The sequence below is a fragment of the Devosia indica genome (assembly GCF_003056405.1).
Lineage (GTDB): Bacteria > Pseudomonadota > Alphaproteobacteria > Rhizobiales > Devosiaceae > Devosia > Devosia indica.
Map to the genome: position 1 here is coordinate 57,083 of NZ_PYVZ01000007.1, position 54,818 is coordinate 111,900.

The following is a 54,818-nucleotide window of genomic DNA, read 5'->3' on the forward strand; positions in this document are numbered from 1 at the left end:
ACCGCAAGCAGCGCTATGGCTCCTCCAAGCTGCGGGCCGACGACTTCGAGCAGCCCGCCGAGCGTCCAGCCACGCGCTCGGCGACCCGGCCTGCAGAGCAGCCCGCAGAACACGTTACAATCCGCCCGGCCAAGTCGGCAAAACCCGCCCCCAAGGACAAGGGCAAGCCGAAGTGGTCAAAGCCGGCCGCCGAAGGTGAAGCCCGTCCGCCCAAGAAGAAGGCCGCCAAGGCCAAGGACCACAAGAAGAACCGCAGCGAAATCTAGCTGGTGACCGGCTGGGGCTTCAACCGCCCCGGCCGCCCGTGCCGGCATCGCTACACGGGCTAGGCAGTCTCGCCGGCCGCGCTGGCCCGCGCAATGTCCTTGGCCAGGGTCTCGATTTCCGCCGCATGTTTCTCGGTTGATGGCTCGATACTGTCCATCCATGTGCCAAAACGCTTGAGCAGCGGCACGAAGGCGGCCAGTTCGGCGGAATCCCATTCGGTCAGGAAATCACCCATGATGAGAAACTTGTAGGCGCGCACGGCTTCGACAATGGCGTGCCCGCGCCCGGTCAATTCGATAAGGGTGCGCCGCGCATCGGCCTGGCTGACGGTGCGACGGGCATAGCCCTGTTCGACCATTTCGCTGACCAGCCGGCTGGCACGCGAGGGATCGATATTCAGCCGCTCGGCGACCGTTGAAACCATCACCTCACCGGCGCCTTCTGTCTCGGCGAAGGCGCCATCGATGGCCGCGAGCACATCTAGTTGCGCCAGTTCGAGATCGATCTTGAGGTCGACCAGCGCCCGGTGGCCCAGTTCACGTTTCATGGCGCGGCGGCGCCATTTCTGCATCAGCCCGTCAATTTCCATCGCCGCCTCGGCGGTGACCGGATCGATCCCGGCATGGTGCAGCAGGGCACTCAGTTCACTCTTGTCATTCAAAGGCATGGCAGCCCCGCGGATATGCATGCATCATACAAATGCATGCTCTTGACATGTAATTGTTGTGGGCACATGTATGCCGGCAGAATTCATTTCGCAAGGGCTGGCCTGTGTCCCCGCCCGAGCCCGCAAGGAATGCCCCAATGTCCGACCCTGTTCAACCGGCCGAAACGCCGGATAGTCCCCCCGTTGCACTGATTATCGGCGCCGTGGCTGTTACATTGTTGCTCGCCTCGCTCGGTCAGACCATTGTTTCGGCCGCGCTTCCCGTTATCGTTGGCCAGCTTGGCGGCCTTGAACACCTCACCTGGGTGGTCATCGCCTATCTGCTGAGCTCCACCGTGGTGGCGCCCATCTATGGCAAGCTGGGCGATCTGTTCGGGCGCAAGATCGTGTTGCAGGTCGCCATTGTCATCTTTCTCGCCGGGGCCGTTCTGTCGGCCATGGCGACAAACATGAATTTTCTGATTATCGCGCGGGCCGTGCAGGGGCTGGGCGGCGGCGGTCTTATAGTCGTGGCGATGACCGTGGTGGCCGATATCATTCCGCCCCGTCAGCGCGGCAAGGTGCAGGGACTGTTCGGTGCCGTCTTCGGCGTGTCCACGGTAATCGGCCCCTTGCTTGGCGGCTTTATCGTCGAGCACTTTTCCTGGCAGTGGATATTCCTCATCAACCTGCCGCTGGGCATTCTGGCGCTGGCCGTTATCGCCATTGCGCTCAAGCCGCGCGGCGTACGGGTGAAGCATTCCATCGACTATTGGGGTTTTGTGCTGCTCTCGGGCGGACTCACGGCCTTCGTGCTGGCGACCTCGCTCGGTGGCAATACCTGGGGTTGGTTCTCGCCCCAGATCATTGGCCTGCTTGTCTTTGCCATCGGCACGCTGGCTGGCTTTGTCTGGACCGAGGCCCGCGCCGCCGAGCCGGTTCTGCCCTTGAGCCTTTTCAAGATCAACACCTTTGCTCTGACCAGCGTGATCAGTTTTTTCGTCGGCATGGCCATGTTCGGTTCGATCACCTTCCTGCCCATGTATCTGCAACTGGCCAAGGGCGTGTCGCCAATGGATTCGGCGTTGCAGCTCGTGCCCATGATGGTGGGCATGATCGGCACCTCGATGCTGTCAGGCTTCTTCATGACCCGCACCGGCCGCTACAAGCGCCTGCCGCAACTTTCGACCCTGGTGCTGACCATTGGCTGCCTGTTGCTTGCCACCATGCAGCTCGATACCCCGGCCTGGGCGATCGCCATCTATATGTTCCTGGTCGGCGCCGGCATTGGGCCGGTCAACAGCGTCAGCATCACCGCAACGCAGAATGCCGTGCCGCGCGCAGTGGTGGGTGCGGCTACCGCGGGCAATACGCTGTTCCGCCAGATTGGCGGGTCGATCGGCGTGTCGATCTTCGGCGCTATTTTCGCCAGCGGGCTGGCCAGCCATTTGAGCGCGGTCCTGCCCGAGGGCGCCGATGTGGGCACCGGCAGTTTCAGCACCCAAGCCGTCGCCAGCCTGCCAGAACCGGTGCAGGCCCTGGTTCTGGAGGCCTTTGCCTCGGCGCTGCACCCGGTGTTCTTTACGGCAGCCGGCGTGTCGATCCTGGCCTTCGGGCTGAGCTTCTTCCTCGAGGAACTCCCCTTGGCCACCACCTTGCGTAAAGAGCCTGAGGCGGAAATCGACGCTGAGGAGCAGGCCAGCGCCGCCCTGGTCGGCGCCCCGGCCAGCGTTCGCGGCTGAGACATTTCTGCCACGTTTCGGCATCGCCATGCCCGGACCGCTCCGATCTTAAATCGAGGCGGTTTCGCTTTGGATTTCCGAAGTTCGGTAATTACTCCAACGCTTTAGACCCGTGGCGTGAATCAGACTGGCAGGGCGCTGACTCACTTTCTGAAGCCCTTGATTCAATCCCTGAGCCAGTCATGGCCGTCCCGCCCCACATATGGCGAAATTGTGAATGGCCAAATCACGTCGATTGCGTACCCTTCGAGACAAGGAAATCTGCCGAATTTGCGTCACCGGCCCCGCACCATGGAGACTTCAAGCGTGCCTTTGCGTTGGCAGGAAGTGGCTTTGCCGCTCGTTACGATAACCCTTCTCCTTATCCTCAAGCACATCCCCATGACTGATCATCTGCCGCTGTCCCGTGCGGCCGGCGTGGTGGCGTTTGGCTACGCTGCCTTCCTTGCTCTGCGGCTGTTGCAGCCCGAGGAGGCCGTTGTGGTAGAAGGCGGTTGGGCCGAGTTGCGCCCCTCCATGGTCGAATATTTCGCCTGCTATGGCGCAGCGGCCCTTGCGGCCATCCTGCTCTTTGCCGTCATCATCATGGGCCATGTCGCCGACCCCACCCAGCTGATCGCCACCTATCTGGCGGTTGTGCTCCTGGCGGCTGGCTCGCTGGGCATCGGTGTTGCGGGCCTGTTCACCCAGACCCGCTGGGATCATCGCCATGTGACCCATCGCAACGCCATGGGCCGCGAGACGAAACTGGATTGGGCCGATGTGCGTGCGGTGCGGCCAAACTGGCGTGGCATCACCATCACCGGCACCGCCGGGCAGATCACGTTTTCCCAGTTCCACGCCGGTGCAGCCCAATTGGCCAGGCACGCCAGCACCCGCGCCCGCCGCAATTGCGAAACCGCGGCAAAGGCATTCGCCGCCTGACAATATCGTGCGGCAGGGGTGAGCCCATCACCGCTCCTGATCCCTGCCATCACCACAATGCCATTGTCGCGGGGCGGGGGTGGGACTAACCTTGCCCCATGAACGCCCCCATTGCCCAGCGCACCATCCGCTCCGTCTGCCCGCATGACTGTCCTTCTGTCTGCGCGCTTGATGTCGATATTCTTGCTGACGGCACAATTGGCCGCGTACGCGGCGCCAAGGATGATCCCTATACCGCCGGGGTGATCTGCGAGAAGGTCGCGCGCTATGCCGAGCGCATCCATCACCCCGAACGCCTGACCCATCCGCTACGCCGTGTCGGCCCCAAGGGGGCCGGGCAGTGGCAACCCATCTCCTGGGACGAGGCGCTCGATGAGATCGCGCAGCGCTTCCTTGCGATTGAAGCCGAGCATGGTCCGGAGGCCATCTGGCCCTATTTCTATGCCGGCACCATGGGCCATGTGCAGCGCGACGGCATCGAGCGCCTGCGCGCCCTGCGCGGCTATTCGCATCAATATGACACCATCTGCACCGGTCTCGCCTGGCCCGGCTATATCGCCGGCACGGGCCTGTTGGGCGGGGTCAATCCCGAGCAGATGGCAGAGGCCGATTGCGTTGTCATCTGGGGCACCAATGCCGTGCATACCCAGGTCAATGTGATGACCCATGCCATGAAGGCCCGCAAGACGCGCGGCGCCAAGGTGGTGGTCATCGACATCTATCGCAACGCCACCATGGACCAGGCCGATATGGGGCTGGTCCTCAGGCCCGGCACCGATGGCGCGCTGGCCGTTGCCACCATGCATGTGCTGTTGCGCGATGGACTTGCCGATCGCGCCTATATGGCCCGGTTCACCGATTTCTCGCCCGAGTTCGAAGCCCATCTCGCAACCCGTACGCCGGAATGGGCGGCCGAAATCACCGGCCTGTCCGTCGCTGAGATCGAAGGCTTCGCCCATCTCGTCGGCAAGACGCCGCGCAGCTTCTTCCGGCTCGGCTTCGGCTTTTCGCGCCAGCGCAATGGCTCGACCGCCATGCATGCCGCGCTCTGCATTCCAGCGATGACCGGCGCCTGGCAGCATCGCGGTGGTGGCGCCTTCCACTCCAATTCCGGCACCTGGGCGCTCGACAAGTCACGCTTGACCGGCAAGCACCTGCAAAAGGGTACGCCACGCCGGCTCGACATGTCCGAAATCGGCCCGATCCTCACCGGCGACGCCAGGGCGTTGCAGGGCGGCGGGCCGGTTCATGCCATGATCGTGCAGAACACCAACCCGGCCACCGTCGCACCGGACCAGAAGCGGGTGCAGGAGGGGTTCAGGCGCGAGGATCTGTTCCTCGTCGTCCACGAGCAATTCATGACCGAAACGGCCGAACTGGCCGATATCGTGCTGCCGGCCACCATGTTCCTCGAGCACAATGACTATTACACCCGAGGCGGCCATACCCGCGTGCTCTATGGCCCGGCGGTGGTCAACGCCCCGGGTGAGGCCCGCTCCAACCACGAGGTCATCAACGCCATCGCGCAGCGCCTGGGCAGCGACGATCCCATCTTCCGGGCCAGCGACCGCGAAGTCGTGGCCGATACTTTTGCGCGCTCCAACTACCCGGCGTTCGAAGAGGTGGAAAAGACCGGCTACATCGATCGCGGCCGGCCTGATGACGACGCCCGCTTCGCCAATGGCTTTGCCTGGCCTGATGGCCGCTTCAGATTTGCGCCGAATTGGCAGGCTGTTTCGGATATCAAGGGTTATCGCTGGGTTTGCGACCCCGCCATCATGCCGCGCTTTGCCGACCACTGGGCCATCACTGAAGCAACCGACGCTGAGCACCCGTTCAAGCTGGCCACCAGCCCGGCGCGCGCCTTCCTCAACTCATCGTTCAACCAGACCCCGGGCAGCCTCAAGCGTGAGGGCGAGCCGAGCGTCTTCATCCACCCCGATGACGCGGCCCGGATCGGCATTGCAGACGGCGCACCCGTCGTGGTCGGCAATCATCGCGGCGCAGTGCAATTGACCGCTCGCCTGTTCGATGGGCTGCGTACCGGTGTGCTGATCGCCGAGGGCCTGCATCGCAACAAGGCCCATCGCGGCGGGCGGGGCATCAACATGCTCACCAGCGCCGAGCCGGCCCCGCCCTTCGGCGGCGCGCCGTTCCACGATGCGGCAGTGTGGATCAGACTGGCGGACTAGGCTCTGTCAGGCGAAATACGCTGTCCAGAAAAAATACCCGGTCATCCCGATGCCATAGACGATCACGCCCACGCGGATCCACAGCGTCGGGATGTACTGCGCCAGCCGCGCCGCCGCATAGCCGCCAATGGTCACGCCAACCAGCGCAATGGAGCCGTGATACCAGTCGATACTGCCGTTAAGGGCAAAGCGGACCACCGCCACTAGCGCCACGATGGACGAGATATAGAGCTTGAGCCCGTTCATGGCGTGGATGTCGGTCATCCCGGCCATGGCAAGAAACGCCAGCAGCAATATGCCCAGGCCCGCATTGAAGAACCCGCCATAGACACAGACGGCCGCCAGCAAGGAGAGGATCAATACCGCCCCAAGCGCTTTCATGCCGCGCCGCTCACCACCACGGGCCCTCAGCGTCGTATTGATCCGGTTGCCGAACACGAACAGCGTCACGGCAAACGCCATCAGCCAGGGCACGACCAGCGAAAACTGTTCATCTGACACCACCAGGAGCAGCTCCGCGCCCACATAGCCGAACAGCGCCGAGATGACGCCATAGAGCACCAGCCGGTCCTTGTAGCCGGCCACGGACGTCCAATAGCCCATGGCGCCGCTGACATAACCGGGCAGGGCTGCGTAGGTATTGGAAGCATTGGCCAAAACGGGCGGCACGCCGGAAAACAACAGCGCGGGAAAGACGATGAATGAGCCGCCACCGGCGAGCGAATTCAGCGCCCCGCCCAGCAGGCCCGCGACAAACAGCATCAGCTCGGTCATCATTCCCCCAATCGTGCGACGGACCTTCCTAGCGCCCAATCCTGGCCGCGCCCAACGCAATTGTCTGATCGCATCATCACCGCAGGTGATCTGCCCGCACTTGACTTGGTACCGTCCAGGGCGCATTTACGCCGGCGGTTGCCGGCGCCTGCCGCTCGCGGATCGCAAGATCCATGGTGAAGTCCAGCTCTAAACAATGATCCCTTCGGTTGTTTCTCCCAAGGCGCATCATGGCAATGCGGGCCCCCATGTGAATTGTCGCCTCCCATCCGGAGAGCCCGAAACATGTCGTTTTCCCTCGATACCCCGTCCGCCCAAACCCTGAAATCCGAAGCCAAGGCGCTGCGCGAAGCCCGCGCCCAGTCCGGCCAGCCGATGACCCATGGCGCCGCCCTGGAAGAGACAGCGCGCGCCCATGGCTTTCGCGACTGGAATACGGCCCGCGCCGCCTTGCCCGAGCGTGTCGCGGTGCCCTTCCAGGTCGGCATGCGCGTCAAAGGCTTCTATCTCGAACAGCCCTTCAAGGGCCTGCTGATCGGGGTGCAGCTTGCCCGCAACATGCAGGCCTTCACGGTCACCATCCAGTTCGATGAACCGGTCAATGTCACGCCGGACTTCATGTTTGCCGCCTATCGGCAGCGTGTGGTTTCGACCGTGGATCTGCGCGGCATCTCGCCGGCCCTGCGCGGCAATGGCCAGCCACAGATGAGGTTGATGCGCGCTTAGCAGGCGGTCCGCATTGACGGATGAACGGCTCCAGCGGAGCCATTCATGACAGCAAGGCCATCGGAGCTATGCGCGAATGGCGGACTATTGCGCCGGGGCGGCGGCTTTTGCCGCCTCGGCTTCTGTTGCGGCGCGTGCTTCCAACTCTTCGGCCGGCACCCGCGTCCAGTCCTCGCCGCGACAAACCACGTTGAACAGCACGCAGCCATTGAGCCGCACAATGTCCGGCCCGGTCATCTCGAGATAGCCCGTATAGGTCTTGCCGTCCTCGGGATTGTAGATTTCCCCGTCATAGATATAGGGCTGCTTGCCCTGCCACAGCGTGAGGATCTGCAGCCCCAGCATGGGCCGGTCCCGCAAGGCCGGATCTTCGTTGCGATAGTCGAAGAAGTCCTCGGGCGCCATCGCCGCGGCGGCTTCGGCCTCTGCCCCGCTCAACAGGCCCTCGGGGACCACAATGCGCGACAGGTGCCCGCAAAATCCTTCCGGGCAGGCCATGATGGTGATTTCGGATGCGAGCGCTGTGCGCCAGACACCTTCGATTGGCGCCTGCGCTTGCGCCAGCGCGCTCGTGGCCCCGGCAAACAGGCTCGACACCACCACGACAAGAAGCGCCAGGAAACGCCCGGACCTGTTCCATCTCGCCATCTGCTCTCCGCCTCTTGTCCTTGTCCGGTGGTCCAATCGATCCGGAACCTGCTGCCGTCACGACCCCGATTTAAGCCATGAAAGCGCGCACATACCAACCAAATTGCGGCGCAGGAGTTCCCCATCCGTCCACAGGCAGCAAGTCCTTGTGGCGCCCGGCACAAAAACCACTTGCCATCCAGGGGTGGGGCCGCTAGACCCGACCCCGCTGGAGAGGTGGCCGAGTGGTCGAAGGCACACCCCTGCTAAGGGTGCAGATGGGCAACTGTCTCGAGGGTTCGAATCCCTTCCTCTCCGCCATTTTCCCTCCCGAATATCCCCTAACCCTCCGCCTGTCTGCTGTCGCGCGCGCCGCACCACGTCGCCGGACATCAAAAAAGGCCGCTCGGGGCGGAGCGGCCTTTCGAATCGCGGGGGTGTGCGTCGCACGCCCTAATTATCCAGCACGGCCTGCAGGAACTCGCGGGTGCGCTCTTCATTGGGGTCGGTGAACAGGTCTTCGGGCGCACCTTCCTCGCGGATGCGGCCCTGGTCGAAGAAGCAGACGCGGTCCGAGACTTCGCGGGCAAAGCGCATTTCGTGGGTCACCAGCAGCATGGTGAGGTCGTGTTCCTCGGCCAGCTTGCCGATCACGTTGAGCACTTCGCCCACCAGTTCCGGGTCCAGCGCGGAAGTCGGCTCGTCGAACAGCAGGATATTGGGGCGCATGGCCAGCGCCCGGGCGATGCCGACGCGCTGCTGCTGGCCGCCGGAGAGCTGGTGCGGGTATTTCTGCGCCTGATCGGCAAGACCAACCAGCTCAAGCAGCTCTTCGCCACGCTGCTTTGCCTCCTGCTTGGTCAGGCCCAGCACCTGGACCGGCGCTTCGGTGATATTGCGCAGCACCGTCATATGCGGGAACAGGTTGAACTGCTGGAAAACCATGCCGAGCTGCGTCCGCATCTTGCGCAGATGCGTCTCGCTGGCCGGGACGAGGGACCCGTCGGGGGCCTTTTCGTGCCAGAGTGGCTCGCCGCCCACGGTCACCACGCCGCCATTGATGTCTTCAAGCGTCATCAGAATGCGCAGCACGGTGGATTTGCCCGATCCGGACGGCCCGATGATCGAGACCTTTTCGCCCTTCTTGACCTCGAAATCGAGCTCGTTGAGCACGGTGAGATCGCCGAAGCGCTTAACGACCTTGTCGAATTTGATGATCGGTTCGTCACTCATTTCAAGGGAATCCCCTGCTTGGGCAGCCAGTTGTCGAGCAGGCGAACGCCGGCCGAGGCCACCAGTGTCATGATAAGGTAGAGCGCGCCGACCATCGAGAGCGGAACCAGATAGTTGAACGTCCTGTCACCGATGATGCGGGCGACGTTGAGCATTTCGAGGACCGTCACCACCGAAAGCAGCGGCACGTCCTTCATGATCGACACCAGGTAGTTGCCCATGGCCGGGACAATGCGCGGAATGGCTTGGGGCAGGATAATGTGGGTAAAGGTGCGGCCGCCCGAAAGGTTGAGTGCGCGCGCTGCCTCATGCTGGCCCTTGGCCACGGCCTCGATGCCGGCGCGATAGACCTCCGAGGTATAGGCCGAATATTGCAGGCCCAGCGCCAGTGCACCGGTCATGAAGGCGGGCAGCGTTATGCCGAATTCGGGCAGCACGTAGTAGAGAAAGAACAACTGGATCAGCAGCGGCGTGTCACGCAGAAACTCGGTGACCACGGCAGCGGGCCAGGAGATGATCTTGAGCGGGGCGGCTTTGAGCGCAGCCCAGACCAGCCCCACGGCAAGCGCGATGAAGAAGCCCAGCACGGTGGCCTGAATGGTCACCCACATGCCGATCAGGAGGATGGGCAATATCGAAACGGCGAACGCCCAGCCCGAGGAGGTGTCCCATGCAATTCCAAAAAGCATTGTTCTACCTCGCTCCGGCGCGCCAGCGGCCCACGAACCGCTCGAGCAGTTTCATCATGGCGGTCAAGACCAGCGCCAGCCCGAAATACATCAGCAGCGCCAGGGTGTAGATCGTCGTCGAGTCCTGGGTGAAATTGCGCAATTGCTCGGCGCGAAAGGCCAGGTCGGACAAGGAAATGAGCGAAACCAGTGCGGTATCCTTGAGGTTCTGAATGGCCAGATTGCCGAATGGGGGCATCATTTCGGGGATCGCCTGGGGCAGGGCCACTCGCCATAGGGTCTTTCGCGGCGTGAAATTGAGCGCCCTGGCCGCCTCATACTGATCCTTGGAGACCGACTGGATGGCCCCGCGCACCACTTCGGCGCCATAGGCACCGATATTGAGCGACAGCGCCAGGACACCGGCGGCGACCGGGGGCAGGCGCAGATCAATGCCGATGGCTTGTCCGGCAACTGGCAGTGCGAAATACAGCCAGAAGAGCTGCACCAGCAGCGATGTGCCGCGGAAGATCTCGATATAGCCTATCGAGATCGCCCTGATGAGCGGGTTGTGGGCGAGCTTGCCGATGCCCGCGGCGAACGCAAGGAGCGCTCCGAACACCGTTGAATAGATCGTCAGCTCGATGGTCACCCAGGCCCCCAGTGTCAGGGGGGTGAGATATTGGGTCCAGTCCATGAAAGCGTTCTCAACCTGGCTTTATTGTTGTTGTTGCTGGTGATGCGCAAGCAAGTCGCCGGTGGGCGCTGAACAAGCAGCGCCCACCGGCAGATCAGATCAAATGAGCTGCGCTTATTCGGCGCAAAGCTCTGCAGTGCTCATGTCGAACGAGCGCGAGGTGTCGGCGTCGGTAAAGCCGTAGCCGGACACGGTCTCGAGCCACTCGTCGGTCTGCTTGTATTCGGCCAGCACTTCATTGACCGCGTCGCGCAGCTCTTCATTGCCCTGGGCAAAGACGAAGCCGCCCCAGGAGCGCTGTTCGGTGCCGTCGATGACCGGATCGGTGAACCCTTCGGCCACTGCCACGGCATCGCTCTGCCCCGCCAGTTCGCTGGCGGTCAGGCCGGTTGCCGCATAGGCGTCGGCGCGGCCGGTCGACACTGTCGAGATCGCATCGGCGTTCGATGAGATGGTCACGAGCTGGTCTTCGGACACGCCGAGCGCCTGCATCATGTCGAGCTGGTTGGCGCCGGCCATGATGGCGACGGACAGATCGGAGTTTTCAGCGAAATCGGCATAGCCGGTCAGCCCTGCGGGATTGCCGGCAGGCACCAGGAGACCTTCACCATAGGAGGTGTTGGGCTCGGAATAGATGACCGTGGCGCAACGGGTAGGGATGATGGCCATTTCGGCGGCGACCATGTCGAAGCGGTCGGCCTGCAGGCCCGGAATCAACGACGAGAAGTCGGTCGTGATCCACTCGATATTGGTCACGCCGAGCTCTTCGGCGATGTGCTTGGCCACGTCAGGGCCGGCGCCCATGGCTTCGCCCGAGACCGGATCGATATAGCCATAGGGAATCTCATTTGCGACCGCGATGCGGATGGAACCCGATTCCTGGATTTCGGCCAGCGTCGCAGCGCTGACTGCGGTGGAGGCAAGTGCCGAAGCGGCGATGGCGGACAGCGCCATGACTGCGGTTTTTCCGAGTTTGGTCATGTGTGTTCTCCTCATTTCTGTGTCTTCGGGCGGTTGAAACCGGCTGCTGCCCATCCATGCAGCCGGCCATGGGTCAGGCTGCCGCGTGCAACTTCTGTTGCGGGGCGGCGGCCCAGTCTTCGATCAGGCCCTTGTGCAGGGCCGCGATGGTGGCTTCGAACTGGTCGGGCTCGACGATGACCTGCAGGTCGACCTTGCGCAGCAGGTCGTGCATGCCGAGCGGCTCGATCCCCGCATCCGACAGCGCGCGGATCGCCTGGGTGAGGACCCGGGGCGAGCGCAGATCGCGACCGATGGCCGAAACCAGCGCGATCTTGCGCAGGGCGATCTCGGCAGTCGGGAAGGCATCGGACAGGTCGGTTTCGACCCGCTTGATCGCCTTCATCGACCCCTTGAGATAGTGGGTAATGGTATTGGCATTGGAGGTCTTGGCGATGATCCAGACCTTGTGACGCTTCAGCGCCTCAAGAATCTCGGCGTCATAACCCTTCACCCCGACCATGTCCTGGTCGTAGAATTCGAAGGCATAGACGTTCTTCAATCCCGTCACGATCTCGACCTGCGGTGACTGCGCATCAAGGTCTGAACGGATCACGGTGCCGGGATGTTCCGGCTCAAAGGCATTTTTGACACGCAAAGGTATGCAGGCGCGCCGCAGGCCTTTGGCTGCGCGGGGATGAATTGCTTCCATGCCCATATTGGAGAGCTGGTCGGCCACATCGTAATTGGTTTCACCAATCACGCGCACCGCGTCGGGCGACACCAGCCGCGGATCGGCGCTCGAGAGGTGGAACTCCTTGTGGATGATTGCTTCGCGCGCCTTTGTCACGACCGTCAGCCGCGACAAGGTCACCTCCGAATAGCCCCGGTCATAGGTGCCCATCAGTGCTTCGCTGCACTGGGCATAGCCTGTGACAATCGGCAGCTCGGTTGCCAGATCGACATCGGCCAGGGCCCGCTCGATGGCTTCATCGAGCGTGTACTGCCCCTCGTCGCGCCAGCCGGTGAGATCGATCATCCGCGCCCGCACGCCATGGAGATTGAGGAGCAGGGCGGTGTTGAAGGCCGAATGCGCCTCACCCAGCGACGCCAGCATTTCGCGCACGGTGAGCAGGTGCTGCTGTAGCTGGAAATGCCCGAATGAGCACAGCCGCTGCAGATCAATCAGACACGAACGGACGCCTTCGACCCGCTCCCGCGCAAAACGATTGGCCGATTGGCGGGCCCCTTCGTCTGCGAAGATGCGCTCATTATGGGCGAACATCTTGTCGGCCACGGCGCTCAGGGCATCGCCCCAGCCCCAGCCGCTCTCGGCGCTGGAAAACAGCGCATAGACGCCGGGCTTTCCCGACTTCTTGTGCTCAAGCAGCTCGTCGGTCATCCCGGCATAGGCCGAGACCACAAAGATGCGCTGGTAAAGGTCGGCACCCTTCCGGTTACCAATCAGCACGGTGTCGAGCAATTCCTCGGTGCGGGACATCGAGGTGCCGCCGATCTTCTCAACGGTATGGCGCGGGCTTTCGGTGGTCATGTAGTCTCCAGCCGCTCCCTTTTCGGGAGCGGAGCCATTTGGTTGTTCGTTGGCGATTGAAATACCGGCCTTAGCCGATCTTGCCGGTCTCGATGCTGATCGGACCCTTGGGGTCGCGCGAGCTGAGGAACGCAGGGCGCGGGTTCTTGGCAGCGAAGGGCTGCACCACCCGGTTGGACCAGGCGTTATAGACGAAAAAGGCGTTCGAGCGCGGGAAGGGCGTGATATTGCCATTCGAGCCATGCATGGTGTTGCAGTCGAACAGCACCACGGTCCCGGCCTTGCCCGAGGCATAGTCAATGCCGTGTTCCTTGGCCATTTTCGTCAGCGCGTCATGCGAGGGCACACCGATTTCCTGCTTCTTGAGCGAGGTCTTGTGGTTGTCCTCGGGGGTCTCGCCGGCACAGGCGATGAAGTTCTTGTGCGTGCCCGGCATCAGCATCAGCGGACCATTGAGCGCGTCATTGTCCGTGAGCAGGATCGAGGCCGAAATCGCGCGCATGCGCGGCATGCCGTCCTCGGCGTGCCAGGTCTCGAAATCGGAGTGCCAGTAGAACTCCTTGCCCGTAAAGCCCGGCTTGTAGTTGAGGCGCGACTGGTGGAGATAGACCTCGTCATCGAGCAGGAAGCTGACAGCGCCGGCAATGCGGCGGTCGCTGGCCAGGCGCGCGAACAGCGCGTTTTCTTCATCCAGCCGGAAGACGGTGCGGACCTCATTCGAGCCGGGCTCGGTGATCACATTGTCTTCGGCGATCTTTGCCTCGCCCGAGCGCATGTGGGCGGATTCCTTCTGCAGCGCGGCGACTTCCGCCGGCGAAAAGACATCCTTGAGGACCAGATAGCCGTTCTTTTCGAAGCTCTCGGTCTGCGCGCGCGTCAGCGGTGCTTCAGGGGTCCAGTTGCCCCAGACGACGGGGTCTTTGCGCTCCTGCCACTTTTCGGCCGGCAGGCGCGTGGGATAGTCATCGTGATTGGCGGTGTCGAAAGCTGACTGGGTCATGGTTCTCGCCTTTCAGTTGGAGTTTTAGGGGAAGACGTTCAGGCGTCTTCGGGAGCCGGGGCGTAGGAGCCGTCCTCGCGGTGCACTTCATTGCCGGTCACCGGCGGATTGAAGCAGCACGCCATCACCATCTCGCTCTTGGCGGTCAGGCGATGCTTGTCGTTTAGGTTGAGCGCATACATCACGCCCGGGCGGATCTGGTGCACCACGCCGGTATCGAGTTCCTCGATCGAGCCTTCACCCGAGATGCAATAGACACTCTCGAAGTGATGCTTGTAGTGAAACACGTGGCTGGTGCCCTCGTGAATGCGGGTGATGTGGAACGAAAAGCCCATCTCGTCGCCGGCCAGCAGCAGGCGCGTGCTGTCCCAGCCATTGGAGTTGACGAGGCGGTCGCCCAGGCGGGCGGATTCGAGATCGCGTACAATCATTGCTGGCTTGTCCTTATTCGGCCGCCGCGCGGTGAGACCCCAGGACCGCGTCAAAGGCAGTCTCCATGATGTCGATGCCGGCGGTGAGCTGGTCGAGGGAAATGGTGAGCGGGCAGAGCACCTTGACCACTTCGTCAAAGCTGCCCGAGGTTTCGATGATCAGGCCCTTGGCAAAGCACGCCTTGCAGATTGCAGCAGCAGCTTCGCCCGAACCGGCATCGATACCGACCATCATGCCGCGACCCTTGGTGACGAGGCCATGCTCGTCGGCGATGGCGGCCAGGCGCTCACCGAGATAACGGGCCTTCTCGTTCACATCCGAGATGAACCGGTCGTCGGCCCAGAACTTCTCCAGTGCCGCGGCGGCAGTCACGAAGGCATGGTTGTTGCCCCGGAACGTGCCGTTGTGCTCAGCCGGCTTCCAGATGTCGTGCTCCGGCTTGATCAGCGTCATGGCCAGCGGCAGGCCCATGCCCGAAAGCGACTTGGCCATGGTGATGATGTCGGGCGACAGGCCCATGCCGTCAAACGAGAAGAACCCGCCCGTGCGGCCGCAGCCGGCCTGGATATCGTCAATAATGAACAGCGCGCCGTGCTTGCGGGCAATCGCCTGGATCTGGCGCAGCCATTCGGGGGACGCGGCATTGAGCCCGCCTTCACCCTGCACCGTTTCGACGATGATCGCCGCCGGCGCGTCGATACCGCTGGACGGATCGCTCAATTCGCGCTCGAGCAGGTCGGCCGTGTTGATGTCTGGACCATGATAGCCGTCATAGGCGGCGCGGGTGACACCGGAGAGCGGCGTCGAAGCACCACCGCGATGCTTGCCATTGCCCGTGGCGGCTAGGGCACCCAGGGTCACGCCATGGAAGCCATTGGTAAAGGCGATGATATTGGTGCGGCCGGTGACCTTGCGGGCCAGCTTCATCGCCGCTTCCACCGCATTGGCGCCGGTCGGACCGGTGAACTGGAGCTGATGGGTCATGCCGCGCGGACGCAGGACCAGCCGCTCGAAGGTCGACAGGAAGTGCTCCTTGGCATCGGTGAACATGTCCAGGCCATGCGCGATGCCGTCATTGGAGATGTATTCGATCAGCGCCGATTTCAGGTCCGGGTCGTTGTGCCCGTAATTGAGCGTCGAGCAACCGGCGAGAAAGTCGGTATAGGCCTTGCCATTGGTGTCGTAGATGGTCGAGCCAAGCGCCCGGTCGAACACCTTGGGAAAGCTGCGCGAATAGGACCGCACGCGGCTTTCGACCCGCTCAAAGGTATTGATCGGCGTGATGGTTGCTGTGGTGGCCATGGGGAACGTCTCCTGGACGTGGATAGTCAAAGGGCTAGGTCTGAACGTCGTGCGATCAGGCGCTCGTAAGCGCCGTCACCTTCTCGGGGCTGAACGGACCGATGTTGACGGCGTATTCGCTGTCATGCAGTCCGTCGAAATGGGCGTCTTTCTCGAACAGTTCGACTTGCTGCATCTGCGCGTCGAGCCTGCGGGCGATCGCTGTGAACAGGCCCCAGCTCGCCTCATTGTCATGCGTGATGGTGCATTGCAGCGTCGTCACCGCGCGGCAGGCGGGGCGGGCCAGCACATCGCCGATCAGGCGACGGCCGAGACTCTGGCCGCGGGCGGCGTCACTGACGCAGACCTGCCAGACGAAATAGGTGTCGGGCTGCTCCGGCGGGACATAGCCCGAGAGCCAGCCCACGACCTTGCCATCCTGCTCCGCAATGGCGCAGGTCGCGGCAAAATGGGTGGTCTGCAACAGGTTGCAGTAAAGCGAATTATCATCGAGCGCGCTGGTGGCACCGATGAGCTTCCACACCTTCGAACCATCGGTACTGATGGGGGTGCGAATGCTCGCTTGCGGGGCACCTGCGGTTTGCCGGTGCAGGGCACTGGCATCGAACAGCGCTGAGTTGCCGTAAATCATGGTCGGGAAAGTTAGCTTGTTAAAACTACATTTCAACCCAGATGGTGCGACAAAATCTGCCTTCCGCGTCATGCTGGTGACAGAAATCCGTGATCTACCATGCAAAATCAATGGGTTGCGTGGAGTGTGGTGTGCCAAATTATTTTCTGTATGCGCCGTTTTTGCTTAGTCACATAAAAACAGGTTAGATATAGCTAAGGAATGCTGAACCCCTGTGAAGGCGCTTGGGTTCCCTGGATTCTGACGATAATATGGTGGGGAAGACTCTGGAGTAGGCTATTGGAAGATCGGACCAAATTGGCCCTGACCGCGATGCGCAAAATCCTGCGCGCGACCGAGTCGAACTCCAAACAGTTGATGCGCGAAACCGGTCTGACACCGTCCCAGCTTATCTTCATGCAGATATTGGATGGTGAGCAGGAAAAGACCGCCGGGCATGTGGCGAGCCGCATGGGCATCACCCAGGCCACCACCACGGCGCTGCTGCAAAAGCTCGAGACATCCGGCATGATCCAGCGCCGGCGCGGTGAGAAGGATCGCCGCCAGGTGCTGCTGTCACTGACCGACAAGGGCCAGAAAGTGCTGGCCATCGCGCCTGACGGCGTGCACGCCCAGTTTCACCAGCAGTTTTCCGACCTCAAGGAGTGGGAGCAGATCATGCTGATCGCGGCCCTTGAGCGGGTGGCGGATATGCTTGACGGCGACCACCCCGATGCGGCGGCAGTGATCGACCATGTCGCCGAACTGGCCGGCGAAGTGCCACTCGAGCCAGAACAGCCCTGACCTCAGGCTTCACTTCGTCCTGAGCCTTCGCGGTCTCTCGAATAAGCTCGCATGCCCGTAAAGGGTGGAAGCCAGGCTTCCCTGCGGATCGTCCACAGCTCGTAGGTTGGGCGGAACTGATCGATGGCGTCCAGGGCGCCCAGATGGATCTCGACTTCATCGCCGCTACGGGAAAATATCGAAGAGCCGCAGCGCGGGCAGAAGTGTCGGCCCTGATATGAGCTCGTCGCGCCGGTGGTAGACACCGCGGCCTCGGCAAAGATGGCCGAGGCATGAAACAGCGCCCCGTGGTGCTTCCGGCAGTCGAGGCAATGGCAGAGCCCCACACGATAAGGTGCCCCGCTTGCCTCGAACCGCACTGCGCCGCAGAGACATCCTCCAGTCGTCTGGTCCATGATTGGTTACCTTTCATGCGCGGGTTGAACTGGTCGCCTGGGATGCACACTGTCGTGGGAGCCAGATCGTACCAGGCTCGCCTGACCAATGCTGGAACGCGATGGAAACATACCCAGGACCGGCAAGGGACCCCGAAGGTGCCGCCACCTCCGGGGGCTTTTGTTGCGCGGCGCTCAGAGGGACTTGGCTACCTCTTCCAGTTGGGCAGCACACAGGCCCCAGCCCTCATGGAACCCCATTTTCTCATGCGCTTCGCGGTCCTCGACGGTCCAATGGCGCGCGGTCGCCGTGTAGCGCGTCTTGCCGCCTTCGGCTTCGAAGGTCAGCACGCAGGTAAAAAAGGGCTTCTCCGAAGGTTGCCAGTCGCCGATAAAGGCATCGGTAAACACCAGCTTACGGTTTGGAACGATTTCGAGATACTGACCCGGGCTGGGATATTCGGTGCCGTTCTCGTCAGCCATGACCACCAGGTTGGCGCCGCCTGGGCGCAGATCGACGCTTGCGCGCGGTGTTGACCAGGGCTTGGGGGCAAACCATCTGGTCATCAGGTCCGGTTCGGTCCAGCAGCGATAAACCGCCTCTGGGGAGGCATCGATCAGGCGCGTCAGCACCAGGTCGCGATTGTTGTCCGGGCCGGGATCATTGGCTGAGGTGGTCATTGCATGTCTCCTTGCGATGATGTTTCACAAAGGCGACGAGAGGGCCAACGGCACATCGACACTTGCTGCGACTTTTTTGGCGCGGCAGGTCAATATTTGCAGCCCACCGGCAGCCCGCCATCCTAATGGCCACTTATCTCCGCCAGAATAGGCCGCAACAGACCCTGATGCCGGGTCAGCAGGGCCTCTGCTTCGGCAAGGCCACTGGCGCCGCTGGCAATAAGAATGGCTGGCTTGACCGCGCCGGCACTGGCCACGAGCGCTGATTGGGCTGTGGCCTCGTCCACTCCGGCAATCGCCGCGACGATACCGCATGCGCGCATACGTAGCTTCTCGTTGTCCGCAATCACATTGACCATATAGCCGTCATGCACATGCCCGAGGCGAATGGCCATCAAGGTCGAGAGCATGTTGAGAGCAATTTTCTGGGCGGTGCCCGCGCCCATGCGCGTCGAGCCGGCGATGACTTCGGCCGGCGTGGGTAGGCAGATCGCCGCGTCGACCAGTTCGAACAGGGGCGCACCGGCATTGTTGGCAATGCCGATCGTACTGGCGCCGGCCGCGCGGGCGACTTCAATCGCGGCAAGCGGGTAGGGGGTCTGCCCGCTTGCCGTCACGGCAATCAGGCAATCATTTTCAGTCAGCGCCAGGGCTTCGGCTGCCTCTCTGGCGGCGGTAGCGTCATCCTCGGGGCCGCCGCGCATGTCGCGCAAGGCGTCCATTCCGCCGGCCAGCAAGACCACGATCCGATCAAGCGCGATACCATAGGTGCCGGGCAATTCCAGCGCATCGGCGAGGGCCATCAGGCCCGAACTGCCGGCGGCGGCATAAACCAGTCGTCCGCCATTGCGCAGGGCACTAGCCGCCAGACTGGCGCCGCGCGCAATCTCGGGAACAGCCGCTTCGACGCATTGGGCCGCTTCCGCCTGGCCCTTCGCCAGCAAGGACAGGATTTCCGCGTCACTCTGCAGCTCCAGGCCAATGGCCTTTGCGTGCCGGGCTTCGGTTCGCCTGTCTGTCATCCGCTGCTCCTGTCTGGCTCTAATGCCAAAAAAATACCACTTATCACGATCACTACGCCAAGGGATAAAGCGCCGGTCTCAAAAGCACAATATCCACAGCGGGATGGGCATGTTGGCGTGAGTTTGCCAAAATGGGCTTGGTGAATGGTATTTTATTGGTATTATATGTGCAGCGCCATTCTGGTGCATCACGCTTGCCGGTCCGTCTGAAGGGCCGGCCAAGGAGGTCGCTTGACTGAACAGTCCGGCACTATGTTTGGCGAGGGGCCGGTGGTTCTGCCGATTGGCGGGCCGCTTTATCTGCAGCTCAAGCGCTGGATAGAAGATGCCATAAAGCGCGGACTTATCAACCCCGGCGATGCCTTGCCTTCTGAACGGGACCTGGCGCATCGCGCCGACGTGTCCCGGGTCACCGTGCGCAAGGCGGTGCAGCAACTGGTGCATGAAGGGGTTCTGGTGCAGCGTCACGGCTCGGGCACCTTCGTTGCCCCCGAAACCCAGCGCGTCGAGCAGTCCCTGTCCCAGCTCACGTCATTCACCGAGGATATGGCGCGGCGCGGCATGGCGGTGCGGGCCGAATGGCTCGAGCGCGGCCTTTACGTACCCTCGCCGGAGGAAACCATCATTCTGGGCCTCAGTGCGGGCGATCGCGTGGCGCGCATTGCGCGTTTGCGCCTGACCGGCGAGACCCCCTTGGCCATCGAGCGCGCCAGCCTCTCCATGGCCGTGTTGCCCGATCCGATGAGCATTGCCGATTCGCTCTACAAGCATCTTGAAAAGACCAATATGCGGCCGGTTCGCGCCATTCAGCGCATTCGCGCTTCCAATATCGCGGAAGAGGATGCGCATCTGCTGCAGGTGCCGGTCGGCTCGGCCGGCCTGCATATCGAGCGCATTTCCTACCTCGGCACTGGCCGCGTCGTCGAATTCACCCGCTCCATATACCGGGGCGACACTTATGACTTCGTCGCCGAGCTCCGGCTTGGCGACACCAGCAATGGAGCACTCAGATCGTGACCACCCAGACCTTTATGCGACAGGAAATCGATCAGATCCCGCAGGTGGTGGCCGGTTTCCTCGATGCCTCCACCGATACCCTGGACGCCGCCGCGGCGCGCCTGCGTGAGCTCGATCCGGCCCTGCTTGTGACAGTGGCCCGCGGCTCCTCGGACCATGCGGCCACCTATCTCAAATATGCCTTCGAGTTGACGCTTGGCCTGCCGGTCGCTTCGGTTGGCCCCTCGGTTGCCTCGATCTATGGCAAGGATTTGCGCCTCGAACGGGCCGCCGCCATCGCCATTTCCCAGTCGGGCAAGAGCCCGGACATTGTCGGCATGGCCCAGTCGGCCAGACGCAATGGCGCCATCACGATCGCCATCACCAATACGGCCGGTTCACCCCTGGCCGACGCCAGCGACTTCACCATCGACCTGCATGCGGGCCTCGAAAAAAGCGTTGCGGCAACCAAGACCTTCGTGACCTCGGTAGTGGCCGGCCTGGCCCTGTTGGCGCGCTGGAGCGGCGATGCCGATCTCGCCCGAGCCGTCGCGGCCTTGCCTGAAAGCCTGTCGCGCGCCGTCGCCTGCGACTGGTCGGAAATGGTGGGTGCGCTGGATGGCCATAGCGCCCTCTATGTTCTTGGACGCGGCCCCGGCTTCGCCATCGCCAATGAGGCGGCCCTCAAATTCAAGGAAACCTGCAACATCCAGGCCGAGTCCTACAGCGCCGCCGAAGTCATGCATGGCCCCGTGGCGATTGTGACGCCGGGCTATCCGGTGCTCGGTCTGGCCGCGCGCGATGCGGCCGAAAGCTCGGTTGCCGAAATGGCGCACAAGCTGGCCGGGCAGGGCGCCAAGGCTTTCCTGACCAGCGATCTGCCGGGGGCCGCCAAGCCGCTGCCCTTTGCCGCCACCGGCCATCCGATCACCGACCCGCTGGCGCTGATTGTCTCTTTCTATGGTTTCGTCGAGGCCCTGTCGCGCCATCGCGGCCTCAACCCGGATGTGCCGCCGGCTCTCAAAAAGGTCACTGAAACCGTATGAGCGACCTCGCTGCAATCTCGGGCGCCCGCATTTTTGACGGCGAGAACTGGTTTGACGACGCGGCACTGCTGATCGAGTTCGGCTATGTCACTGGCATCGTCGCCCAGTCCGACATTCCAGACCAGGCCGAGCGCGTGGTGCTGAATGGTGGCATGATGGTGCCCGGCTTTGTCGACCTGCAGGTCAATGGCGGGGGCGGGGTACTGTTTAACAATGCCCCGACACTTGATTCCATCCGCACCATCTGCAACGCCCACGCACAGTTCGGCACTACCGCCCTGCTGCCCACGCTGATTACCGATACAGCCGAGATCAACGTCCAGGCCATCGCCGCTGGTGTTGCCGCCGCGGCCGAACGCGTCCCCGGCTTCATCGGATTGCATCTGGAAGGGCCGCATCTGGCCCTGCCGCGCAAGGGAACGCATGACCCTTCTTTGATCCGGCCGATGGACGCGACAGACCTTGAGCGTCTCTGTGCGGCCGCCGAGGCCCTGCCCAACCTGCTCTGCACCGTAGCCGCCGAAACCGTGCCACCTGCACAGATCACCCGGCTCGCGGCGTCGGGTGCCATTGTCAGCATTGGTCATTCCGACGCCAGCTACGATCAGACCATGGCCGCCTTTGCGGCCGGGGCCAGCATGGCGACCCATCTGTTCAATGCCATGAGCCAGCTCGGCAATCGCGAGCCCGGTGTCGTCGGTGCGGTGCTGGACAGCAAGACTGTGCATGCCGGCCTGATCGCCGATGGCATTCATGTGCATACCGCCTCAATAGGCGCGGCGCTCCGCGCCAAGCAGGGGCCGGGTCACATCTTCCTGGTCACCGATTCCATGTCGCAGACGGGAACCGACCTCAAGACCATCGAACTGAACGGCCGCACCATCACCCGAGCCGACGGCGCGCTGCGCCTCGCTGACGGCACGCTGGCCGGCGCCGACCTCGACATGATCGACGCGGTCAATTTCATGATCGACCGCATCGGCCTGGAACCGGACGAAGCCTTCCGCATGGCGGCGCTTTATCCGGCCCGCGCCATTGGCGCCGACGGCCGGCTGGGCCATCTGCGCCCATCGGCCGAAGCCAGCTTCGTGCACCTTTCAGACGATCGTCAGGTCCAGTCCACCTGGATCGCCGGTGAAAAGGTCTGGAGTTTGAACTAGAACCAACGCCACCCGCTCAGGCTGAGGCGAAAATGGCGATCTCCGAGACCCGGCGCGCAGTGTACTTGAGGACGTGAGCACCGGAAGCGGAGGAGATTGGCATTTGCAGACCAGCATCAGCGCGTGGCGGCAGGTCCTAGCCCCGCCCGATATAAGGCATGGTCGTCGCCATCACGGTCATGAACTGGACATTTGCCGAAAGTGGCAGGCCGGCCATATAGCGCACCGCGTCGACCACATGGGCCATATCAAATGTCGGCTCTGGCGCCATGCTGCCATTGGCCTGCAGCGACCCCGCGCTCATATTGCTCGTCATGTCCGTGGCCGCATTGCCGATATCGATCTGACCGCAGGCGATTTTGTAGGGCCGACCATCGAGCGAGATGGATTTGGTCAGCCCGGTAATGGCGTGCTTACTCGTTGTATAGGACGCCGCATGCGGTCGCGGCACATAGGCCGAGATCGATCCATTGTTGATAATGCGTCCGCCTTGCGGGCTCTGGTCGCGCATCATCCGGAACGCTCCCTGCGCAATATAGAACGCGCCATTGAGATTGGTGTCGATCATCTCGCGCCAGGTCGCCGCATCCAGCTCACCGAAATTGGCCGCCGGCGCAAACCGGCCCGCATTGTTGAACACCAGGTCAAGCCGCCCTTGGCGCCCAGCAATGCCCGCAAACATCGCCTCAACCGATTGCGGCTGGGTGACGTCGCAGACGTGACCGTCAAACCCGTTCTCTGCGCTGTGGGCATTCACCAGTTCCGCCCGCCGGCCGCAGATCACCACCCGCCAGCCATCCTGGGCCAGGCCACGCGCCACGCCCAGACCGATCCCCGAGGTTCCCCCCGTTACCAGCGCTACTTTTCCCTCGGCCATGCGGTACTCCTTATATCTTCCACGACTCTGCCACAGATCGGGCGCTCTGCCACATTCTTCCCGCGACACCGCCATCCATGCCATCTGCACGGGCGCAAAGCGGCAGGAACCTTACAATTTTAACGCTTTGTTCAACTCGCTTAACGGTCCGTTTCCATCTGTGTGCTGAATCTGCAACAACTGATGTGCAACCACATTGTGACGACCCCAAAACCGGCTTGCCGCGATTGCGTCAGCTTTTTGCATGCGTAGAGTGGGTCTTGCGAATCCATGCATGGGATCGTTTGTCGGTCGCAACGCGACGGCAACACACAGCACCACGAATTGTGTGGTCGCGTTTCGACAAACCGCTGGGTAACCGGCACCAAAAATGACTGACTTTGGAGGTCAATTAATGAAACTCAAGAGCCTTATCCTCGGTTCTGTTGCTGCCGCTGGTCTTTCGACCGCTGGCTTCGCTGCCGATCTGGGTGTCCTCACCTCGCTCGACGTCTGTGACTCGCTCGGCATCTCCGGCCTGACCATCTCGTCGGCTGACAACTGCCTGCAGATCACTGGCGGCGTGAAGTACGAATTCAACTGGGGCGACTTCAACGGCAACTTCAATGGTATGGGCGTCAACGCCGCTGCCGGCACCCGCAATGTCATGGACAATTCTAGCACCACCGTTGGTGGCACGACTTATGACAACGACTGGGACAGCAAGGTTGAGTCCTGGGTCAAGTTCGCAGGTACCGCTTCGTCTGACTTCGGTCCGGCTTCGGCTGTTATCAAGCTGAAGAACGAGTGGAAGGTTGAAGTTCGCGACGAAGGTTACTCGACCGGTGCCTATGTTGCTCCCGCTGGCAGCAACGCGGTGATCATCGATGAGGCCTATGTCTCGATCGGCGACACCACCACCATCATGGCTGGTAAGAAGGGCTCGATCGCTAACTTCGGCGACGACGAGCCGTTCAACTTCCTCGGCCTGTTCAACTCGGACGCGGTCGATAAGGGCGTAATGTTCGCCAAGGATCTGCCGTACGACGGTGGTCATGTCATCCAGGTCGTGTCCGACCTCGGTAATGGTGTTGTCGTCAAGGCTGGCCTTGAGAACCTCGACAGCAACGCGACTGCTGCCTTCGGTGCTGCTGTTCCGACCAATGCCGCTACTACCGCTGGTTGGTACAATGCCGTTCCGGGCGCGCAGAATGCCGGTACCGCTATTGGTGTGCTGGAATATGCTGGCGACGGCATCACCGCCCATGTTACCGGTATGGCCGGCGGCATCCTCGACGGCGTCGTTGAGAACTGGGCTGTCCACGCTGGCGTTACCGGCACGTTCGACATGTTCAAGGTCCGTGCTGCTGGTGCATACAGCGCCAACAACATGAACGACACCTACTGGAACGTCCTGGGTTCGGCTGAAGCCTCCTTCGACATGTTCAAGATCGCTCTGTCGGGCGAAGCAACCGGCGGCCAGAACAACGGCGTTGCCGTTGCCACGCAGACCGGTGTTGGTGGCTCCATCGGTGCAACGGTCACTGAAGGCGTCAGCATCAACCTCGGCGGTCGCTGGTTCGACGAAGACACCGGCACCAACAACACCGAAGGTTACCAGGTCGCTGCCCAGCTCGTGGCTGCCGTCTCTGAAACCATCACGATCACCGGTGAAGTTGGCGTCTATGGCACCAACAAGGCTGTTGCTCAGCAGACCGACTTCTACGGCGCTGCTGAACTCGCTTGGGCTCCGGGTGGTGGTTTCACCTCCTCGGTCAAGGGCGAAGCTCACCAGAACGGTGCCTACAAGGTCACCTTCAAGGCTGCCAAGGAATTCAAGTAATCCTTGGATTACTGCTGAATTCGGAAAGGCCCGGCTCTGCCGGGCCTTTCTTTTTTGCCCGTCACAACCACGGCGCCCACCTCTTCCCCCTTGAAGGGGGAGGTAGCGTCGCTCGACCCGAAGGGTCGTCGCAGAGCTAGGTGGGGGTGACCTTTACCCGACAGGCCGGACATCGCCCCTTTTCTCTTTGTCCCTGTCCGCAAATCATCTAACCTTTTGAAAATTGCGGTTTTCCAATGGATTCGGGATGATCAGGGACCTCCTTAAATGGGTGGCGCCGGGTGTTGTGACAGTGCTGGGCGGCACGATCGCAGCCCTGGCCATGGCAACACCGGCCATGGTGGCCAATCTGGCCGAAGAGAGCAGGGTGGCGCTCGATGCCTCCGGTTCGAACTGGGCGCATGTCTCGATCTCCGGGCGACAGCTTTCGCTATCGGGCACGACCTCTTCCGATACCGAACGGGATCTGGCCATGTCGCGGCTCGCCGCCCTGACAGGTATTGGCCGTATCGACCAAACCGTCACAATCGCGCCTCTTGCCGCGCCCTACCGAATTAACGTAGCGATCGAAGATGATGCAGTAAGCCTCTTTGGCAGCGTGCCAAATGAAGAGCTTCGTCAGTCACTGATGGCCATGCCGGGCCTGGCTGCTGTCGATCTGCAGATCAGGTCGGGCCAGCCTGACGAACAGCAATGGCGCAAGGGCGTGGAGTTCGCCCTCGCACAGGCCACCTTGGTCGAGTCTGGGCATTTCGAATTGTCAGGCCTCACCCTCAACGCCATCGGCCGCGCCCGTTCCGAGCAGGCCCTTGGTCATTTGCAGATGGCGCTTGCCGCGCTGCCGGACGGTATTGGCAGCGGCGACATCGCCGTCGAGCCGGTTCGGGTAACCCCCTATACCTGGCGCGCCGAATATGATGGCCAGCGCATCGCCATTTCAGGCCATGTGCCGGAAGAAAGACTGGTCGACCGCCTGCGCCTTGCCGATGTCTCTGGCGTGCCCATTGCCACCGGGCTGTCCCTGGCATCCGGTGCACCCGATGGCTTTGCCGAACAGGCCAGGCTTCTGGTCGAACAATTGGCTCGGCTTGAAGAGGGCGAGGCGCGGATTGTCGATGGGGTGAGCCACCTCACCGGCGTGCCGCCGAGCATAGAAGTCGCGCAGGCCGTAACCGAGGCCCTGTCTGGTCCCAATTCCATTGTTGAGCTGCAGCCGCCGCGCATCGCAGACTATTGGATCAGTATCAATCGCCAGCCCGGCAACGTTCTGGTCTTTGATGGCTATGTGCCCGATGAAGCCAGCCGGGCGCAATTCGCCGAGGTTGATGGTGCGGATGTGTCTTTCCTCAAATACGGAGCGGGTGCGCCGGAAGCTTATCACCGCGCGGTCGATTTCGGTCTCGAACTGCTCACCCATCTGTCTGAAGGCCGCTTTGCCCTTGCAGGCAATGTCGTGTCACTCTCGGGCTCTGCCCAGACGCCGACCGACTATCGGGCCATCCAGACCTTGCTTGAGACTGGCCTGCCCCAGGGAGTCGCTTTGGGCCAGATGGCCTACCAGGCCCCCGCCGCGGCCAGCTACAGCTTTGCCGCGCGGCGTGATGCAAGCGGCGCCGTGACACTTGAAGGGCTGCTGCCCAACCCGCAGGTCGAAACCGAGCTGCTGGCCATCGCAGGCCCGAATGCCCGTTCCAATGTCAGCTTCGCCTCCGGGGAACCCCCCAGTTTCGCAGCCTCGGCTGAGCAGGCCCTGCAATTCCTGCCCTGGCTGCGAAACGGCGTGGTCCGCTTCGATGGCGCAAGCTGGTCAGTGCAAGGGGAACCGGCATCAGCAATCGACAAGGGGTCCATCGAGGCCGAATTCGCCGTCCGTGGCCTGGCGCAAGCTGGCTGGAGCTTGGCACTGACGGAGCCACGGCCCGAACCGGTGATGGCTGATCCCTTTACCTGGTCCGCCGAACGTTTGCCCGATGGCAGTTTCCTGTTCGCCGGCAATGTGCCTGCTGCTTCCCTGCAGGCCTATCTCAAGGTTCATGTCGGCACCCGCGTGGCCGATACCAGCCGCGTTGCCCTGGGCGTGCCGGACAATTTCGCTGCTGAAGCCCGCGCTGCGGTCGATGCGCTGCTTGCATTGCAAGAGGGCAGGGCGGTGTTTGACGGCGCGGACTGGACCCTTTCGGGAGAGGCCGCAACGGCAGATGCGCGCGATGCCAGCCTGGAACTGGCCTCGGTGCTCAACCTTGATGGCGACGCCAAGATCAATGCGCCTGATCCCGTTAATGACGCGCCCTATCTCTGGTCGGCCAGCAAAGCGTCGGACGGCAGCATCGTCTTCAATGGCGCCGTTCCGGCCGAGTCGCTGCAGCGTTTCCTGGCTGTGCGGGGCGGTGATGCGGTGACGGACAACACGAGCGTCCGCACGGACGCGCCGGAGGCGTTTTCGAGCGAAGTGCTGCAGGCGCTCGACGTGCTGGCCCTGCTGTCTGATGGCGAAATCGCCTTTGACGGAACAGGCTGGACGGCGAATGGGGTCGGACTTACAGCCGATGTTCTCGCCGAGGCGGAAGCCGTTTTGGGAACCGCCGCGCCCCGTTGGTCGATCACCTTGCTTGAGCCCCAGATCCCGACGACCGAGCCCGAAAGTATTGAGGCGGCAACAGAAGCGCCGATAGCCGAACCAGAGCCTGCCCCCGCGCCGGCGCCGACCGAGGAGCCTGCTGCGACAGATGCACCTGAACCGGCGGCGGATGTTCCCGCGGCCGATCCAGCGAGTGATCCGGCCTACGCCTTTTCCGCCACGCGCGCGGCCGATGGCGCGGTCGAGCTGACCGGGTCAGTGCCGGCCGAAGCCACCGCGCGCTACGCCGCCACGTTGGCCGGCGCCGATGGCAGCGCCTTGCAGTTCAGGGCGGGGGCTCCGGAGGGGTTTGTCGGCAATCTGCAAACCGGCCTTCGCGCCCTTCTACAGTTGCAGTCCGGCCAATTGGCACTCGCTGATGGCGCCTGGTCCCTCACCGGCGAGGCGCCCTCTGCGACAGTCAGGACCGGGATCGAGTCGCAGATCGCGGCTCTCGGCACCGATTGGACCGCGACGATTTCCGCCCCAACCAATCTGGCACTCTGCCAGGCCCGCCTGGCCGAGCTTTCCGCGCACAATGCGATTCTCTTCCAGTCCGGCGCCGCCATCATTTCGGCCAGCGCCAGCGCCGAGCTTGACGCCTTTGCCGAGGCGCTCGTGCTCTGCCCCAACGCGGCCATCGATGTCGAGGGTCATACCGATAGCGATGGCGACGACCAGCGCAATCTGGCGCTTTCGGTCGCCCGGGCCGAAGCGGTGGTCAATGCGCTGATCGAGCGCGGCGTCGCCCCCGAGCGGCTCTATGCCATCGGCTATGGCGAGGCGCAGCCTGTTGCCGACAACGCGACCTCTGCCGGCAAGCGGCAGAACCGGCGCATTGTTGTTTCGGTTCGCGCCGCCGACGGCGCGGTTTGAGCACGTCGCCATGGGGCCATTCGGGGCAACGCTGCTCTTCCTTCTGGGCTATTACTGGCCCTTCATGGCCGTAGCTGCGCTTGTCGGCCTGGTGACGGGCTGGCTGAGCCTCAGTCGCAGGGAACCGGAGTGATCCCGCTGGACCACATCATCGAAGTGGCCTTGCTGGTGCTGGCCGCCTATCTGGGTGGCTGCCTGATTGGCTATGGCGCCCATTTGGCGGTTCGCGCCTACAAGTCCCGCCCGCAGCTTGCCCCGGCCATTGCCGCGCGCGAAGAGAAGTCTTCCAAGACAACAAAGACCGCCCCAGCGCCCGCCACCCGGTCTGCCGCCCGGCGCCTGGCTAGCGCCGTAGAACGCGAGGATACAGAGCCGGTCCAGGCCCCCGCCTCGTCCCAACTGCGCCCGCCGGACCTGCCCGCGCCGCGTGATGGCAAGGCCGATAATCTTCGCGCAATCAAGGGGATAGGGCCAAAAACGGAATCAGCACTCAACGATCTGGGCATCTACCATTATGATCAGATCGCGGCCTGGACCGGGGCGCATATCGACTGGCTCGAAGGCCGGATCGCGGTCAAGGGGCGCATCCGCCGCGAGCAATGGGTGGAACAGGCGGTCTTGCTGGCCACCGCCATCGCGTGATTGTCAGGCCACCCGGCGCTTGACGATACCCACTTCAAAGACGAACGCGGCGACCGCCTCGATTTCGGCTTGCTGGTCGAACAGGGCAGGCGACCCCTGGCCTGCAATCGTCAACGCAACCGCCTCGGGCCGGCGATTGACCATTTCCTCATAGGTTTCGCGCCGCAACTGATCGGTCAATTGCGTGCGCAACAGCATCAGGGGAGCACAGCGGAGCGCCTCATAGAGCGGCCATTGCGCCACCAGGATATCGTCAAAACCGATATCCTTGATCTGCTCCAACAGGCGCGGGTCGAACAGCGGCCGGGCGCGGCCGCGCTTGTCGAACCAATGGCTGCGCAGCGCCAGCTTGTCCAGTTCGGCTTCCGAATGCCCCGGATAATCCCCGCCCAGCATGCGCCGAAACCCGCTGGCAACCGCCTTGGCGCCCCGCAGCGCTTCCACATGGGCCAGATTGTTGCGCAGCCGCACAATGCCGCGGGAATCAGTCACCGGCCCGGAATCGAGCAGGATCGTTCCACCCAGCAGCAGGGGATGTTTTGCCGCCAGCGCCATGGCCACCTGGCCGCCATGCCCCTGGCCGAGCAGCACGGCTTTACTGATACCCAGAGCTGCCAGCACATCGGCCACGTCGTCTGCATCGGCCAGCGTGCTGTAGGGTGTCTTGCGCGGCCGGTCATCGGCGCGGCCGCGTCCCGGCAGGTCGATCAGCACCATCGGCCAGTCGCCCGTGCCAAGCCGCTGAAAATGGGCGGCAAAGGCGGAAAAATCGCTCATGTTCCGGTGATAGCCGGCCAGGCAGACCAGCGGCATGCGGCCACTGCGGAAATCACCGCGCAAATGCACCGCCGCACGGGTGCGCGCATCGCTCAGGCAAATATGCGTTGCTGGCAGCCCGGCGAATGCCGGGTGTCCTTCGGGGACCTTGCGAGGGCGGCTGAACAGCGGTTCCATGGCGTCATCTAGCCGCGTGGAGCGCCGCGAAACAAGGCATTTCACCCGCCTTGTGGCGCGACGCTGTTGAAAGTATGGTGCGCCCCGTTCGGCGCCAGCCGGCTCCGGACCAATCACCTATCAAAAATCTGCACCGGCTGGCGGGCCGGACCCCAATTGAGGAATACCGACAAAATGCTGCGAGGTTCGATAACGGCGCTCATCACCCCCATGCGCGATGGGGTTGTTGATGAGAAAGCCTTCTCCAGCTTTGTCGAATGGCAACTAGCCGAGGGCACACATGGCCTGGTTCCGGTGGGCACCACGGGTGAAAGCCCCACTGTCAGCCATGAAGAACATCGCCGCGTGGTCGAGATCTGCATTGAAGTCGCCAATGGCCGCGTGCCGGTGGTGGCCGGGGCAGGTTCCAACTCGACCGCCGAAGCCGTTGCCCTCGCAAAGTTCGCCGAAAAGACCGGGGCCAATGCGGTGCTCTCGGTCGTGCCCTATTACAACAAGCCCAATCAGGAAGGCCTGTTCCAGCATTTTTCTGCTGTCGCCAGCGCCATTGGCATTCCGGTCATTCTCTATTCGGTGCCGGGCCGCACCATTGTCGATCTGACCGTGGACACCATCGCCCGCCTGCGCGACGCCCATGCCAATATCATCGGCGTCAAGGACGCGACCGGCAGCATGGAGCGCGCTACCATGCAGCGCAACAAGCTGGGCAAGGAGTTCATCCTGCTTTCCGGCGATGACAGCACTGCGCTTGGCTTTAACGCCCATGGCGGCCATGGCTGTATTTCGGTGACCTCCAATGTCGCCCCGCGCCTGTGTGCGCAGATGCAGGAGTTGTCCCTTGCCGGCGATTTCAATGCTGCCCGCGACATCAACGACAAGCTGGCCTTCCTCCACAAGGACTTGTTCATGGAGCCCAATCCGGCTCCGGCGAAGTATGTCGCCAACCGGCTCAACCTCTGCGCCAATGAAATGCGCCTGCCGCTGACCCCCATCAGCAAGCCCACGCAGGACGCCATGGACTTTGCAATGCGTCACGCAGGCCTTATCTAGGTTCGATGGCAGCAAAGAACGACAAGAACAAGAATGGTTGGATCAGCCACGGACAAGTGGCTGAGAACCGTCGCGCGCGCTTCGATTACGAGATCGGAGACACGGTCGAGGCCGGTATCGTCCTGACCGGCACCGAGGTGAAGTCACTGCGTCTGGGCAAGGCACAAATTGCCGAATCCTACGCGTCCCCCGAGCGCGGCGAACTCTGGCTCATCAACGCGCATATTCCCGAATACCTGCAGGCCAACCGCTTCAACCACGAGGAAAAGCGCCCGCGCAAACTCCTCGTCTCGAAAAAACAATTGGCCAAGCTCGACCAGGAAGTGGCCCGCTCCGGCAATACCATCGTGCCGCTCAAGCTCTATTTCAACGATCAGGGCAAGGCCAAGCTGCTGATCGGTGTCGGCAAGGGCAAGAAGAACTACGACAAGCGCGCCACCAGCCGCGACCGTGACTGGAACCGCGACAAGGCTCGCATCCTGAAAGAGGGTGGGCGGGGCTGAGAGCCGTCCCGCAGGGCAAATCTCTCCGGTGGAGAGATTTGAGGCGATCAGGCCATGAGAGCTATGCTCGAATGGCGGGGTGCCGCTGACGGTTCGCGAAGCGAATGCCTGGCTCCAGTGGAGCCGGGCAAGTCAAGAAGGCCATGAGAGCTAGGCTCGAATGGCGGGCGTCTTTCAGGCCTCGACCGGCTTCTGCACCTGCGGGCGCCCGACTGTCTTGGCCAGTTCTGCCACGTCCATGAAGAAATCGGCCTGACGCCGCAGATCGTCCGAAATCATCGGCGTTGGCGTCGTCAGCGTGGACACCACGGTAATTCGCTTGCCGCGGCGCTGCAGGGCCGCCACTAGCGCGGTGAAATCGCCATCGCCGGAAAACAGCACCAGGTGATCGTAATAGGGGGCCTGCTCGAGCGCATCCACGGTCAGCTCGATATCCATATTGCCCTTCACCTTGCGGCGGCCCAGGGAGTCGGTGAACTCCTTGGCGGGCTTGGTCACGACCGTGTAGCCATTGTAATCGAGCCAGTCGATCAGCGGCCGGATCGAGGAATATTCCTGATCTTCCACCAGCGCCGTGTAGTAATTGGCCCGCAGCAGGTAGGCCTTGGCGCTGAATTCAGTCAGCAGCTTGCGATAATCAATGTCGATGCCGATTGCCTTGGATGTGGCATAGAGATTGGCACCGTCGATAAACAGGGCAATCTTTTCGCGCGGATCAATGGCCATAATGAACACTCCCGTAGGGGCAGGGGCCACCCTTGTTGAAAATGCCGTCAAAGACGGTTGGCAGAATAAATTCCGCAGATACCTTTAAATCTTAAGTTCGGTATTCGCACATTCTCGTGCCTGCGTAAAGCGGAGACCGCATTCGTGTCCTCTGCCTTGCAAGCCTTGTCATTGTCATCGCCATCGTGTATTGCGGCCCTTCATTCCCCCAAAGTGTGGAGACGTCCGTGGCCCGCGTCACCGTTGAAGACTGCATTGAAAAGGTCGAGAACAGGTTCGATCTCGTCCTCATGGCCGCCCATCGCGCGCGCATGATTTCCTCCGGCGCCCAGATCACCGTGTCGCGCGACAACGACAAGAATCCTGTCGTTGCCCTGCGCGAAATTGGTGATGGGACCATCTCGCCCGAAGATCTGCACGAGGACCTGATTCACTCGCTGCAGAAATATGTCGAGGTCGACGAGCCCGAAAACAGCGCTGCGCCGATGATCGAAAGTGGCGACGACGACGCCATCAATTTCGATACCATCAGCGAAGAAGAGCTGCTGCGCGGCATCGAAAGCCTGGCGCCGCCGGAGCGTCGGGACGACTAGGCTGCGTCCTGCAAATCGCTCCAGTGGAGCGATTTGAGCAGACTAGGCCATGAGAGCTACGCTCGAATGGCGTGCACCGGCCTTGCGGCGCATGGTGATCGGATTATATCAGGGAGCGTCCGGCATGTGCCGGGCGCTCTTTTCATTTCTGTCACAGGCGCTAAGCTCGGCAGGGCGAGCGGGCGGCTAATTCCATGATGCGTCAGTACGAGCTTGTCGAGCGGGTTCAGGCTTATAACCCGAACGCCGACGAGCAATTGTTGAACAAGGCCTATGTCTACGCCATGCAAAAGCATGGCTCGCAGAAGCGTGCCTCGGGCGACCCCTATTTCAACCACCCGCTCGAGGTGGCGGCCATCCTGACCGAATTGAAGCTTGATGACGCCTCGATCGCGGTGGGGCTGCTGCACGACACCATCGAGGACACTGACGCGACCCGCGCCGAGATCGACCAGATGTTCGGCGGCGAGATCGGCACCATTGTCGACGGCCTGACCAAGATCGAACGTCTCAACCTGGTTTCGCGCGAAGAGGCGCAGGCCGAAAACCTGCGCAAACTCTTGCTGGCCATCAGCCAGGACGTGCGTGTCCTTCTGGTCAAGCTGGCCGACCGCCTGCACAACATGCGCACCCTGCAGTTCATGGCGCCGGAAAAGCAGCGCCGCATTGCACAGGAAACCATGGATATCTATGCCCCGCTGGCCGGACGCATGGGTATGCAGGACATGCGCAATGAGCTTGAAGACCTCAGCTTCCGCATTCTCCAGCCCGACCACTATACGGCCATCACTGCCCGCCTCGAGCAGATGCAGGCCGACAACCGGGAAACCATCGACACCATTACCGCCGAACTGACCGAGCGCCTGAGTGAGGCAGGCATCACCGCGCGGGTCAAGGCGCGGGTCAAGTCTCCCTATTCGATCTTCTCCAAGATCGAGCGCAAGTCGATTGCGCTGGAACAGCTTTCCGACATGATCGGCTTCCGCGTCATCGTCACCTCACCAGAGGAATGCTACCGCACGGTCGGTTTGATCCATACGACCTGGAAGGTCGTGCCGGGCCGCTTCAAGGACTATATCTCGGTCCCCAAGCACAATGATTATCAGTCCATCCACACCACCATTGTCGGCCCCAGCCGGCAGCGCGTGGAGCTGCAGATCCGCACCGAAGACATGGATCGCATCGCCGAATTCGGCATCGCCGCCCATGCGCTCTACAAGGATGGCGCCTCGGCCAATCTGGGCCGCATCGAGATGGAATCGCATGCCTATGGCTCACTGCGCCAGACCATCAGCCACCTGACCTCGGGCATCTCGACCGAGGACTTCCTGGAATATACCAAGCTCGAACTGTTCCAGGATCAGGTGTTCTGCTTCACCCCGCGTGGGCGGCTGATCGCACTGCCGCGTGGCGCCACGCCCATCGATTTCGCCTATGCGCTGCACACCGACATCGGCGACACCTGTGTTGGCGCCAAGATCAATGGCCTCATCCTGCCATTGGTCACCCAGCTCCGCTCCGGCGACGAAGTGGAAATCCTGCGCGACCAGAACCATCGCCCGCCCTCGAACTGGATCGGCATTGCCGCCACCGGCAAGGCGCGTGCCGCCATTCGCCGTGCCGTGCGGCAGGCTGCCGCGCAGCGCGCCTATGCCCTGGGCGAACATGTGCTCAGCATGATGCTCGAGCGCGAAGGCGTCATGCTCGATGAGAGCGAGGGGACCGCCCTGGCCGAAGCCCTCGAATACGGGAACAAGCGCGACCTGCTGGTCGCCGTGGGTGAGGGCAAGGTAGGCTCTGAAGCCCTTGCCGCTGCTCTGGCGCAGATCAAGGGCATCCGCAAACGCCGCCGCAAGCTTGACTTGCCCGTGGCCGATACCGCCGACGGCTGGTTCGCCTTGCGTTCGACCGACGAGTTCAGGTTCCGCGTTCCAGGTGGGCAGCGCCCCGGTTCGCGCGCCAAGGCGGCCATGGCGCAATTGGATTTCCATACCCCGGTGACCATTTCGGGCGAGGGGATCGTGCCCGGCGATCGCCTGGTCGGCATTCTTGAGCCCGACAGCCCGCTCGTGGTCTATCCGATCCACTCCGATGCCCTGATCGCCAAGCACGACAGCGATGTCGCCTGGGTCGATGTGCGCTGGAACCTGGCCCGTGGCGACGAGAAGTCCTATGCCGCTGTCATTTCCATGGAATCGGTCAACAAGCCCGGTTCCCTGGCGCAGATTTCCTCGGCCATCGCCGCGTGTGACGCCAACATCAATAATCTGGTGATGCGCATGATCTCGCCCGACTTTCACCAGATGATCTTCGAAATCGAGGTGCGCGACCTTGCGCAACTCACCGATGTTCTGGCAACGCTCAAGCGCAGCCCCGGCCTCTCGGCTGTTCAGCGCGCCGGACTGCGCGAAGCGGGCATGATCTCGACCCTGGAATGGGACGGCAATATCGATAGGAGCGGACGCGATGGATAAGGACCAGGTTTTGCAGATTTTCCGCGATTGCGGTGCCATGCTGGAGGGACATTTCATCCTGTCCTCGGGGCTGCGGTCACCGGTCTTTCTGCAGAAGGCCAGGGTCTTCCAATACGCGGAACAGACCGAAAAGCTCTGCAGCGCCCTTGCCGAGCGGATCAAGGCCGAAGTGCCCGGCGTCACCAAGGTGGTTTCGCCCGCAATTGGCGGCATCATCCCCGGCTACGAAACCGCGCGCCAGCTTGGTGTTCCCGCGCTCTATACCGAGCGCGTGGAAGGCCAGTTCGAATTGCGCCGCGGCTTCGAGATCGGGCCCGATGACAAGGTGATCGTGGTCGAGGATATCGTCTCCACCGGCCTCTCCATCCGCGAATGCGTCGCTGCCCTGCAAAACCTCGGCGCCAATGTCGTTGCCGCTGCCTGCCTCATCGACCGTTCCGGTGGCGAGGCCGATGTCGGCGTGCCGCTGGTCAGCCTGATCGAATTCAAGGTTCCGGCCTATCCGGCCGACCAATTGCCGCCGGAACTGGCCGCCATTCCTGCCGTCAAACCCGGCAGCCGCGGCATTCAGGGGGTGAAATGATTGTCGGCCTGGGCTCCGACCTGATCCAGATCCACCGCGTGGAACAAACGCTCGCAAAATATGGCGACCGTTTCACCAATCGCTGCTTCACCGGGATCGAGCAAAAAAAGTCCGATCGGCGGGCCCAGCGCGCCGCGTCCTACGCCAAGCGCTTCGCCGCCAAGGAGGCCTGTTCCAAGGCTTTGGGGACAGGCCTGTCCCAAGGCGTTTACTGGCGCGACATGGGTGTGGTGAACCTGCCATCGGGCAAGCCGACCATGCGCCTGACCAATGGCGCGGCACGGGCGCTGGCGCGCCTTGTGCCAGAAGGACACGAGCCCCATATCCATCTCACCATCACCGATGACGCGGGCCTGGCACAGGCGTTTGTCATCATCGAAGCCCTGCCGATCCGCTGAGCCCGCTGTGTGGGCCACTCAAGCAAGTTGACCCCAGCGGGCCAAACGCATAACCCTTCGGCACCGCATTATCGGGAAAAACCATGACTCAGCCTGCCGACAAGTCGACCAAGAAATCCGCCACCAATGAGTGGGTGGAGACCTTCGTGGTCATCATTGAGGCGCTGCTGATCGCCATTGTGCTGCGGTTCTTCCTGTTCCAGCCCTTCTCCATCCCCACTGCATCGATGCAGCAGACCCTGATGATCGGCGACTATTTCGTCGCCAACAAATTCGTCTGGGGCTATGGCAAGCACTCGTTTTCGCTTGGCCGCTACGGCAATTTCACCCTGCTCGATTTCGAACTGCCCATTTCCAACCGCATTCTGGGCCGCGAGCCCAATCGCGGTGATATCGCCGTGTTCCGGCCCGTCCCGCAGTCCATGGAATACATCAAGCGCGTCGTCGGCATGCCGGGCGACCGCATCCAGATGCAGGATGGCCGCCTCTACATCAATGGCGAGATGGTCGAGCGCGAAATGGTGGGCACCACCATGGACACCGACAGCAGCGGCGATACCCGCGAAGTCACCGTCTATCGCGAGACCTTCCCCGAGGGCACGACCCACCTGATCCAGGAAATCGGCGACAATCTCTCGCTCGACAACACTCCTGAATACCTGGTGCCGGCCGGGCACTATTTCATGATGGGCGACAATCGTGATCGCTCCGCCGACAGCCGCGTCCTGAGCCAGGTGGGCTATGTCCCCTCGGTCAACCTGATCGCCAAGGCCGAAGCGCGCTTCTTCTCCATCAAGGACAATCTGCCGCCCTGGCAGATCTGGCAGTGGCCGGCCAATGTGCGCTGGGACCGCATGTTCCGCTCGGTCTATGGCGACACGCCATACGACACCACGGCTGGCCAGTGAGCCGGCGCGACAAGTCCCACGAAAAGCTCCAGTTCCGGCTAGGCTACCGCTTCGCCGATCCGGATCTGCTGGATCGCGCGCTGACCCATTCGAGCGCCATTTCACCGGGCAAGCGCATCGAGCGCTCCTACCAGCGACTCGAATTCCTTGGCGACCGCGTGCTCGGCCTGGTGGTTGCCGACATGCTCTATCGCCGCTACCCCAAGTCGAACGAGGGTGAGCTGAGCCGCTCGCTCAACACCCTTGTGCGCAAGGAGACCTGCGCCGAAATCGCCCGCCAGCTCGATCTGGGCAAGGAAATGATCCTGGGCGAGAGCGAAGCCCGCTCCGGCGGCGCCGACAAGGACGCCATTCTGGGCGACGTCACCGAAGCCATTATCGGCGCCATCTATCTCGATGGCGGGCTGGAGCCGGCCCGCAACTTCATCGAGCGCCTGTTCGAGGAATTTCTTGCCGACGGGCAGGCCAATCGCGCCGACGCCAAGACCACGCTGCAGGAGTGGGCCCAGGCCCGCGGGCTCGAACCGCCATCCTATGTTCTGGTCGAGCGCACCGGCCCCGATCACGCGCCAGAATTCACCATTGGTGTCGATCTGGTCGGCTTTGCACGGATCGAGGCCATTGGCCCGTCCAAGAAGATTGCCGAACACCGCGCCGCCGAACTATTTCTGGTCGACCAGAAGGTCTGGAAACCCAAGCCATGAACACGCCAACCGAACTCGCCGATACCTCTTGTGGCTTCATCGCCCTGGTCGGCGCGCCCAACGCCGGCAAGTCGACCCTGCTCAACGCGCTGGTCGGCACCAAGGTGTCCATCGTCACCCACAAGGCCCAGACCACGCGGTCCCAGGTGCGTGGCGTACTGACCCTGGACCAGGCGCAATTGGTCTTTGTCGACACCCCCGGCATTTTTGCCCCGAAAAAGCGCCTTGAGCGCGCCATGGTGGAAAACGCCTGGGGCGGGGCAGGGGACAGCGACATCGTCGCCTTCCTCATCGATGCCGATCGCGGCGTCACCCCGGAAATCGAAACCCTGCTCGAGGGTCTGGAAAACATCCGCCAGCCCAAGGTGCTGATCCTGAACAAGATCGACACCGTCAAGCCCGAGAGCCTGCTGTCTCTCAGCCAGGCGCTCAACGACCGCCTGCGCTTTGAAGCCACCTTCATGCTCTCCGCCCTCAAGGGCCATGGTGTGCAGGATTTCATCGACTGGTGCGTCAAGCATATCCCGCCCGGCCCCTGGCATTTCCCGGAGGACCACCTCACCGATCTCACCATGGCCATCACCGCGGCCGAGGTGACGCGCGAAAAGCTCTTCCTGCGCGTCCACGACGAGATTCCCTACAATTCCACGGTCGAAACCGAGAGCTTCAAGATCCAGAAGGACGGCTCCTACAAGATCGACCAGGTCGTCTATGTCAGCCGCGACAGCCACAAGAAGATCGTGCTCGGCGCCGGCGGCCAGACCATCAAGGCCATCGGCGCGGAAAGCCGCAAGGAGCTGATGGCCATGTACGATGTGCCCATCCATCTCTTCTTGTTCGTCAAGGTCCGCGAAAAATGGGCCGACGATCCGGAGCGCTATCAGGAAATGGGCCTGGAATTCCCAGCCGGCAAAAAATGAAAAGAGTGAGCGGCGAATGGCGAATAACGAGTAGAGGCGCCGCTATCTGCTACGCCCTGTTCACCACTCGCTAACATGGAATGGACCGGTGAAGCCCTGCTCATAGGCGTGCGCCGCCACGGCGAAACCAGCATCATTGCCGATGCCATGGTCGCCGGGCGCGGCCGCTATATGGGCCTCATCCGCGGCGGCCGGTCCTCGAAACTCTCGGCCACCCTCCAGCCTGGCAACACCGTCCAGCTGACCTGGCGCGCCCGTCTCGAAGATCACCTCGGTACTTTCACGGTCGAGCTGCTCCAGGGCCGCGCCGCCGGCCTCATCGCCGACCGCCAGCGGCTCTATCTCGCGCAGACCATTTTCGAGCATCTGCACCTGTTGCCCGAGCGCGACCCGCATGACCGCCTGCTTGGCATGGCGTTGCAGCTCATCGACAACGATCCGGACGGCGCGGCCCTGGCGAAGTTCGAGCTGACCTTGCTCGATGAACTCGGCTTCGGCCTCGACCTCACCAATTGCGCTGCAACCGGCGTCACCGACGACCTCACCCACGTCTCGCCCAAATCCGGCCGCGCTGTCTCCCGTGCCGCTGCCGAGCCATACAAGGACCGCCTGCTACCGCTCCCCAGCTTCCTGGCCGCGCGCGGCAATGCTTCGCCCGACGACATCCGCAAGGCTTTCCGGCTCACTGGCCATTTCCTTGATATGCATCTCTGGTCCGCAAGGCAGATTGATCCGCCGCCCACGCGTGAACCGCTGATCGAGTTGCTGAGCCGCGACTAGGGCCCACTTATCCCCGCGGGACAAAGCGGGGCTATGATCTCCCCATCACTCCCGCGCGGACGGACTGCAGCGAACTTTGCGGGAGGAGCCGGTTGGGTGCTGGGTCGCTCCAGTTCCTGCCTGCTCGTTGGGCCACCTTGCGACGAGCGATCAATAGGGGCCACGACAGCAGGAGAAACCCGGCGTTCCGAGGCGGCGACGTCTCTATTTATCTAAGTTTACCGAGACGCACGTGCCTCGGAACACGTCCACCGCATAGCCGGAAGCCGATGGCTGTCCGACGCTTCGGCACGCCTTATCGGTGCACAAACCCCAGGAAATCTGCGGCTTTTCTCGCCCTCGGCCCCCCGCCCGCTATACTCTGCTCCTGATTCGTTCCCATGAACTGAGCCAAGCATGTCCGACGCCGATACCCTTCCACCGCCAGACGATCACCGCATTGTCGATCTCAAGCAGGCGCTTGAAGAGCGGTATCTGAGCTACGCCCTGTCGACCATCACCCAGCGCGCCCTGCCGGACGCGCGCGACGGCCTCAAGCCCGTGCATCGCCGCATCATCCACGCCATGCGCCTTCTGCGGCTCGATCCGAACCAGGGCTACAAGAAATCCGCCCGCATCGTCGGTGACGTGATCGGTAAGTTCCACCCCCATGGTGACCAGTCGATCTATGACGCCCTGGTACGCCTGGCCCAGGACTTCGCCCTGCGCTATCCCCTGGTCGACGGCCAGGGCAATTTCGGCAATATCGACGGCGATAGCGCGGCGGCCATGCGCTACACCGAAAGCCGCATGACCGAGGTGGCGACGCGCCTTCTCGAAGGCATAACCGAGAACGCAATCGACTTCAGGCCGACCTATGACGGTGAAGACGAGGAGCCGGTGGTGCTTCCGTCCAATTTCCCCAACCTGCTCGCCAATGGCTCGACCGGCATTGCGGTGGGCATGGCGACCTCGGTGCCGCCGCACAATCTGGTTGAGCTGTGCAATGCCGCGCTCAAGCTGATCCACAACCCAGCCGCCACCACCGAGGAACTGGTCCACGCTGATCTGTCAGCGCCGCCCAGCATGGACGATCTGATCCGGGGGCCGGATTTCCCGACCGGCGGACAACTCGTCGAAAGCCGCGCTTCGATCGTTCAATCCTATGAAACCGGTCGCGGCGCCTTCCGCCATCGCGCCATCTGGGAAAAGGAAGAAAAGGGCAGGGGCGTCTACCAGATCGTCATCACCCAGATTCCCTATGGCGTGCAGAAATCGCGGCTGGTCGAAAAGATCGCCGAACTGCTGCTGGCCAAGAAGCTCCCGCTTCTCAAGGACGTGCGCGACGAAAGCTCGGACGATATCCGCCTCGTCCTCGAACCGCGCGCCGGCACGGTCGATGCGGTTATCCTCATGGAGCAGCTCTTCAAGCTCACCGAGCTTGAGCTGCGCTTCAGCCTCAATCTCAATGTCCTCGATCACGGCACGACACCCCGGGTGATGAGCCTGGCCGATGCACTGCGCGCCTGGCTAGATCACCGCAAGGAAGTGCTGGTGCGCCGCTCCCAGCACCGGCTTGAGCAGATCGCCAACCGCCTCGAGGTTCTCGAAGGCTACATCATTGCCTATCTCAACCTCGATGAGGTGATCCGTATCATCCGCGAGGAGGATGATGCCAAGGCAAGCCTGATTGCGGCGTTCGATCTGACGGACAACCAGGCCGAAGCCATCCTCAACATGCGCCTGCGATCCTTGCGCAAGCTGGAGGAGCTCGAGCTTCGCAAGGAGCACACAACCCTCACCGAGGAAAAGGGCAAGCTCGAAACGCTGCTCGCCTCCGACAAGCGCCAATGGGGCGAAATCGCCAAGCAGGTCGAGACCCTCAAGAAGGCCTATCCCCTGTTTGAGGCCGATGGCACCACCCCGCATCCTCTGGGCGCGCGGCGTACCATTTTCGGTTCGGCCCCGGCCGCCGACGCTGCCGAAGTGTTCGAGGCCATGATCGAGCGCGAACCGATCACCGTTATTCTTTCGGAAAAGGGCTGGATTCGCGCGCCCAAGGGCCACAACGCACCGGCTGATGAGAAGAGCTTCAAGGCTGGCGACCGCCTCAAGCTGGCCTTCAACTGCGAAACCACCGACAAGCTCCTCATCCTCACCACTGGTGGCAAGGTCTTTACGCTCGGCGCCGACAAGCTGCCTGGCGGCCGAGGGCAGGGCGAACCGGTGCGCATCATGGTCGATATCGAGGAGGGGCAGGACATTGTCGACCTCTTCGTCTATTCGCCCGGCAAGCAGCGCATCGTGGCCTCTTCGGCCGGCTATGGTTTCGTCGTCAAGGAAGACGATCTGATCGCCAATACCCGCAAGGGCAAGCAGATCCTCAACGTCTCGCTGCCTGACGAGGCCCGCCTGATCGTGCCCTGCGATGGCGACCGCGTTGCCGTCATCGGACAGAACCGCAAGCTGCTTGTCTTCCCGCTGAGCCAGCTCGCCGCCATGGCGCGCGGCAAGGGCGTGCGTCTGCAGCGCTATAAGGATGGTGGCATCTCCGACATCAAGACCTTCTACGCCGCCGATGGCCTGACCTGGACGGACAGCTCCGGCCGCACCTATTCCAAGCCCACCGAGGAACTGGTCGACTGGCTCGGCGACCGCGCCACCGCCGGCCGCCAGCCCCCCACCGGCTTCCCACGGAACAATAAGTTCAAGGGCTAAGGGATTCTGTGGACTCGATACTTTCCGTTGAGCCTGAAGGGTGCGCAGTCCAGTCATCTCACCCTCATTCCCTCCCCCTTGAGGGGAGGGAAGCGAGATAGGACCTAGCTTAGGCTAAGTCCGTTGAATCGAGCAGGGTGGGGGTGTCGGTCTTTCAACGTGCTCGTACGCAAGAAAGAAAGCAGCATGATCCGCCACATCGTCCTCCTCCGCTTCCGCGCCGAAACCACCGCCGCGGAAAAATCCACGATCTACGCGGACCTTGAATCTCTACGTGAACTTGTCCCCGGCTTCCTGGGCATGAGCTATGGTGCCAATGCATCCCCCGAAGGACTGCATCAGGGATATACCGAGGGCTTCACCATGGATTTTGCCGACGAGGCGGCACGCGACGCCTATCTCGAACACCCAGCACACAAGGCGGCAGGCGGGCGCATGGTCGCAGCGCTCGAGGGCGGACGCGACGGACTGATCGTGTTCGATATGGTGGTGTGAGGCGCTATTCTTCCAGGCGCATCCAGCCCAGCGAGCCGCGTTGCACCTCAAGGGGGCGATAGTCGCCCTTATAGGCCATTTTGGGCGAGTCCTTCACCCAATAGCCGAGATAGACATAGCTGAGGCCAGCCGAACGGACCTGGTTGATATGATCGAGGATGAGGAAGGTGCCCAAGCTGCGCTGGGCCATGTCCGGATCATAGAAGGAATAGACCATGGACAGCCCGTCGGGCATCACATCGGTCAGCGCCACGGCCACCAGCGGCTGGTCAGGCAGGTCGCGCAGGCGATATTCCACCAGCACCGATTGCACCGGTGTATCCTCGACCATGTATTCATAGTCCTGGTAGCTCATCTGCGTCATGCCACCGCCCGAATGGCGGGCGTCGAGATAGCGCTTGAACAATTCATATTGCTCGATCGTCGCGACGGTCGGTTGCACGGCAATCGCAATATCGGCATTTGCCTTGTTAACGCGGCGAAAGCGCTTGTTCGGCGCAAATTCCTGCGCCACGATCCGCACCGACTGGCAGGAATTGCAGCCCTCACAGGCGGGTCGGTAGATCAGGTTCTGGCTGCGGCGGAACCCGTTATCGCTGAGCAATTGGTGCAGCATCGACGCCCGCCGCCCGCTCAGATGGGTGAACAGCTTGCGCTCCATCTTCCCGGGAAGATAGGGGCATGGCATCGCTGCGGTGAGAAAGAGCTGGGTTGTTTCCGGCGTCTGGTCGGTCATCACAGACCTATCGATGCATATTGGGTCAGATTAGCAGCTTTCCAGCCCCGCAAGCAACGCCTCACTCGCCACCGTGATAGGCATCCTGCTCGGACATGCGATGACGCTGCCAATGCCGCATCATCGGCGAGCGGCGCACCATGAGCGTGCCCATGATGAAGTCGTGGATCATCTGCCGGCGGGGCGTAAACAGGGCGAACAGCAGCGTCACCGGCCAGCAGATCCATATCGTGATCCAGAACACCAGTGCATGCAAGATCGCCATCCAGCCATCCAGCGGCTGGCCTCGCGTCGGGGTCAGCACGATATCCATCATCTGCATGCCCACCGTGGCCCGGCGATGCGACCCCAGCGTGGCGGCGTAGTAGAGAATGATGGCAGCCGGCACCGCAATGACCAGAGAAACCCAGGCCAGCCCGAAGGTGAAGAACCCCAGGATCGCGCCCACCACACTGATCGCCAGTACCAGGAACGACATCAGGATCACATCGATGATGTAAGCCGTAGCGCGCCGGGTCAGCAGCCCGTCGAACAATTCGGGGGCAGTGGAAGGATCGGGCAGATGGGGGCGGGCAGCGGCGTCCTGTGTCATGCAGCACACATTGTCACGCGCTGCACGGCTTGCAAGAGGGGTGGGCACATAATTGTGACCGGATCAGCCCCCCAGCTTCCGAGCCATCTCCAGTGCATAATAGGTCAGAATGCCGTTGGCCCCAGCCCGCTTGAACGCCCAGAGGCTTTCCAGCACCGCCGCATCGCGATTGATCGCCCCGGCCGCGCCGGCCATCTCGATCATCGCGTATTCCCCGCTCACCTGGTAGGCGTAGATCGGCACATTGAAGGCATCGCGGGCGCGCCGGATGACGTCGAGATAGGGCACGCCGGGCTTGATCATCACGCTGTCCGCGCCCTCGGCAATATCCTGCTCGATCTCGCGCATGGCCTCGTCGGAATTGGCATAGTCCATCTGATAGGTGCGTTTGTCGCCCTTGAGCCGGCTCCCAGACCCGACCGCTTCCCGGAACGGGCCATAGAAGCAGGATGCATATTTGGCGGCGTAAGACATGATCTGCACGCGTTCGAACCCTTCTGCATCGAGTGCCGCCCGGATCGCCGCCACGCGCCCATCCATCATGTCGGATGGCGCGATGATGTCGGCCCCGGCCCGCGCCTGCACCAGCGCCGATTTGACCATCACCGCGACCGTCTCGTCATTGAGGATTTCGCCGTCCCGCACCAGCCCATCCTGGCCATCGCTCGAATACTCGTCCAGCGCCACATCGGCGATCAGGCCAATCTCTGGCACGGCCTGTTTGATGGCGCTCAAGGCACGGCACATCAGACTGTCCGGATTGTGGGCCTCGGCGCCGTTCTCGCTGCGCAGGTGGTCGGGCGTATTGGGGAAGATCGCCAGCGCAGGAATACCGGCATCGTGAGCCTGCCGGGCGGCCTCGACCATCAGGTCGATGGACAGCCGCTCCACTCCCGGCATGGTCTTGATCTGGGTCGTCTCGTTCTGTCCCTCGATAACAAAGAGCGGCCAAATCAGGTCGCGGGGCAGCAATTCGGTCTCGCGCACCATGGCCCGGCTCCAGTCGGATTGCCGCAGCCGGCGCAGCCGTCGCCCTGCCAGAAAGGACATGTCGTGCTTGGGCCAGTTCTGGGTCATCGGGACTCTCCTTGTCGGGGACTAGTTACCAGCGCGCGCCTGCCGCTCCAAGCCACTGCTTGTCGCAGCCCGATTGGCAGAGTATCAAACCGCCATGCTGTTTCAGGCCCCAAATTTCTCGCTCTATGTCCGCGTTGTCGCCATCCTGGCGTTGATCCTGGGATTGAGCGATGCATCGCGGCTCCTCGGCATCAACCTGGGGGCCCAGAGCCCGATTACGGCCATGGGTTTTTCCGCCTTCGCGTTTCTTGCCGTGTTTTGCCTCGCCAAGCTTTTCGCGGCCGTAGGCTTGTGGATCAAGGCAAGCTGGGGCGCCGTGCTGCTGGTTGGTGTCACGACGCTGGAACTGGGGCTTTACCTCTCTGGCAGTCCCGATGTCCGAATGAGCCTGTTGGGCTTTGGCGTGCGTCTCGTGCTGCTGGCAGCCATCATTCTGATCTTCGGCCTGAGCCTGCGCTTTGCCAGGGCACAGGCCGATTGAAGGCAAGCCGGCAAGGTGTAGCCGTCCCCGTTAACACTCGGGAATGGTTACAATTTTCTCACCCAAGGTAAGGCGCCATTAAGCCAAATTCTCATTGCATTCCAGTAACATAGTTTTAAGCGTATGGCTTAGGGCGATCTTAGTCGGGTCGCCGTAGTTTGGCCCCATCAGATGCGAAAAATCGCACGTTGAAAACAGTGAGGCAAAAATGGCAATCAAGTCGAACGCGGCCGAGGCGCTCAACCCGGAACGTAGTGAAGGTCTCAAACCCCTTTACCTGGAAGCCGTCTCCCGCGTGGAGCGTCTCCACCGCCGCCTGCTCGATCTGATCAAGGACGAATTCGACCGCATGGGCTGGGACGATATCAACCCGGTCCAGGCGCTGCTGATGTTCAATATCGGCGACGCCGAGCTCACCGCCGGCGAGCTGCGCTCCCGCGGTTACTATCTCGGCTCCAATGTGTCGTACAATCTCAAGAAGCTGGTCGAGACTGGCTACATTTTCCAGGAGCGTTCGCGCACCGACCGCCGTTCGGTCCGCATCAAGCTCACGCCCAAGGGTGAGGAAGTGGCCGAGGTGATCGACGAACTTTATGACCGCCACCTGAAATCCATCGATAAGGTCGGTGGCTTGGGCGACGAGGAATTCGACGGCCTGAACAAGGCGCTTGCCCGCCTCGAACGCTTCTGGGTGGACCAGATTCTCTACAAGCTCTGATTTTTCCGGCCACAGGGGCCAGGGAAACGAGCGGCAGCTGGTGGCGTGTGTTGCCTCCATGCCACAACTGCTGAACAACGCCGGCCGAAAGGCCGGCGTTTCTTATTTGTGCCGCAAAGCGTGGGCAGCGGAGTTACCTGGTTGGAAACCATTTGCTGGCATGGCTAAAAATGCCATACGGGGTTCACAAGGCGTTGAGCCAGATTGTGGATCGCGCCGGGGCGGTGCTATCGCCCCACAGGCAGATGGCGGGCGATTTCTAGGGTGGTTTGATGCGGCTGACGCGACGTAACTTTATCCGGTCCATGGCAGTTGCCGGGGCATCGGCGGCTGTTCCGGCCTGGGCACAGGATTCCTTGTTCGACATGATGTCGCGAAGCCGCGTCATCAACGAAGCTGATCCGAGCGGCAATACCGCGGCGGCGGCGGCGACCATCGCGACCAACGAGCCGATCCTCTCCTATGACACGCTGCACAACCTGCAGCTTGCCATCTCCCAATACGAGCCCTTCGTGGCCGCGGGCGGCTGGGAAGAAATCCCCCAGCGCGCCTTCAAGCTTAATCTGGGCAAGTCTGACCCGGCTGTGGTGCAACTCAAGCGCCGTCTGATTTCCTCAGGGGATATGCCGCTGGTCGAGTTTGCCAGCGATATCTTCGATGCCGATACCGACCGCGCCGTGCGCGTCTTCCAGGCCCGTCATGGCCTTATTGTCAATGGCTGGATCGACGAGGCGACCTGGTATGCCCTTAACGTGCCGGCTTCGACCCGGCTGCAGCAGCTCTATCTCAATTATACCCGCGTCCAGAACATGGCGCCCCAGCTCACCGATCGCTATGTGGTGGTGAACATCCCGGCCGCCACCATCGAGGCCGTCGGCGGTGGCATGGTCGAACAGCGTCACACGGCGGTGGTTGGCCGCGTTGACCGCGCCACCCCGATCCTTGCCAGCAAGATTCACCAGGTCAATTTCAATCCCTATTGGCACGTGCCCAAGTCGCTGGTGCGGCAGGATCTCACCAAGTACATGCTGGAAGATCCGCAATATTTGGCCAAGCAGAACATCTTCATCTACGACGGCAGCGGCAATACCGTCGATCCGGCGACCATCAACTGGGCCAGCATTACCGATGCCCAGGTGAATTATATGTATCGCCAGGAGCCTGGTGCCGAGAACTCGATGGGTCATTGTAAGATCAATTTCTACAATCCCTTCGACGTTTACCTGCACGATACGCCATCCAAGGCGCTGTTCGGCGAGAACGCCCGTTTCCACTCGTCCGGCTGTGTCCGGGTGGAAGGGGTCAACCAGCTTGTAGCCTGGCTGCTGCGCGACAATGGCGATTGGGATCAGGCCCGCGTCGACCAGACCTTTGCCTCGCTTGAGCGCAAGGATGTCAGCCTGAGCACGCAGATGCCCATTCACACGACTTACATCACCGCCTGGGCCAACCGCCAGGGCACGGTCAGCTTCCGCGACGACGTCTACAATTTTGACGAAGAGGGCAAGGTCAGCTTCACCGCGTGATTGTCGGGGCGCGCCAATAGTGTGGCCCGGCGCATGGCATCGGGCCACGGCTTTTGAATAGCAAGCGACTCCGCTATGATTGGTCCGGAAGTGAGGTGGCATGAGCGCGGGCGACGTTCTGTTTGAGTTTGTCCAGATGGGACAACAAATGCGCGTTGCCGCGATTGACGAGGCGACCGGCACCGAAGTTGTTGTCATCACGCCGCTCAACGCCACCAAGTTGCAGATGCAGCGCGTTGCCATGGCCAAGCTCAAACGCAAGCTGGAGCAGGGGACGGCTGCGCCAGCGCCAGTCTCCGGCAAATTTGCCTGAGCCGGATACTTTTTCCTTTCCCTCGTTTCCCCGCTGCGGCATAACAGGAGCGTTCGCGCGACTGGCGAGAAGAGATGGGGAACCATCGGGGAACGCGAACCTTTGCAAGAGCCGCTCGCCTGGGCACCCAACCGCAACCAGGGGAGCCCCATGCGTTTCTCAATCCTATCCACACATTATTACTGGCCTTGGAATCGCGATTTGTCACGTGATAAAGCCCTTCCCACGCCGACCCACTCGATCGTCAACGAGGTAACCGCCCGATGAGCGCCGCCACGTCTTTGCCCCTGTTCCCGAACTTCTTTTCTGCGTCGGTTGCCCAGACCGATCCGGAGCTGGCCAAGGCCATACAGGACGAGCTGGGTCGTCAGCAGAACGAGATCGAGCTGATCGCCTCGGAGAACATCGTGTCCCAGGCCGTGCTCGAGGCTCAGGGGTCGGTCCTGACCAACAAATATGCCGAGGGCTATCCGGGCAAGCGCTACTATGGCGGCTGCCAATATGTCGACGTCGCCGAAACCCTGGCGATCGAGCGCGCCAAACAGTTGTTCGGCGTGGAATTTGCCAATGTGCAGCCTAATTCCGGCTCCCAGGCCAATCAGGGTGTCTATCAGGCGCTGATTCAGCCCGGCGACACCATTCTGGGCATGTCACTCGACGCCGGTGGTCACCTGACCCACGGGGCCAAACCCAACCAGTCGGGCAAGTGGTTCAACGCCATTCAGTACGGTCTGCGCCAGCAGGACGGCCGCGTTGACATGGATCAGGTCCGCGCTCTTGCACACGAGCACAAGCCCAAGATGATTGTGGCTGGCTTTTCGGCCTATTCGCGCATCATGGACTGGGCCGAGTTCCGCGCCATTGCCGATGAAGTCGGCGCCATCCTCTTTGTCGACATGGCCCATGTCGCTGGCCTGGTCGCTGGTGGCGTCTATCCCAGCCCGTTCCCGCATGCCCATGTGGCCAGCACCACCACGCACAAGACCCTGCGCGGTCCCCGCGGCGGCCTGATCCTCACCAATGACGAGGCGATCGCCAAGAAGATCAACTCTGCCATTTTCCCTGGCATCCAGGGTGGGCCGCTGATGCATGTCATCGCCGCCAAGGCCGTTGCCTTCAAGGAAGCGCTCTCGCCCGAGTTCAAGGCCTATGCCAGCCAGGTTGTGGCCAATGCCAAGGTGCTGGCCGATACGTTGGTCAAGGGCGGGGTCGACATTGTTTCGGGCGGCACCGACAACCATCTGATGTTGGTCGATCTCCGGCCCAAGGGCCTGACCGGCAAGGCAACCGAAAAGGCGCTGGAGCGGGCCCACATCACGTGCAACAAGAACGCCGTGCCGTTCGATCCGGAAAAGCCCGCCATCACCTCTGGTGTACGCCTCGGGACGCCCGCCGGTACTTCGCGCGGCTTTGGCGAGGCGGAATTCCAGCTCATCGGTGAACTCATCATCGAGGTGCTCGATGGCCTCAAGACCAATGGTGACGACAACAACGGTGCTGTAGAGGCCCAAGTCCGTGCCAAGGTGAAGACGCTCACCGATCGCTTCCCGATCTACGGATAACAACCAGAAGGCCCGCCATGCGCTGCCCCTATTGTGGCAATGACGATACCCAAGTGAAGGATAGCCGCCCGACCGAAGATTCGGGCGCTATCCGCCGCCGCCGGGTCTGCAATGGCTGTGGCGGGCGCTTCACCACCTTTGAACGCGTGCAGCTTCGTGACCTCACAGTAGTCAAGAAGACGGGGCGCAAAGTGCCCTTCGACCGCGAAAAGTTGGCGCGCTCGGTCAATACCGCCTTGCGCAAGCGGTCGGTGGAGCCTGAAAAGGTCGAGCGGATGATCTCCGGCATTGTCCGCCAGCTCGAAAGCTTGGGCGATGTCGAGGTGACATCCGATCAGATCGGCGAATATGTCATGGAAGGTCTCAAGGGCCTTGATGACGTGGCCTTTGTGCGCTTCGCCAGCGTTTACAAGAATTTCTCTGCCGCGAACGATTTCCGTTCCTTCTTGGCGAACCTGGAAGAGAGCAGCGCTACCCTGTCGGAGGACGATGTTTGAGCGCGGCCCTATTGGGCCAGCAAAACGATTCGTTCATCGCCCCTTGCGGTAAAACTGCCGGGCGTTCTCCAATTGCGTTATGATCTCCCTTGCGTCTCCCAGTGACGCCTAGAGGGAGGTAGATCATGGATTCCTACGGTGTGCGATTTCCGCTGCCTGCAGATGCGGGCAGGGGACTGCGCTTCCTCATTGTGGAGGGGCGTGCCTATCCCGACATTGCCGATGAAATGAAGCGCGGCGCCATCGCAGCGCTGGAACAGGCTGGCGCGCTCCATGAAACAATTGCTGTGCCCAGTGCCATGGAAGTGCCCGTGGCCATGGCAATGGCGATTGAAACTGGACGCTTCGACGGCTATGTGGCGCTGGGCTGTGTTATTCGCGGCCAGACCAACCATTACGTGTCAGTGGCCAATGAGAGCATCAGGGCGCTGGCCGAATTGGCCGTTGTTGATGCTTTGCCTCTTGGCATCGGCATTCTGACGGTGGAAAACGAAGCACAGGCCCGGATGCGGGCCGATGTGAACGATCAGGACCGAGGCGGGGATGCGGCGCGAGCCGCACTGGCCTTATCCAGTGTGAAAGTGAAACTGAACAGCTAGATGACCGACCATCCCAAACGCGATCCCGGCGCCCCACGCCCTGCCAATCAGCGCGGCGCCGCCCGCCTAGCTGCCGTCCAGGCGCTCTACCAGATGGATATCGGCCGGGCGACGCTCGAAGATACGCTGGCACAGTTTGGTTCGTTCCATCTCGGCCGCGAAATCGAGGGTGAGCAATATCTTCCCGCCGACGCCGATTTCTTCCGCCAGATTGTCACCGGGGTCGCCAAGCATCAGCTTGAGATCGACCCCTCGGTCGACAAGGCCCTGGCCGAAGGTTGGCCGATCGAGCGCGTCGACGCCACCCTGCGCGCCATTCTGCGCGCTGCCGCCTTCGAGCTGCTTCGCCGCAAGGACATTCCGGCGCGCGTGGTCATCACTGAGTACGTCGACATTGCCCGCGCCTTTTATGAGGATGACGCATCCGGCCTTGTCAACGCAGCGCTGGATTCCATCGCCCGTTCCGCGGGCGTGGACATGAACTGAACCAATCGGCATTGACGCCTCTGGCGGCGGGGCGCACCGTCCGCCGCCGCCCACCAAGGATGTCTTTCAATGCCTGACAGCCGCAGCCAATCCATCCGCAATATCGGTCTGCTCTCGGCCGTCCAGGCTCTTGGTGGCTCGAGTTCCTCTATCATCATGTCGGTCGCGGCTCTGGCAGCCGTTAATTTTGCTCCCGACCGGTCCGCCGTGACGCTGCCGGTGACGGCCATGATTGTCGGCCTGGCGCTGACCACCTCGACCGCGACGATGGTGATCTATCGCCTTGGGCGAACACGCGGCCTGATGCTGGGCGCAGCCATCGGCATTCCCGCCTCTATAGTCGCCACGCTGGCGGTGATACTCGGGCAGTTCTATCTCTTTGCCGCTGGCCTGTTCCTCGTGGGAATGTCGGGCGCCTTCATGCAGCAGGTGCGCTTTGCCGCCGCTGACAGCGTCGCCCCCGAATTCAAAAGCCAGGCGATTTCCTGGGTCATGTTCGGCGGCGTTGCCGCAGGCTTCCTTGGGCCGCAATTGAGCGCCCTGAGCATTGGCTGGATTCCGGGGGCAGAATATGCCGCCAGCTTCATGGTGATCGGCGTGATCTCGCTGCTCTCGGTGCTGGTGCTCGCCGGTACCCGCTTGGCACCGACCCATGCCCCCGGGGCCACAGAAGACAAGGGACGGCCGCTTTCGGTGTTGCTGTGTCAGCCGGAAATCGTCTTGCCGATGCTCGGCGCCGCGCTCAGCTATGCGCTGATGACGCTGATCATGGTCGCAGCGCCCCTGGCCATGGTGCATCTCTGCGGTCACCCTCCCACCGACGCGGCCGGGGCTATTCAATGGCACGTCGTGGCCATGTTCGCGCCAAGCTTTGTCACCGGCGCCATCATCAAGCGCATCGGCGCCAATCTGGTCACCGCCATCGGCCTGCTGCTGATCATCGCCTGCGCGGTGATCGCTCTCAATGGCATCACAGTTGCCCATTTCACCATCACCCTCATTCTATTGGGCGTAGGCTGGAACTTCGGCTTCATCGGGTCGACGGCCATGCTGGCGACCAGCTATCGGCCGCAGGAGGCCGGTCGTGTCCAGGCGGTCAACGAACAAGTGGTGTTCGGCTCCAGCGCCATCGCATCGCTCAGCTCGGGCTTCCTGCTGCAATTCGTGGGCTGGGAATCGATCAACCTGCTGGCCATTCCCGTGGCGACACTGACCATATTGTTGCTCGGTTTCGGCGCCCTGCGTCAGGCGCGCGCCTGACGCAAAGAAAAAAGCCCCGGTGAACCGGGGCTTCGGACGTCAGGACTCTGCTTGACCTAGAACGAGGACAGGATGGAGTCGATAAAGGTCGCATCCTCGCCGAACGAAGGCGTGCGGCGCGTTTCGATATTGACCGCCTTGCCGTCCTCAAGCGCATAGACGGCGCGTTCGATGACCTTCTTGTTGCGGTCGAAATAGATGGCCAGAACCGTGCGTTCCTCGATCATGGTCATGCCGAACGAAGTCTGGTTCACCTTGGTTTCCACATAGTACCAAGCGGTGCGATCACCAAAAGTATTGGTGGTCTGGGGCGAACCCAGCACCAATGTGACCAATTGCTGGCTCTGGCCGGGCCGGATCTGCTGCAGTGCCGAGTCGGGAATTTCATAGCCCTGGGTTCGCTTGGAGATCAGCGAGGTGCTGCTGGTGCAGCCGGCGAGCGCAACGGCCAGTACGGCCGCGGCAACGGAGGCTTTTGCAATTCGCAGAGGCATGAATTTGACTTTCCCGATGGCTGTCGACTATAGGCGTGACACTTGGGCGCGTGCCCATTGGCCGCCGGAATGTGTAGCTGTCAACTTGGCCGTCTGGCAAGCTGGCAATGATCCGGCACCCCGATCTGCCCCGTGTTTGACCGATACCGACGCCGAGCGCAATCCCATGATCATGTCCTTGTTCCGCAAGAAGACTGCTACCGAGCCGGTTTACGCCGTGTACAATTCCATTGTGGCGCAATCCCGGCGGCCGGTCTTCTACGCCCAGTGGGGTGTGCCCGACACTGTGACCGGGCGGTTCGACATGATCAGCCTGCATATGGCGCTGTTGTTCCGGCGCCTGCGCAACGGGCCTGACGGGTCGCGAGAATTCAGCCAGGCGGTATTCGACCTGTTTTTCAAGGATATGGACCGCTCGCTGCGCGAAATGGGTGTCTCGGACCTCGGTGTGCCGAAGAAGATTCAGAAGATGGGCAATATCTTCTTTGGTCTGCTCGCCGCCTTGAACGAAGCGATGGATCGCAATGACGCCGACGCGCTGGCCAGCGTTCTGGCGCGCAATGTTTTTGATGGCCAGGATACGCCGGAGCTGCGGGCCCTGGCCGATTATGTCTTTGATCGCGATGCGGAGCTGGCGACCCAGCCCATAGACGCGATCACGGCAGGCTCGATTCGATTCGAGGCCGCCGCATGACCCGCCCTGAAGAGCCCATTTTCGATGCCGTTGTCAGGATCGACAAATTGCCGGCCGGCGGCCGCTCTATCGCCGTCGACGCGGACGAAACGGAGCGCCAGGCCATTGCCGAGGCCATGAACATTCTCTCGGTGGAGCGTTTCACGGCGAGCCTGACGGTCACCCCGCTGCGGGGCGGCCTGCGCGCACTGGGCCATCTGGAAGCGGACGCGACGCAAGCGTCGGTCGTCAGCTTCGAGCCCGTTGCCGAGACCATTTCCGAAGATATCGATCGCGTCTTTCTGCCGGCGCCGCGCGAAAAGCAGGCGCCCGCTGCCGGTGCCGAAATTTACGTCGACCTTGAAAATGACGACTTTCCCGATCACATCGACGGGCCAGAGGTCGACTTGAGCGCATTGTTGCTCGAAACCCTGGCGCTGGCGCTCGATCCTTATCCGCGACTTCCTGATGAAACTCTAGAGTCTCTGGGGGTTTCTACTGGAGATGAGGAGGAGGGGCCCTTTGCCAAGCTGGCGCGCCTCAAGGATGAGGGCGGGGACAAGAAATGAGGCCTTGCCCTTCCAGGGCTTGCGCCGACCCGTTGATGGGATATGTTTGCTTGCCTGCCAAAGCGGGCCGAAAAACGGGCTGAAATGACCGATTCTATTACGATTTCCGTGGATGCCATGGGCGGCGATCACGCTCCGCGTGCCGTTATTCATGGCGCTCACTTGGCCCTCAAGGAGCGCA

Annotated in this window: 59 protein-coding genes, 1 tRNA gene and 1 riboswitch (2 of these 61 running past the window's edge); of the genes, 38 read left to right on the forward strand and 22 right to left on the reverse strand. The window is 62.1% G+C overall.

Going from position 1 to position 54,818, the window contains the following annotated elements:
* Positions 1-266: the 3' portion of a DEAD/DEAH box helicase gene (locus tag DDE76_RS08650; RefSeq protein WP_104894659.1), read on the forward strand. 1,690 nt of this gene lie to the left of the window's left edge; 266 of the gene's 1,956 nt are visible here — the last part of the coding sequence; its start codon lies beyond the left edge, outside the window; it ends in the stop codon at positions 264-266.
* Between the two features lie 59 nt (positions 267-325).
* On the opposite strand, the gene DDE76_RS08655 is transcribed toward DDE76_RS08650, so the two are convergent.
* Positions 326-934: a MarR family winged helix-turn-helix transcriptional regulator gene (locus tag DDE76_RS08655; protein WP_157955724.1), complete on the reverse strand. Its 609-nt coding sequence runs from the start codon at positions 932-934 to the stop codon at positions 326-328.
* Between the two features lie 137 nt (positions 935-1,071).
* Between DDE76_RS08655 and DDE76_RS08660 the strand changes: the two genes are divergently transcribed.
* The 3 genes from DDE76_RS08660 to DDE76_RS08670 all read left to right on the forward strand — a co-directional run bounded on the left by DDE76_RS08660 (position 1,072) and on the right by DDE76_RS08670 (position 5,771).
* Positions 1,072-2,655, forward strand: a complete 1,584-nt coding sequence (locus tag DDE76_RS08660; RefSeq protein ID WP_104894657.1) for an MDR family MFS transporter — start codon at positions 1,072-1,074, stop codon at positions 2,653-2,655.
* Between the two features lie 381 nt (positions 2,656-3,036).
* On the forward strand, positions 3,037-3,579 hold the full coding sequence (locus DDE76_RS08665) for a hypothetical protein (RefSeq protein ID WP_108463684.1): 543 nt from the start codon (positions 3,037-3,039) through the stop codon (positions 3,577-3,579).
* A 98-nt stretch (positions 3,580-3,677) separates the two neighbouring features.
* Positions 3,678-5,771, forward strand: a complete 2,094-nt coding sequence (locus DDE76_RS08670; protein ID WP_104894655.1) for a molybdopterin-containing oxidoreductase family protein — start codon at positions 3,678-3,680, stop codon at positions 5,769-5,771.
* Between the two features lie 6 nt (positions 5,772-5,777).
* Here the strand turns inward: DDE76_RS08670 and DDE76_RS08675 are convergent, their stop codons facing one another.
* A complete protein-coding gene (locus DDE76_RS08675; protein ID WP_104895065.1) occupies positions 5,778-6,545 on the reverse strand; it encodes a sulfite exporter TauE/SafE family protein in 768 nt (255 codons plus the stop codon).
* 285 nt (positions 6,546-6,830) lie between these two features.
* Here DDE76_RS08675 and DDE76_RS08680 point away from each other — a divergent pair, with 285 nt between their 5' ends.
* Positions 6,831-7,271 (forward strand): glyoxalase superfamily protein, encoded by a 441-nt coding sequence (locus DDE76_RS08680; RefSeq protein WP_104894654.1) that lies wholly within the window; start codon positions 6,831-6,833, stop codon positions 7,269-7,271.
* A gap of 84 nt (positions 7,272-7,355) precedes the next feature.
* On the opposite strand, the gene DDE76_RS08685 is transcribed toward DDE76_RS08680, so the two are convergent.
* Positions 7,356-7,919, reverse strand: coding sequence for a DUF2147 domain-containing protein (locus tag DDE76_RS08685; protein ID WP_104894653.1), 564 nt, complete (start codon positions 7,917-7,919; stop codon positions 7,356-7,358).
* Between the two features lie 210 nt (positions 7,920-8,129).
* On the opposite strand from DDE76_RS08685, the gene DDE76_RS08690 reads away from it, so the two are divergent.
* A tRNA-Ser gene (locus tag DDE76_RS08690) sits at positions 8,130-8,219 on the forward strand.
* Positions 8,220-8,351: 132 nt separating this feature from the next.
* Here the strand turns inward: DDE76_RS08690 and ehuA are convergent.
* The 9 genes from ehuA to ectA all read right to left on the reverse strand — a co-directional run bounded on the left by ehuA (position 8,352) and on the right by ectA (position 16,511).
* Entirely contained in the window at positions 8,352-9,131 is a 780-nt protein-coding gene (ehuA, locus tag DDE76_RS08695; RefSeq protein WP_104894652.1) for an ectoine/hydroxyectoine ABC transporter ATP-binding protein EhuA, read from the reverse strand.
* The gene (gene ehuD, locus DDE76_RS08700) at positions 9,128-9,820 is read right to left on the reverse strand and encodes an ectoine/hydroxyectoine ABC transporter permease subunit EhuD (RefSeq protein WP_104894651.1); all 693 of its coding nucleotides are present in this window, start codon (positions 9,818-9,820) and stop codon (positions 9,128-9,130) included. The genes ehuA and ehuD overlap by 4 nt, the downstream gene beginning before the upstream one ends.
* A 4-nt stretch (positions 9,821-9,824) precedes the next feature.
* On the reverse strand, positions 9,825-10,496 hold the full coding sequence (ehuC, locus tag DDE76_RS08705; RefSeq protein ID WP_104894650.1) for an ectoine/hydroxyectoine ABC transporter permease subunit EhuC: 672 nt from the start codon (positions 10,494-10,496) through the stop codon (positions 9,825-9,827).
* 114 nt (positions 10,497-10,610) lie between these two features.
* A complete protein-coding gene (gene ehuB / locus DDE76_RS08710; protein ID WP_104894649.1) occupies positions 10,611-11,477 on the reverse strand; it encodes an ectoine/hydroxyectoine ABC transporter substrate-binding protein EhuB in 867 nt (288 codons plus the stop codon).
* 73 nt (positions 11,478-11,550) lie between these two features.
* Positions 11,551-13,008 carry an aspartate kinase gene (locus tag DDE76_RS08715; protein ID WP_104894648.1) on the reverse strand — a complete coding sequence of 486 codons (1,458 nt, stop codon included), beginning with the start codon at positions 13,006-13,008 and terminating at the stop codon, positions 11,551-11,553.
* 70 nt (positions 13,009-13,078) lie between these two features.
* Positions 13,079-14,008: an ectoine hydroxylase gene (gene thpD, locus DDE76_RS08720; protein ID WP_104894647.1), complete on the reverse strand. Its 930-nt coding sequence runs from the start codon at positions 14,006-14,008 to the stop codon at positions 13,079-13,081.
* Between the two features lie 38 nt (positions 14,009-14,046).
* Positions 14,047-14,439, reverse strand: a complete 393-nt coding sequence (locus tag DDE76_RS08725; RefSeq protein ID WP_104894646.1) for an ectoine synthase — start codon at positions 14,437-14,439, stop codon at positions 14,047-14,049.
* 13 nt (positions 14,440-14,452) lie between these two features.
* The gene (ectB, locus tag DDE76_RS08730) at positions 14,453-15,742 is read right to left on the reverse strand and encodes a diaminobutyrate--2-oxoglutarate transaminase (protein WP_104894645.1); all 1,290 of its coding nucleotides are present in this window, start codon (positions 15,740-15,742) and stop codon (positions 14,453-14,455) included.
* 55 nt (positions 15,743-15,797) lie between these two features.
* Positions 15,798-16,511, reverse strand: coding sequence for a diaminobutyrate acetyltransferase (ectA, locus tag DDE76_RS08735; RefSeq protein ID WP_245891853.1), 714 nt, complete (start codon positions 16,509-16,511; stop codon positions 15,798-15,800).
* A 141-nt stretch (positions 16,512-16,652) separates the two neighbouring features.
* On the opposite strand from ectA, the gene DDE76_RS08740 reads away from it, so the two are divergent.
* Positions 16,653-17,156, forward strand: a complete 504-nt coding sequence (locus DDE76_RS08740) for a MarR family winged helix-turn-helix transcriptional regulator (protein ID WP_157955725.1) — start codon at positions 16,653-16,655, stop codon at positions 17,154-17,156.
* A 2-nt stretch (positions 17,157-17,158) separates the two neighbouring features.
* Here the strand turns inward: DDE76_RS08740 and DDE76_RS08745 are convergent, their stop codons facing one another.
* The 3 genes from DDE76_RS08745 to DDE76_RS08755 form a co-directional block, all read right to left on the reverse strand.
* A complete protein-coding gene (locus DDE76_RS08745) occupies positions 17,159-17,551 on the reverse strand; it encodes a GFA family protein (RefSeq protein ID WP_104894642.1) in 393 nt (130 codons plus the stop codon).
* A 174-nt stretch (positions 17,552-17,725) separates the two neighbouring features.
* The gene (locus DDE76_RS08750; RefSeq protein ID WP_104894641.1) at positions 17,726-18,211 is read right to left on the reverse strand and encodes an SRPBCC family protein; all 486 of its coding nucleotides are present in this window, start codon (positions 18,209-18,211) and stop codon (positions 17,726-17,728) included.
* Positions 18,212-18,333: 122 nt separating this feature from the next.
* Positions 18,334-19,233, reverse strand: a complete 900-nt coding sequence (locus DDE76_RS08755) for an N-acetylmuramic acid 6-phosphate etherase (protein WP_104894640.1) — start codon at positions 19,231-19,233, stop codon at positions 18,334-18,336.
* A 252-nt stretch (positions 19,234-19,485) separates the two neighbouring features.
* Between DDE76_RS08755 and DDE76_RS08760 the strand changes: the two genes are divergently transcribed.
* From DDE76_RS08760 to nagA, 3 genes are read left to right on the forward strand one after another with little or no spacing between them, the layout of a single operon-like run.
* Positions 19,486-20,250 (forward strand): GntR family transcriptional regulator, encoded by a 765-nt coding sequence (locus tag DDE76_RS08760; protein ID WP_104894639.1) that lies wholly within the window; start codon positions 19,486-19,488, stop codon positions 20,248-20,250.
* 14 nt (positions 20,251-20,264) lie between these two features.
* Positions 20,265-21,275, forward strand: a complete 1,011-nt coding sequence (locus DDE76_RS08765) for an SIS domain-containing protein (protein ID WP_104895064.1) — start codon at positions 20,265-20,267, stop codon at positions 21,273-21,275.
* On the forward strand, positions 21,272-22,435 hold the full coding sequence (gene nagA, locus DDE76_RS08770; RefSeq protein WP_104894638.1) for an N-acetylglucosamine-6-phosphate deacetylase: 1,164 nt from the start codon (positions 21,272-21,274) through the stop codon (positions 22,433-22,435). Before DDE76_RS08765 ends, nagA begins: the two co-directional genes overlap by 4 nt.
* 136 nt (positions 22,436-22,571) lie before the next feature.
* Here the strand turns inward: nagA and DDE76_RS08775 are convergent, their stop codons facing one another.
* Positions 22,572-23,312, reverse strand: a complete 741-nt coding sequence (locus tag DDE76_RS08775) for an SDR family oxidoreductase (protein ID WP_104894637.1) — start codon at positions 23,310-23,312, stop codon at positions 22,572-22,574.
* A 394-nt stretch (positions 23,313-23,706) separates the two neighbouring features.
* On the opposite strand from DDE76_RS08775, the gene DDE76_RS08780 reads away from it, so the two are divergent.
* The 4 genes from DDE76_RS08780 to DDE76_RS08790 all read left to right on the forward strand — a co-directional run bounded on the left by DDE76_RS08780 (position 23,707) and on the right by DDE76_RS08790 (position 29,269).
* Positions 23,707-25,134 (forward strand): autotransporter outer membrane beta-barrel domain-containing protein, encoded by a 1,428-nt coding sequence (locus tag DDE76_RS08780; protein WP_104894636.1) that lies wholly within the window; start codon positions 23,707-23,709, stop codon positions 25,132-25,134.
* A 247-nt stretch (positions 25,135-25,381) separates the two neighbouring features.
* Positions 25,382-28,627, forward strand: coding sequence for an OmpA family protein (locus DDE76_RS08785; protein WP_104894635.1), 3,246 nt, complete (start codon positions 25,382-25,384; stop codon positions 28,625-28,627).
* Between the two features lie 10 nt (positions 28,628-28,637).
* Positions 28,638-28,760: a hypothetical protein gene (locus DDE76_RS20030; RefSeq protein ID WP_281261858.1), complete on the forward strand. Its 123-nt coding sequence runs from the start codon at positions 28,638-28,640 to the stop codon at positions 28,758-28,760.
* Entirely contained in the window at positions 28,757-29,269 is a 513-nt protein-coding gene (locus DDE76_RS08790; RefSeq protein ID WP_104894634.1) for an NADH-quinone oxidoreductase subunit E, read from the forward strand. Before DDE76_RS20030 ends, DDE76_RS08790 begins: the two co-directional genes overlap by 4 nt.
* 3 nt (positions 29,270-29,272) lie before the next feature.
* Here the strand turns inward: DDE76_RS08790 and DDE76_RS08795 are convergent, their stop codons facing one another.
* Entirely contained in the window at positions 29,273-30,223 is a 951-nt protein-coding gene (locus DDE76_RS08795; protein WP_104894633.1) for an alpha/beta fold hydrolase, read from the reverse strand.
* A 174-nt stretch (positions 30,224-30,397) separates the two neighbouring features.
* On the opposite strand from DDE76_RS08795, the gene dapA reads away from it, so the two are divergent.
* Both dapA and smpB read left to right on the forward strand, forming a co-directional pair.
* Positions 30,398-31,273 (forward strand): 4-hydroxy-tetrahydrodipicolinate synthase, encoded by an 876-nt coding sequence (gene dapA, locus DDE76_RS08800; protein WP_104894632.1) that lies wholly within the window; start codon positions 30,398-30,400, stop codon positions 31,271-31,273.
* A 5-nt stretch (positions 31,274-31,278) separates the two neighbouring features.
* Positions 31,279-31,776 (forward strand): SsrA-binding protein SmpB, encoded by a 498-nt coding sequence (smpB, locus tag DDE76_RS08805; protein WP_104894631.1) that lies wholly within the window; start codon positions 31,279-31,281, stop codon positions 31,774-31,776.
* 174 nt (positions 31,777-31,950) lie between these two features.
* Here smpB and DDE76_RS08810 read toward each other — a convergent pair whose 3' ends face one another.
* Positions 31,951-32,502, reverse strand: coding sequence for a LabA-like NYN domain-containing protein (locus DDE76_RS08810; protein ID WP_104895063.1), 552 nt, complete (start codon positions 32,500-32,502; stop codon positions 31,951-31,953).
* A 227-nt stretch (positions 32,503-32,729) separates the two neighbouring features.
* Here DDE76_RS08810 and rpoZ point away from each other — a divergent pair, with 227 nt between their 5' ends.
* The 10 genes from rpoZ (at position 32,730) to DDE76_RS08860 (ending at position 43,054) form a co-directional block, all read left to right on the forward strand.
* Positions 32,730-33,095: a DNA-directed RNA polymerase subunit omega gene (gene rpoZ / locus DDE76_RS08815; protein WP_104894630.1), complete on the forward strand. Its 366-nt coding sequence runs from the start codon at positions 32,730-32,732 to the stop codon at positions 33,093-33,095.
* Between the two features lie 194 nt (positions 33,096-33,289).
* On the forward strand, positions 33,290-35,569 hold the full coding sequence (locus tag DDE76_RS08820; protein WP_104894629.1) for a RelA/SpoT family protein: 2,280 nt from the start codon (positions 33,290-33,292) through the stop codon (positions 35,567-35,569).
* Positions 35,562-36,152, forward strand: coding sequence for an orotate phosphoribosyltransferase (gene pyrE, locus DDE76_RS08825; RefSeq protein ID WP_104894628.1), 591 nt, complete (start codon positions 35,562-35,564; stop codon positions 36,150-36,152). Before DDE76_RS08820 ends, pyrE begins: the two co-directional genes overlap by 8 nt.
* On the forward strand, positions 36,149-36,550 hold the full coding sequence (acpS, locus tag DDE76_RS08830; protein ID WP_104894627.1) for a holo-ACP synthase: 402 nt from the start codon (positions 36,149-36,151) through the stop codon (positions 36,548-36,550). Before pyrE ends, acpS begins: the two co-directional genes overlap by 4 nt.
* A gap of 83 nt (positions 36,551-36,633) precedes the next feature.
* Positions 36,634-37,458, forward strand: a complete 825-nt coding sequence (gene lepB / locus DDE76_RS08835; protein WP_104894626.1) for a signal peptidase I — start codon at positions 36,634-36,636, stop codon at positions 37,456-37,458.
* On the forward strand, positions 37,455-38,162 hold the full coding sequence (rnc, locus tag DDE76_RS08840) for a ribonuclease III (RefSeq protein ID WP_104894625.1): 708 nt from the start codon (positions 37,455-37,457) through the stop codon (positions 38,160-38,162). The genes lepB and rnc overlap by 4 nt, the downstream gene beginning before the upstream one ends.
* Positions 38,159-39,082 carry a GTPase Era gene (era, locus tag DDE76_RS08845; RefSeq protein WP_104894624.1) on the forward strand — a complete coding sequence of 308 codons (924 nt, stop codon included), beginning with the start codon at positions 38,159-38,161 and terminating at the stop codon, positions 39,080-39,082. The genes rnc and era overlap by 4 nt, the downstream gene beginning before the upstream one ends.
* Positions 39,083-39,157: 75 nt before the next feature.
* Positions 39,158-39,862 (forward strand): DNA repair protein RecO, encoded by a 705-nt coding sequence (recO, locus tag DDE76_RS08850; protein ID WP_104894623.1) that lies wholly within the window; start codon positions 39,158-39,160, stop codon positions 39,860-39,862.
* 396 nt (positions 39,863-40,258) lie between these two features.
* Entirely contained in the window at positions 40,259-42,559 is a 2,301-nt protein-coding gene (parC, locus tag DDE76_RS08855) for a DNA topoisomerase IV subunit A (RefSeq protein WP_104894622.1), read from the forward strand.
* A 186-nt stretch (positions 42,560-42,745) separates the two neighbouring features.
* Positions 42,746-43,054, forward strand: coding sequence for a Dabb family protein (locus DDE76_RS08860; protein ID WP_104894621.1), 309 nt, complete (start codon positions 42,746-42,748; stop codon positions 43,052-43,054).
* Between the two features lie 4 nt (positions 43,055-43,058).
* Here DDE76_RS08860 and DDE76_RS08865 read toward each other — a convergent pair whose 3' ends face one another.
* The 3 genes from DDE76_RS08865 to hemB form a co-directional block, all read right to left on the reverse strand.
* The gene (locus tag DDE76_RS08865; protein WP_104894620.1) at positions 43,059-43,790 is read right to left on the reverse strand and encodes an arginyltransferase; all 732 of its coding nucleotides are present in this window, start codon (positions 43,788-43,790) and stop codon (positions 43,059-43,061) included.
* A gap of 61 nt (positions 43,791-43,851) precedes the next feature.
* Positions 43,852-44,382: an RDD family protein gene (locus DDE76_RS08870; RefSeq protein ID WP_104894619.1), complete on the reverse strand. Its 531-nt coding sequence runs from the start codon at positions 44,380-44,382 to the stop codon at positions 43,852-43,854.
* 63 nt (positions 44,383-44,445) lie between these two features.
* Complete coding sequence (gene hemB, locus DDE76_RS08875; protein ID WP_198650873.1) at positions 44,446-45,459, reverse strand: porphobilinogen synthase; 1,014 nt, start codon at positions 45,457-45,459, stop codon at positions 44,446-44,448.
* Between the two features lie 73 nt (positions 45,460-45,532).
* On the opposite strand from hemB, the gene DDE76_RS08880 reads away from it, so the two are divergent.
* From DDE76_RS08880 to DDE76_RS08920, 9 genes are all read left to right on the forward strand, one after another.
* Positions 45,533-45,940 (forward strand): DUF6163 family protein, encoded by a 408-nt coding sequence (locus DDE76_RS08880; RefSeq protein ID WP_157955726.1) that lies wholly within the window; start codon positions 45,533-45,535, stop codon positions 45,938-45,940.
* A 208-nt stretch (positions 45,941-46,148) separates the two neighbouring features.
* The gene (gene ldtR / locus DDE76_RS08885) at positions 46,149-46,658 is read left to right on the forward strand and encodes a transcriptional regulator LdtR (RefSeq protein WP_104894617.1); all 510 of its coding nucleotides are present in this window, start codon (positions 46,149-46,151) and stop codon (positions 46,656-46,658) included.
* A 272-nt stretch (positions 46,659-46,930) separates the two neighbouring features.
* Positions 46,931-48,184 carry a L,D-transpeptidase family protein gene (locus DDE76_RS08890; RefSeq protein WP_104894616.1) on the forward strand — a complete coding sequence of 418 codons (1,254 nt, stop codon included), beginning with the start codon at positions 46,931-46,933 and terminating at the stop codon, positions 48,182-48,184.
* A gap of 100 nt (positions 48,185-48,284) precedes the next feature.
* Positions 48,285-48,497 (forward strand): DUF6898 family protein, encoded by a 213-nt coding sequence (locus tag DDE76_RS08895; protein WP_104894615.1) that lies wholly within the window; start codon positions 48,285-48,287, stop codon positions 48,495-48,497.
* Between the two features lie 47 nt (positions 48,498-48,544).
* Positions 48,545-48,629: riboswitch (ZMP/ZTP riboswitch) on the forward strand.
* Positions 48,630-48,760: 131 nt separating this feature from the next.
* The gene (gene glyA / locus DDE76_RS08900) at positions 48,761-50,059 is read left to right on the forward strand and encodes a serine hydroxymethyltransferase (RefSeq protein ID WP_104894614.1); all 1,299 of its coding nucleotides are present in this window, start codon (positions 48,761-48,763) and stop codon (positions 50,057-50,059) included.
* A 17-nt stretch (positions 50,060-50,076) separates the two neighbouring features.
* Positions 50,077-50,556 (forward strand): transcriptional regulator NrdR, encoded by a 480-nt coding sequence (gene nrdR, locus DDE76_RS08905; RefSeq protein WP_104894613.1) that lies wholly within the window; start codon positions 50,077-50,079, stop codon positions 50,554-50,556.
* Between the two features lie 125 nt (positions 50,557-50,681).
* The gene (gene ribH, locus DDE76_RS08910) at positions 50,682-51,155 is read left to right on the forward strand and encodes a 6,7-dimethyl-8-ribityllumazine synthase (RefSeq protein WP_104894612.1); all 474 of its coding nucleotides are present in this window, start codon (positions 50,682-50,684) and stop codon (positions 51,153-51,155) included.
* Entirely contained in the window at positions 51,156-51,641 is a 486-nt protein-coding gene (gene nusB / locus DDE76_RS08915) for a transcription antitermination factor NusB (protein ID WP_104894611.1), read from the forward strand.
* Positions 51,642-51,710: 69 nt separating this feature from the next.
* Positions 51,711-52,901: an MFS transporter gene (locus DDE76_RS08920; RefSeq protein ID WP_104894610.1), complete on the forward strand. Its 1,191-nt coding sequence runs from the start codon at positions 51,711-51,713 to the stop codon at positions 52,899-52,901.
* A 56-nt stretch (positions 52,902-52,957) separates the two neighbouring features.
* Here the strand turns inward: DDE76_RS08920 and DDE76_RS08925 are convergent, their stop codons facing one another.
* Positions 52,958-53,395: an outer membrane protein assembly factor BamE gene (locus tag DDE76_RS08925; protein ID WP_104894609.1), complete on the reverse strand. Its 438-nt coding sequence runs from the start codon at positions 53,393-53,395 to the stop codon at positions 52,958-52,960.
* Positions 53,396-53,531: 136 nt separating this feature from the next.
* On the opposite strand from DDE76_RS08925, the gene DDE76_RS08930 reads away from it, so the two are divergent.
* The 3 genes from DDE76_RS08930 to plsX all read left to right on the forward strand — a co-directional run.
* Positions 53,532-54,089, forward strand: a complete 558-nt coding sequence (locus DDE76_RS08930) for a ubiquinol-cytochrome C chaperone family protein (protein ID WP_157955727.1) — start codon at positions 53,532-53,534, stop codon at positions 54,087-54,089.
* On the forward strand, positions 54,086-54,637 hold the full coding sequence (locus tag DDE76_RS08935; RefSeq protein ID WP_104894607.1) for a YceD family protein: 552 nt from the start codon (positions 54,086-54,088) through the stop codon (positions 54,635-54,637). The genes DDE76_RS08930 and DDE76_RS08935 overlap by 4 nt, the downstream gene beginning before the upstream one ends.
* 84 nt (positions 54,638-54,721) lie before the next feature.
* Positions 54,722-54,818, forward strand: the 5' end (the start) of a protein-coding gene (gene plsX / locus DDE76_RS08940; protein ID WP_104895061.1) for a phosphate acyltransferase PlsX. Its footprint extends 974 nt past the window's final position; the window shows 97 of its 1,071 coding nt (coding positions 1-97); it begins with the start codon at positions 54,722-54,724; its stop codon lies beyond the right edge, outside the window.

Excerpts from the sequence above, each read along its gene's own strand:
- pyrE (WP_104894628.1), top strand. The coding sequence starts at position 35,562 with ATGGATAAGGACCAGGTTTTGCAGATTTTCCGCGATTGCGGTGCCATG.
- DDE76_RS08675 (WP_104895065.1), bottom strand. The coding sequence starts at position 6,545 with ATGACCGAGCTGATGCTGTTTGTCGCGGGCCTGCTGGGCGGGGCGCTG.
- smpB (WP_104894631.1), top strand. The coding sequence starts at position 31,279 with ATGGCAGCAAAGAACGACAAGAACAAGAATGGTTGGATCAGCCACGGA.
- ectB (WP_104894645.1), bottom strand. The coding sequence starts at position 15,742 with ATGGCCACCACAGCAACCATCACGCCGATCAATACCTTTGAGCGGGTC.
- DDE76_RS08715 (WP_104894648.1), bottom strand. The coding sequence starts at position 13,008 with ATGACCACCGAAAGCCCGCGCCATACCGTTGAGAAGATCGGCGGCACC.
- DDE76_RS08820 (WP_104894629.1), top strand. The coding sequence starts at position 33,290 with ATGATGCGTCAGTACGAGCTTGTCGAGCGGGTTCAGGCTTATAACCCG.
- ldtR (WP_104894617.1), top strand. The coding sequence starts at position 46,149 with ATGGCAATCAAGTCGAACGCGGCCGAGGCGCTCAACCCGGAACGTAGT.
- DDE76_RS20030 (WP_281261858.1), top strand. The coding sequence starts at position 28,638 with ATGGGGCCATTCGGGGCAACGCTGCTCTTCCTTCTGGGCTATTACTGG.
- DDE76_RS08890 (WP_104894616.1), top strand. The coding sequence starts at position 46,931 with ATGCGGCTGACGCGACGTAACTTTATCCGGTCCATGGCAGTTGCCGGG.
- nusB (WP_104894611.1), top strand. The coding sequence starts at position 51,156 with ATGACCGACCATCCCAAACGCGATCCCGGCGCCCCACGCCCTGCCAAT.
- DDE76_RS08765 (WP_104895064.1), top strand. The coding sequence starts at position 20,265 with ATGCGACAGGAAATCGATCAGATCCCGCAGGTGGTGGCCGGTTTCCTC.
- DDE76_RS08685 (WP_104894653.1), bottom strand. The coding sequence starts at position 7,919 with ATGGCGAGATGGAACAGGTCCGGGCGTTTCCTGGCGCTTCTTGTCGTG.
- DDE76_RS08745 (WP_104894642.1), bottom strand. The coding sequence starts at position 17,551 with ATGGACCAGACGACTGGAGGATGTCTCTGCGGCGCAGTGCGGTTCGAG.
- parC (WP_104894622.1), top strand. The coding sequence starts at position 40,259 with ATGTCCGACGCCGATACCCTTCCACCGCCAGACGATCACCGCATTGTC.
- DDE76_RS08795 (WP_104894633.1), bottom strand. The coding sequence starts at position 30,223 with ATGGAACCGCTGTTCAGCCGCCCTCGCAAGGTCCCCGAAGGACACCCG.
- nagA (WP_104894638.1), top strand. The coding sequence starts at position 21,272 with ATGAGCGACCTCGCTGCAATCTCGGGCGCCCGCATTTTTGACGGCGAG.
- thpD (WP_104894647.1), bottom strand. The coding sequence starts at position 14,008 with ATGACCCAGTCAGCTTTCGACACCGCCAATCACGATGACTATCCCACG.
- DDE76_RS08925 (WP_104894609.1), bottom strand. The coding sequence starts at position 53,395 with ATGCCTCTGCGAATTGCAAAAGCCTCCGTTGCCGCGGCCGTACTGGCC.
- DDE76_RS08810 (WP_104895063.1), bottom strand. The coding sequence starts at position 32,502 with ATGGCCATTGATCCGCGCGAAAAGATTGCCCTGTTTATCGACGGTGCC.
- dapA (WP_104894632.1), top strand. The coding sequence starts at position 30,398 with ATGCTGCGAGGTTCGATAACGGCGCTCATCACCCCCATGCGCGATGGG.
- recO (WP_104894623.1), top strand. The coding sequence starts at position 39,158 with ATGGAATGGACCGGTGAAGCCCTGCTCATAGGCGTGCGCCGCCACGGC.
- glyA (WP_104894614.1), top strand. The coding sequence starts at position 48,761 with ATGAGCGCCGCCACGTCTTTGCCCCTGTTCCCGAACTTCTTTTCTGCG.
- ehuC (WP_104894650.1), bottom strand. The coding sequence starts at position 10,496 with ATGGACTGGACCCAATATCTCACCCCCCTGACACTGGGGGCCTGGGTG.
- DDE76_RS08760 (WP_104894639.1), top strand. The coding sequence starts at position 19,486 with ATGTTTGGCGAGGGGCCGGTGGTTCTGCCGATTGGCGGGCCGCTTTAT.
- acpS (WP_104894627.1), top strand. The coding sequence starts at position 36,149 with ATGATTGTCGGCCTGGGCTCCGACCTGATCCAGATCCACCGCGTGGAA.
- DDE76_RS08660 (WP_104894657.1), top strand. The coding sequence starts at position 1,072 with ATGTCCGACCCTGTTCAACCGGCCGAAACGCCGGATAGTCCCCCCGTT.
- DDE76_RS08935 (WP_104894607.1), top strand. The coding sequence starts at position 54,086 with ATGACCCGCCCTGAAGAGCCCATTTTCGATGCCGTTGTCAGGATCGAC.
- ehuD (WP_104894651.1), bottom strand. The coding sequence starts at position 9,820 with ATGCTTTTTGGAATTGCATGGGACACCTCCTCGGGCTGGGCGTTCGCC.
- DDE76_RS08725 (WP_104894646.1), bottom strand. The coding sequence starts at position 14,439 with ATGATTGTACGCGATCTCGAATCCGCCCGCCTGGGCGACCGCCTCGTC.
- DDE76_RS08785 (WP_104894635.1), top strand. The coding sequence starts at position 25,382 with ATGATCAGGGACCTCCTTAAATGGGTGGCGCCGGGTGTTGTGACAGTG.
- hemB (WP_198650873.1), bottom strand. The coding sequence starts at position 45,459 with ATGACCCAGAACTGGCCCAAGCACGACATGTCCTTTCTGGCAGGGCGA.
- DDE76_RS08920 (WP_104894610.1), top strand. The coding sequence starts at position 51,711 with ATGCCTGACAGCCGCAGCCAATCCATCCGCAATATCGGTCTGCTCTCG.
- DDE76_RS08780 (WP_104894636.1), top strand. The coding sequence starts at position 23,707 with ATGAAACTCAAGAGCCTTATCCTCGGTTCTGTTGCTGCCGCTGGTCTT.
- DDE76_RS08665 (WP_108463684.1), top strand. The coding sequence starts at position 3,037 with ATGACTGATCATCTGCCGCTGTCCCGTGCGGCCGGCGTGGTGGCGTTT.
- DDE76_RS08670 (WP_104894655.1), top strand. The coding sequence starts at position 3,678 with ATGAACGCCCCCATTGCCCAGCGCACCATCCGCTCCGTCTGCCCGCAT.
- DDE76_RS08680 (WP_104894654.1), top strand. The coding sequence starts at position 6,831 with ATGTCGTTTTCCCTCGATACCCCGTCCGCCCAAACCCTGAAATCCGAA.
- DDE76_RS08860 (WP_104894621.1), top strand. The coding sequence starts at position 42,746 with ATGATCCGCCACATCGTCCTCCTCCGCTTCCGCGCCGAAACCACCGCC.
- lepB (WP_104894626.1), top strand. The coding sequence starts at position 36,634 with ATGACTCAGCCTGCCGACAAGTCGACCAAGAAATCCGCCACCAATGAG.
- DDE76_RS08750 (WP_104894641.1), bottom strand. The coding sequence starts at position 18,211 with ATGACCACCTCAGCCAATGATCCCGGCCCGGACAACAATCGCGACCTG.
- DDE76_RS08775 (WP_104894637.1), bottom strand. The coding sequence starts at position 23,312 with ATGGCCGAGGGAAAAGTAGCGCTGGTAACGGGGGGAACCTCGGGGATC.
- DDE76_RS08870 (WP_104894619.1), bottom strand. The coding sequence starts at position 44,382 with ATGACACAGGACGCCGCTGCCCGCCCCCATCTGCCCGATCCTTCCACT.
- ribH (WP_104894612.1), top strand. The coding sequence starts at position 50,682 with ATGGATTCCTACGGTGTGCGATTTCCGCTGCCTGCAGATGCGGGCAGG.
- DDE76_RS08755 (WP_104894640.1), bottom strand. The coding sequence starts at position 19,233 with ATGACAGACAGGCGAACCGAAGCCCGGCACGCAAAGGCCATTGGCCTG.
- ehuB (WP_104894649.1), bottom strand. The coding sequence starts at position 11,477 with ATGACCAAACTCGGAAAAACCGCAGTCATGGCGCTGTCCGCCATCGCC.
- DDE76_RS08865 (WP_104894620.1), bottom strand. The coding sequence starts at position 43,790 with ATGACCGACCAGACGCCGGAAACAACCCAGCTCTTTCTCACCGCAGCG.
- DDE76_RS08655 (WP_157955724.1), bottom strand. The coding sequence starts at position 934 with ATGCCTTTGAATGACAAGAGTGAACTGAGTGCCCTGCTGCACCATGCC.
- nrdR (WP_104894613.1), top strand. The coding sequence starts at position 50,077 with ATGCGCTGCCCCTATTGTGGCAATGACGATACCCAAGTGAAGGATAGC.
- DDE76_RS08895 (WP_104894615.1), top strand. The coding sequence starts at position 48,285 with ATGAGCGCGGGCGACGTTCTGTTTGAGTTTGTCCAGATGGGACAACAA.
- ehuA (WP_104894652.1), bottom strand. The coding sequence starts at position 9,131 with ATGAGTGACGAACCGATCATCAAATTCGACAAGGTCGTTAAGCGCTTC.
- era (WP_104894624.1), top strand. The coding sequence starts at position 38,159 with ATGAACACGCCAACCGAACTCGCCGATACCTCTTGTGGCTTCATCGCC.